Raw genomic sequence first — 57,671 nt, 5'->3', positions numbered from 1 at the left:
GAAGTAGTCTTCTCAGTTCTCTACACTGAAGCAGGAGACCACGAATATACAATTACAGAAAAAGCTGGTACAGAAGAAGGAGTTACATACTCTAAAGAAAGCTATACAGTTCATGTTAAAGTTGTAGATAATGGCGAAGGTAAACTAGTTGCAACTGTTAAAGAAGCTGATGAAGTTCGTAAGTTCACAAACACTTATGTGACTACAACCACAACTACAACCACAACTACAACCACAACTACAACCACAACTACAACCACAACGACAGAAGAGCCAACGACTACTTCAACGACAACAACGACAGAAGAGCCAACGACTACTTCAGAAGAGCCAACGACTAGTTCAACAACTTCAACAACAGAAGAGTCAACGACTACTTCAACAACGACAACGACAGAAGAGCCACCGACTACTTCAACAACGACAACGACAGAAGAGCCACCGACTACTTCAACAACGACAACGACAGAAGAGCCACCGACTACTTCAACAACGACAACGACAGAAGAGCCACCGACTACTTCAACGACAACAACGACAGAAGAGCCACCGACTACTTCAACAACGATAACCACAGAAGAGCCAAGCACTACTTCAACAACGACAACGACAGAAGAGCCACCGACTAGTTCAACAACGACAATGACAGAAGAGCCACCGACTACTTCAACAACGACAACGACAGAAGAGCCACCGACTACTTCAACGACAACAACGACAGAAGAGCCACCGACTACTTCAACAACGATAACCACAGAAGAGCCAAGCACTACTTCAACAACGACAACGACAGAAGAGCCAACGACTAGTTCAACAACGACAATGACAGAAGAGCCACCGACTACTTCAACAACGACAATGACAGAAGAGCCACCGACTACTTCAACAACGACAACGACAGAAGAGCCACCGACTACTTCAACAACGACAACTACTTCAAAACCAGATGTTCCTGGTACGACTACAACTGAGGAAAAACCAAAACTTCCAAATACTGGGGAGTCTACTAGTTTAGCACTAGTTATTGCAGGTGTTGTGGTGTTTGCAAGTGCTCTAGTTCTGAAAAAGAATTCTTCTAAATAATTGATTTAGAACAACTATAATTTTTAAAAGAGGGCTCTAATGTCCTCTTTTTTTATGAATAAAATGAATAGATTACACTATTTTTTCTTGACAATTTATATCATTCCATGTAAAATAGAATAGATCTTGAACTTGAAGGGAGTGAAAAAAATGTCTAAAACAGTAGTACGTAAGAATGAATCTCTTGACGATGCACTTCGTCGTTTCAAACGTGCGGTTACTAAAGCTGGTACTCTTCAAGAAACACGCAAACGTGAATTCTATGAAAAACCTTCTGTAAAACGTAAACGTAAATCAGAAGCAGCTCGTAAACGTAAAAAATTCTAATTGAAATGAAAGGCTAGACTTGTCTAGTCTTTTTCTTTTTCAAATAAATACCATAAACACTGTAAAAAATATAAACTTCCAGCTACAATCTGATATAATAGTAAGAGAACTCGATTTAAGGAGAAATATATGTCGGTTTCAGTAAAAGAAGTAATTGAGAAGCTTAGATTGGACATTGTCTATGGGGAGCCTGAATTACTTGAAAAGGAAATTAATACTGCAGATATAACGCGACCTGGTCTTGAAATGACAGGCTATTTTGATTACTATACTCCAGAGCGTATTCAATTGCTGGGGATGAAGGAATGGTCTTACCTAGTCTCTATGCCTTCTCAAAATCGTTACGATGTCTTGAAAAAAATGTTCCTACCAGAAACACCTGCGGTCATCGTTGCCCGTGGTTTGGTGGTTCCAGAGGAAATGTTGAAGGCTGCTAGAGAATGTAAAATTGCGATTTTAACTAGTCGTACAGCAACCAGTCGTTTGTCTGGAGAACTATCTAGCTATCTTGATTCACGTTTAGCGGAACGTACAAGTGTACATGGGGTCCTAATGGATATCTATGGTATGGGTGTTTTGATTCAAGGTGATAGTGGAATCGGTAAGAGTGAGACTGGTCTTGAGCTTGTAAAACGTGGTCACCGTTTGGTAGCAGACGATCGGGTAGATATCTATTCTAAGGATGAAATGACTCTCTGGGGTGAACCTGCTGAAATCTTGAAACATCTGATCGAAATTCGTGGAGTAGGGATCATCGATGTCATGAGTCTATACGGTGCCAGTGCAGTTAAGGATTCTTCACAAGTTCAGCTAGCTGTTTATTTGGAAAATTATGATACACATAAGACCTTTGATCGCTTAGGGAATAATGCTGAAGAACTAGAAGTTTCTGGAGTTACCATTCCACGTATCCGCATCCCAGTTAAAACAGGGCGCAATATTTCTGTTGTTATCGAGGCGGCAGCTATGAATTATCGTGCAAAAGACATGGGCTTTGATGCGACGCGTCTCTTTGAAGAAAGATTGACGAAATTAATTGAAAAGAACGAGGTGCAAAATGATTGATCCAGTTGCTTTTCAAATAGGTCCATTTGCCATTAGATGGTATGCACTTTGTATCGTTTCAGGCCTTATCTTAGCGGTATATTTGGCAAGTAAAGAAGCTCCTAAAAAGAAAATCTTATCAGAAGATATTCTGGACTTTATCTTAGTGGCTTTCCCTTTGTCAATCATCGGCGCGAGACTTTACTATGTTATTTTTAAATTTGACTATTATAGCCAACATTTAGGGGAGATATTCGCTGTCTGGAATGGTGGTCTTGCGATATACGGCGGTCTAATTACCGGAGCGATTGTACTTTATATTTTCGCAGACCGTAAATTAATCAATACCTGGGATTTCTTGGATATTGCAGCTCCTAGCGTTATGATTGCTCAGAGTCTAGGACGTTGGGGGAACTTCTTTAACCAAGAAGCTTACGGAGCAGTTGTAGAAAACCTTGATTATTTACCTGGTTTTATTAAGAATCAGATGTATATTGATGGTTCTTATCGTCAACCAACCTTCTTATACGAATCTATCTGGAACCTGGTTGGGTTTTCTTTAATTGTTATTTTTAGACGCCGATTAAATGGCATTCGTCGTGGTCATATCACAGCCTTTTACTTAATTTGGTATGGTTTTGGACGTATGATTATTGAGGGCATGCGTACAGATAGTCTCATGTTCTTTGGACTTCGAGTATCTCAGTGGTTGTCTGTTCTATTAATTGGACTTGGTATTTATATTATCGTTTATCAAAATCGGAAAAAAGCACCATTTTATAATGTAAAAAAGGAGAATTAAAATGTTAGAAGTTGCTTATATTATTGTGGCTATTGCCTTGATTGTATTTATTGTTTATTTGATTATTACGCTTCAAAAAGTTGGACGTGTAATTGATGAAACAGAAAATACTGTTAAAACGCTAACTTCAGATGTAAATGTTACTCTACATCACACAAACGAACTTCTTGCCAAGGTCAATGTTCTTGCTGATGATATCAATATTAAAGTTGCAACCATTGATCCACTCTTTACAGCAGTTGCAGACCTTTCTGTTTCTGTCTCTGACTTAAATGAGCAGGCTCGTGTCTTGAGTAAAAAAGCATCATCTGCAGGTTCAAAAACATTAAAGACTAGTGCAGGCTTATCTGCCGTTCGTATTGCAAGTAAATTTTTTAAAAAATAAAAAGGAGATAACTCATGGGTAAATTATCATCAATCCTTTTAGGAACTGTTTCAGGTGTGGCTGTTGCCTTGTTTCTAACAAGTGAAAAAGGAAAACGTGTTACTAGTCAGGCACAAGACTTTATTGAAGATCTGAGAGAAGATCCAGAATATGCTAAGGAACAAGCTCTTGAAAAATTGATAGAAGTTAAAGAACAAACCAGAGATTTTGTTCTAAAGACAAAAGAACAAGTAGAATCAGGCGAAATTACTTTGGATTCAGTTCTTGAAAAATCTAAATCTTTGGCTCAACAAGCGACTGAAGCTTCAAAAGAAACCTTGAACAATCTCAAGGAACAATTGGAAGAAAAAGTAGTTGTTGAAGACTCAGAAGACGGTCAAGAAATCATCATCGAAATCAAAGAAGATTAAAATAGAAATCACCATTTTTGATTCCCTTAGAGTCGGAGATGGTGATTTTTTTCTTGAGGGAAGTCTTTGTGGTATAATAAATACTATGCAGAAGAAACCAACATCAGCTTATGTGCACATTCCATTTTGTACACAAATCTGTTATTATTGTGACTTTTCTAAGGTCTTTATTAAAAATCAACCAGTAGACAGCTATCTAGAACATCTACTGCAAGAATTTCATTCTTATGACATTCAGAAGTTACGTACTCTCTATATTGGGGGAGGAACACCGACAGCCTTGTCTGCGCCACAGTTAGAGGTGCTTCTGGATGGATTGACTAAAAACTTAGATTTGTCAGTCTTAGAAGAATTAACCATTGAGGCTAATCCTGGTGATTTGGATGAGGACAAGATTGCAGTTTTGAAAAATTCAGCAGTCAACCGTGTTTCGTTGGGTGTCCAAACCTTTGATGACAAAATGCTGAAAAAAATTGGTCGAAGTCATTTGGAGAAAGATATCTATGAAAATATTGATCGTCTCAAGTTAGCAGGGTTTGATAATATTTCCATTGACTTGATCTATGCTCTTCCTGGTCAGACTATGGAGCAGGTCAAGGACAATGTTGCCAAGGCCATCACTTTGGACATTCCCCATATGAGTCTCTATAGCTTGATTTTGGAAAACCATACGGTCTTTATGAATCGTATGCGTCGTGGGAAGTTACCACTTCCTAAAGAAGAAGTAGAAGCTGAAATGTTCGAATTTATCATTGCTGAATTAGAGAGAGCTGGTTTTGAGCATTACGAAATTTCAAATTTCTCAAAATCAGGTTTTGAAAGTCGTCATAACCTCATGTATTGGGATAATGCTGAGTATTATGGTATAGGTGCAGGTGCGTCTGGCTATGTAAACGGTGTTCGCTATAAAAACCATGGGCCTATCCGTCATTATCTAAAGGCAGTAGAAGAAGGCAATGCTCGCATCAATGAGGAACACCTGAGTCTAAGGGAACAAATGGAAGAAGAGATGTTTCTTGGACTTCGCAAGAAGACAGGAGTTTCAAAAGCAAGATTCGAAGAAAAATTTGGCACATCTTTTGAAAATTTATATGGTCAAGTTGTAAGAGATTTGTGTCATCAAGGTCTTTTACAAGTAGAAGATCAACAAATACGAATGACAAAAAAAGGTCTCTTTTTAGGAGATACAGTAGCAGAACGATTTATATTGGAGTAGAATTATGGGCTTAACTTATCAAATGAAGATGAAAATTCCTTTTGATATGGCTGATATGAATGGCCATATCAAGTTGCCAGATGTTATTTTGTTGTCCTTACAGGTATCAGGGATGCAGTCAATTGAGCTGGGAGTAAGTGATAAGGATGTTTTAGAACAGTATAATCTAGTCTGGATTATCACTGATTATGATATCGATGTTGTACGTTTACCTCAATTTGCTGAGGAAATCACCATCGAAACAGAGGCCTTGACTTACAATCGTCTATTTTGCTACCGCCGTTTTACTATTTATGATGAAGCTGGTCAAGAAATCATTCATATGGTAGCCACCTTTGTCCTTATGGATCGTGATAGTCGGAAGGTCCACCCTGTAGAACCAGAAATTGTCGCTCCTTATCAATCTGAGTTTTCTAAGAAACTCCTTCGTGGGCCAAAATACGCAGAGCTGGAAGAAGCGATTAGCAAAGATTATCATGTCCGTTTTTACGACTTGGATATGAATGGCCACGTCAATAACAGCAAATACCTAGACTGGATTTTTGAGGTCATGGGGGCAGATTTCCTAACCAATCATATCCCTAAAAAAATCAACCTCAAGTATGTCAAGGAAGTCCGACCAGGTGGTATGATTACTTCTAGTTACGAATTGAATCAACTAGAAAGCAATCACCAAGTCACAAGTGATGGCGATATTAATGCTCAGGCAAAGATAATTTGGCAAGAAATTAACACAGATTAGAAAGTAATATATGACTTATAAAGGCTATTTAATTGATTTAGACGGTACAATTTATAAAGGAAAAGATAGAATTCCAGCGGGAGAAGCTTTTGTTCATGAGCTGCAGAAAAGGGAAATTCCTTATCTTTTTGTAACAAACAACACTACTCGTACACCTGAAAGTGTCCAAGAGATGTTGGCAAATCAGTTTAATATTGACACGCCCGTATCGACAATCTATACTGCAACCTTAGCGACCATTGATTACATGAATGACCTGGGACTTGAAAAGACAGTTTATGTGATTGGAGAAGCAGGGCTCAAGGAAGCTATTCAAGCAGCTGGTTATGTTGAAGATAAAGAAAATCCAGCCTATGTGGTTGTAGGTTTGGACTGGCAAGTTGATTATGAAAAATTCGCTACTGCAACCCTAGCTATCCATAAAGGTGCTCATTTTATCGGCACCAACCCAGATTTAAATATTCCAACAGAACGTGGACTTTTACCTGGCGCTGGTTCTCTGATTACTCTTCTTGAAGCAGCAACTCGCGTAAAACCAGTTTATATTGGAAAACCAAACGCGATTATTATGGATAAGGCTGTTGAACACCTAGGACTTGAACGCCAAGAAATTGTCATGGTGGGGGATAATTATCTTACTGATATTCGAGCTGGTATTGACAATGGTATTCCTAGCCTTTTGGTGACGACAGGATTTACAAAACCTGAAGAAGTAGCGGATTTACCAATCGCCCCAACCCATGTCCTCTCAAGTTTAGCGGAGTGGAATTTCGATGAAAACTAAATTTACTTTTGTAGGAAGTCTTCTCTTTCTCCTCTCGCTTGCTATTTTATTGACCATCTACCTGTCTTGGTTGGTTTACCCTCTGGAGATTTCTTGGTTAAATCTGACAAGTCGTGTTCATATCCAACCTCAGACCATCCAACATAACTTTAATGTTTTGATGAATTATTTGACCAATCCATTGAGTCAAGTATTAGCAATGCCAGATTTTCCTTCGTCTGCCTCTGGAATTCACCACTTTGTGGTTGTAAAGGGACTCTTTCACCTAGCGCAAGGAGTAGTAATCGTAACTCTACCGATTTTCTACCTATTTTGGAAGAAAGTCATTCAGAAAGGTTTTCTGTCTCTATATCGTAGAGGTCTCTTGATTATGCTGTCTTTACCTTTGATTCTCGGTTTAGTTGGTGTCTTCATTGGGTTTGAACAATTCTTTACCTTGTTTCATCAGATTCTATTTGTAGGTGATGATACCTGGCTTTTTGATCCCGCTAAAGATCCAGTCATTCTCATCCTACCAGAGTTTTTTTTCCTGCATGCCTTTCTCCTATTTTTCTGCTTGTATGAGTTAATTTTTGGATTTGTTTATCTACTAAGTTGGAAAAAATCACCGAAAAGAGAATAAATGCATAAAAATGTTTTAAAAATTGTACGAAAAACCTATTTTTCTTTAAAAAGTAGGTTTTTTTACGGAAATAACTAGTCAAGCGCTTTATTTTTTTGTATAATAGGGTTAGAAAAGTATGCAAAGAAGAGAATAGCATGATTACACTATTTTTATCACCGAGTTGTACATCATGTCGTAAGGCAAAGGCCTGGCTTAATAATCATAAAGTGCCTTTCCAAGAGCACAACATTATGACCAGTCCTTTATCAAGAAAAGAATTACAACACATTCTTTCCTTGACCGAAAACGGTACCGATGACATTATTTCAACTCGTTCAAAAATTTTCCAAAAGTTAAATATCGATGTGGAAAGTATCTCGGTGACAGAGTTGCTTAATTTAATTGAGCAATATCCTAGTCTTTTGCGTCGTCCAATCATCATTGATGATAAACGTATGCAGATTGGCTTTAATGAAGATGAGATTCGTGCATTTCTTCCTCGTAGTTATCGTAAGCAAGAATTGAAAGAAGCTACATTAAGAGCTGGTATTAATTAGATGAATAAACAGTATAGTTACCCACTAGATTTGTCGTGGAGCACTGAAGAACTTGCTTCAGTGCTTTCTTTTTTTAATGATGTTGAAGCAGCCTATGAGACTAAGGTAGAAGCAAAGAAACTACTAGATTCCTACAAGGGATTCAAAGCAGTTGTTCCAAGCAAGAGTGAAGAGAAACGCTTGGGACGTGAGTTTGAATCAGTTAGTGGATACTCTTTCTACCGTGCAGTCCAGTTGGCCAAAGAAAAAGGAGAAGGGAAGATTTCACTTGGAAAATAAATTTACATTTGCCAAAGAAATTGTCAGGGAAGCTGGGGAATACATTCTCCAGCATATGAAAGAAGATCTCCATGTTGAGAGTAAGTCTTCCCCTACAGATTTGGTAACTAAGTTAGATAAAGAAGTTCAAGACTTACTTATTAAAAAAATCCGTTCTCGCTATCCAGATGATCTATTTTGTGCAGAAGAAGGCTGCATGCGTGCAGCAGTAGGACAAGGTTCTGTATGGATTATTGATCCTATTGATGGAACCAACAACTTCGTAGCACAAGGTGAAGATTTTGCCGTTATGCTGGCCTATTTTGAGGATGGTATTGGTAAGTTTGGTATTATCTATGATGTTATGAAGGGTGATTGTTACCATGGTGGAGGAGACTTCCCGCCCTGTCGCAATGATGAACCTTTACCACTCTTTAAAAAGAAACCCTTGAGAGAATTTTTGGTGTCTGGTAATTCTGGAATGCTAGCGACTAACGAATGGGGCTTAGCTGATTTGGGAAATGCTGCACTTGGGACACGAGTTTATGGCAGCGCCGCTATTAGTTTTGCCAAGGTGCTATCAGGTCGACTTTTAACTTATATCACTTATTTACAACCTTGGGATTATGCGGCTGCAAGTATCCTAGGTAAGAGTTTGGGTTATAAGGTTTTTACGATTGCTGGTGAGGAAGTCGATTTTCAAACACGACAGGCCGTTATGATGGTGCCAGTCGAGATGAAAGATGAGATTCAATCCTATATCTATGAAAGGAAATAAACCTACATGCAATTTCCAGATGGATTTGTAAAAAAATACGAAACAATATTGGGAGATGAGGCAAGAGCTTTTCTTGCCTCTTTTGATGATGAGGCTGTTTCTGCTTTTCGTATCAACCCTTTAAAAGAAAGACAGCTTTCTTTTTCAGATGCTATTCCCAATACACCCTGGGGTTACTATGGGAAGGTTTCAGGGAAATCACCAGAACATGTAACTGGCTTGGTCTATTCACAAGAACCTGCCGCACAAATGGTCGCCCAAGTAGCCCAGCCAAAGCCAGGTATGAAGGTCTTGGACTTGGCAGCGGCTCCCGGTGGGAAATCCACTCAACTGGCCTCCTATCTTGCAGGAGACGGTCTTCTTGTTTCAAATGAGATTTCAAGCAAACGGTCAAAGATTTTAGTTGAAAATATGGAACGCTTTGGTGCGACTAATGTCGTTGTGACCAATGAATCTGCAGACCGTTTAGCCAAGGTTTTTAAAGGCTATTTTGACCTGATCGTTTTAGATGCACCTTGCTCAGGCGAAGGGATGTTTCGTAAACAACCTGACGCTATGGATTATTGGAGTGTCGATTATCCTAGTCAGTGCGCTAGTTTACAACGTGAAATTTTAGCAGATGCTGTTACCATGCTGGCTGATGGTGGTCGACTAGTCTATTCAACCTGTACCTGGGCGCCAGAAGAAAACGAGGAAATCGTCCAATGGTTACTGGATAGCTATAATTTTGAATTGATTCCAATCCAACACATCAATGGAATGGTACCTGGAATTGATTTACCTGAAACAGCTAGAATGTACCCTCATCACTTTAAGGGAGAAGGTCAGTTTGTGAGCCATCTTCAGTTTAAAGGTCAAAACAAGGCTGGGAAGTTCAAACCTTCTAAATCCAACCTATCTCGTGAACAGATTTCCTTATGGCAGGACTTTGAGAAAAAACATCTTAAAGAAAAACTGACTGGTGTCCTACAAGTTTTTGGAGACCAGTTTTATCTCTTGCCAGAAATCCTACCAGATTTAGGAAAACTTAGAATTGCTCGAAACGGACTCCATCTTGGAACCTTTAAGAAAAAGCGTTTTGAACCAAGCTTTGCACTTGGATTAGCTTTAAAACCAAGCCAAGTCAAACAATCAATTGAAATTCATCAAGAAGACTTCGTTAAATACGTGGCTGGTGAAACGGTCCAATTAGCTGAAATTCTTCCAAATGGTTGGTACCAAGTTTTGGTTGGTGGAAATGGTTTGGGATTTGCTAAAGTCACCGGCAATACCTTGAAGAATTATTTCCCCAAGGGTTTGAGGTTTAAGGTAAAAAACTAGTCAAAATCAGTATTCTATGTTATAGTGGGAGTATGGATTTTTCGTGAAAAACATTAGAAAATAAGGGCGAAAATCCGGGTTATTCATCATTATTTTCAAGGAGACAAATAGTGAAAAAATTAAAAAAACTCACCATCTCTCTTGCAACTCTTTTACTTGCTGGTTCACTAGCAGGATGTGCAAGTTGGATTGATCGTGGGGAGTCTATGACGGCTGTCGGGTCAACTGCCCTTCAACCTTTAGTCGAGGCGGCAGCAGATGAATTTGCGTCTGCCCACGTCGGTAAAACAGTCAATGTTCAAGGTGGTGGATCTGGTACTGGACTATCTCAAGTTCAGTCAGGTGCAGTTGATGTTGGAAACTCTGATGTGTTCGCTGAAGAGAAAGATGGTATCGATGCATCTGCCTTAGTTGACCATAAGGTAGCTGTTGCTGGGATAGCTGTTATCATCAACAAAGAAGTAGATGTTGATAATCTTACGACAGAACAACTTCGCAAAATTTTTACAGGAGAAATCACTAATTGGAAGGAAGTCGGCGGTAAAGATTTAGCTATTTCTATTATCAACCGTGCTGCGAGTTCAGGTTCTCGTGCGACCTTCGATAGTGTTATCATGGATGGGAAATCAGCAGTTCAAAGTCAGGAACAAGATTCGAACGGTATGGTTAAATCAATTGTTTCTCAAACACCTGGTGCTATCTCATACCTAGCTTTCGCCTATGTTGATGATTCGGTTGGGACTATTAAGCTCAATGGTTATGAACCAATTTCAGAGAATGTAACCACGAATAATTGGCCTTTATGGTCTTATGAACATATGTATACACTTGGTGAACCAAATGAATTGGTTGCAGAATTCTTGAACTTTGTTCTTTCAGACGAAGTGCAGAATGGAATTGTTAAAGGAATGGGTTATATTTCTGTTAAGGAAATGAAGGTCGAAAAAGATGCTGCAGGTACAGTGACAGCAATAGAAGGGAGCCAATAATGAATCAAGAAGAATTATCTAAAAAATTGCTCTCTCCGTCAAAGAACTCTCGTCTTGAGAAATTGGGGAAAAGTCTGACTTTTGCCTGCCTTTCTCTGATTGTTATTATTGTTGCAATGATTTTAATCTTTGTAGCCCAAAAAGGCTTGTCAACCTTCTTTGTTAATGGAGTGAATATCTTTGATTTCCTCTTTGGTGCAACTTGGAATCCATCAGGTAAACAATTTGGTGCTCTTCCAATGATTTTAGGTTCCTTTATTGTTACCATCCTGTCAGCTCTGATTGCAACACCATTTGCAATTGGTGCTGCAGTCTTTATGACAGAAGTATCACCAAAAGGAGCTAAGATTTTGCAACCAGCTATCGAACTTCTAGTTGGGATTCCTTCAGTAGTTTATGGATTTATCGGTTTGCAGGTCGTGGTACCATTTGTACGTACTGTCTTTGGTGGAACAGGTTTTGGTATTTTATCAGGGATTTTCGTTCTCTTTGTTATGATTTTGCCGACTGTAACCTTCATGACAACTGATAGCTTACGTGCAGTTCCTCGTCACTATCGTGAAGCTAGTTTAGCCATGGGAGCTACTCGTTGGCAAACTATCTGGCGTGTAACCTTGAAGGCTGCTCGTTCAGGTATTTTTACGGCTGTAGTCTTTGGTATGGCGCGTGCTTTCGGTGAAGCCCTTGCAATTCAGATGGTTGTTGGTAACTCAGCAGTTGTTCCAACTTCATTGACGACACCAGCAGCGACTCTGACATCTGTATTGACCATGGGAATCGGTAATACCGTTATGGGAACTGTTGATAATAATGTTCTTTGGTCACTGGCCTTAGTATTGCTTTTGATGAGCTTGGCCTTTAACAGTGTTATTAAACTGATTACGAAAGAAAGAGGAAAGAAAAACTATGCACGCTAAGAAATTAGATAAACTTGCAACAGCTGTCCTCTACACCATCGCAGGAATCATTGTGACCATTCTTGCTTCCTTGATTCTTTATATCTTGGTTCGAGGCTTGCCTCATGTTTCTTGGTCTTTCTTGACAGGGAAATCATCCTCCTATCAAGCAGGTGGTGGTATTGGGATTCAGCTCTATAATTCCTTTTTCCTTTTGGTGATTACCTTATTCATCTCTGTACCTCTATCAATGGGAGCTGGAATTTTCCTAGCAGAGTATGCTAAAAAAGGTCGTATTACCAATTTCGTTCGTACCTGTATTGAAATTTTGTCTTCTCTACCATCCGTTGTTGTCGGTCTCTTTGGTTACCTCATTTTTGTAGTTCAGTTTGAATATGGATTTTCAATTATTTCAGGTGCCTTGGCTTTGACCGTCTTTAACCTACCTCAGATGACTCGTAACGTTGAAGACAGTTTGAAACACGTTCACCATACACAACGTGAAGCTGGTTTGGCACTTGGTCTTTCTCGTTGGGAAACAGTTCTTCATGTCGTTATCCCTGAGGCTTTACCTGGAATCGTTACGGGTATTGTCCTTGCATCAGGTCGTATTTTTGGTGAAGCTGCGGCTCTTATTTATACTGCAGGACAATCTGCACCAGCTCTTGACTGGTCAAACTGGAATGTTCTAAGTGTATCTAGTCCAATCTCAATCTTCCGTCAAGCAGAAACCTTGGCTGTCCATATCTGGAAAGTCAACAGTGAAGGAACCATTCCTGATGGAACTTTGGTTTCAGCAGGTTCTGCTGCGGTGCTCCTCATCTTTATCTTGATCTTTAACTTTGGAGCACGTAAACTCGGAAGCTATCTACATAAGAAATTAACCGCAGCCTAAAGGAGAAGCCATGTCAAAATATAATTGGGATGAAAGGCATATCATTACTTTTCCAGAAGAAAAAGTGGCCCTCTCTACGAAGGATTTACATGTTTACTACGGTAAAAATGAATCCATCAAGGGCGTGGATATGCAATTCGAAAAAAATAAAATTACGGCCTTGATTGGTCCGTCGGGATCTGGGAAATCAACCTACTTACGCAGTCTCAATCGTATGAATGATACCATTGATATTGCTAAGGTTACAGGACAAATTCTCTATCAGGGAATCGACGTTAACCGCCCTGAAATCAATGTTTATGAAATGCGTAAACATATTGGAATGGTTTTTCAACGTCCAAACCCATTTGCTAAATCAATCTACCGTAACATCACCTTTGCACATGAACGTGCAGGTGTTAAGGACAAGAAAGTTCTTGATGAAATTGTAGAAACCTCTCTTCGTCAGGCCGCCCTCTGGGATCAGGTCAAAGACGACCTCCATAAGTCAGTCTTGATGCTTTCAGGTGGTCAGCAGCAACGTCTCTGCATTGCTCGTGCTATTTCTGTAAAACCAGATATTCTCTTGATGGACGAGCCGGCGTCAGCCTTGGATCCGATTGCGACAGCTCAGCTTGAGGAAACTATGCTTGAGTTGAAGAAGGATTTTACCATCATTATCGTAACCCACAGTATGCAACAGGCTGCGCGTGCAAGTGACTATACTGGATTTTTCTACTTAGGTGATTTGATTGAGTACGATAAAACGTCAAACATTTTCCAAAATGCCAAGCTACAGTCTACCAATGACTATGTAACTGGACACTTTGGTTAGAAAGGAAACAGTATGACAGAACCGATTTTACAGGTCAAAGACCTGTCTGTTTATTACAACAAAAAGAAGGCCTTGAATAGTGTTTCCTTATCTTTCCAACCTAAGGAAATTACAGCCCTTATCGGTCCCTCTGGATCTGGGAAATCAACCCTGCTCAAGGCTATTAACCGAATGGGTGACCTTAATCCTGAAGTGACGACAACTGGATCAGTGGTTTATAATGGGCACAATATCTATAGTCCGCGTACCGACACGGTTGAATTACGTAAGGAAATTGGAATGGTCTTCCAACAACCCAATCCCTTTCCAATGTCTATCTACGAAAATGTTGTTTATGGACTAAGAATTAATGGAGAGAAAGACAAGCAAGTCTTGGACGAAGCTGTGGAGAAAGCTTTACAGCGTGCTTCAATCTGGGATGAGGTCAAGGATCGCTTGCATGATTCAGCAATTGGTCTATCAGGTGGACAACAACAACGTGTCTGCGTCGCCCGTGTTTTGGCAACTAGTCCAAAGATTATCCTCTTGGATGAGCCGACCTCAGCCTTAGACCCTATCTCGGCTGGAAAAATCGAAGAAACCCTATATAGCCTTAAGGACAAGTACACCATGCTATTGGTTACTCGTTCCATGCAGCAAGCATCTCGAATCTCTGATAAAACAGGCTTTTTCCTCAATGGAGATTTGATTGAATTTAACGATACCAAGGAAATGTTCCTCTATCCACAACATAAGGAAACAGAAGATTACATTTCAGGTAAATTTGGATAAGGAGAAAAAGATGTTACGATCTCAATTTGAAGAAGATTTAGAGAAATTGCATAACCAATTCTACGCTATGGGACAAGAAGTTCTTTCCCAAATCAATCGTACTGTACGTGCTTTTGTCACCCATGACCGTGACTTGGCTAAAGAAGTCATCGAGCAAGACGCAGAAGTCAATGAATACGAATTGAAACTTGAAAAGAAATCATTTGAAATCATTGCCCTTCAACAGCCAGTATCACAAGACTTACGTACAGTTCTAACAGTTCTAAAGGCTGTTTCAGACTTGGAACGTATGGGGGACCACGCTGTATCCATTGCTGAGGCAACCATTCGTATGAAGGGTGAACAACGCATCCCAGCAGTCGAAGAAGAAATCAAAAAAATGGGACGTGATGTTAAAGATTTCGTGGAAACAACCCTCGAACTTTACCTAAACGGATCCGTTGATAAGGCCTATGAAGTTGCAACCATGGATGAAAAAATTAACCATTACTTTGAAAATATTCGTGATCTGGCAACTGAAGAAATCAGAAAGAATCCAGATGCTATTGTCACAGGTCGTGATTACTTCCAAGTGATTTCATACTTGGAGCGTATCGGAGACTATGCTAAAAATATCTGTGAATGGGTTGTATACTTTGAAACAGGTAAGATTGTTGAATTGTAAAATTGATTAAATATACAGAAAAAGGAGCTGAATAATGAATAAAAGCTTCTTTTTTGTTTGAGAAAATGAAAAAAATAAATAAATATTAAATTTATACTTGACAAGCGAGGCTTGCTGAGTTATAATTATACAAAATTGATAGAGAGGTTGTTTATTTATGAAATTAAAAAAATGGATATTTGTCTTATGTAGTTTTCTTGCAAGTTTCTTTTTAGTTGCTTGCCAATCATCTAGCTCAAGCTCACAGTCTGCAGTAGAGGCAATCAAACAAAAAGGTAAATTAGTTGTCGCAACTAGCCCAGACTATGCACCATTTGAATTTCAAGCACTTGTGGATGGCAAGAACCAAGTCGTCGGTGCTGATATTGATATGGCACAAGCTATTGCTGATGAACTTGGAGTGAAATTGGAAGTTTCAAGCATGAGTTTTGATAATGTCTTGACCAGTCTTCAAACAGGGAAAGCAGATTTGGCCATTGCGGGAATCAGTGCAACTGAAGAAAGAAAAGAAGTCTTTGATTTCTCAATTCCTTACTATGAAAACAAAATTAGCTTCCTAATCAGAAAAACTGATCTTGAAAAATACAAAGATTTAGATTCTCTAGCAAGTGCAAATATTGTAGCTCAAAAAGGAACTGTCCCTGAATCTATGGTTAAAGAGCAACTTCCTAAAGCGCAGTTGACTTCATTGACAAATATGGGTGAAGCTGTTAATGAACTTCAATCAGGTAAGGTTGATGCTGTTCATATGGATGAGCCAGTAGCCCTCAGCTATGCAACAAAAAATGCTGACTTGGCTGTCGCAACAGTAAGCTTAACTATGAAAGAAGGCGAAGAAAATGCAGTTGCTATCAAGAAAGGCAACTCAGATTTGAAGGAAGTAGTTGATAAGGTTATTCAAAAACTGAAAGATGACGGTACTTATCAAACATATCTTGAAAAAGCTGCCAAGCTAACAGAAGTAGAGCAATAAAAAATAACAGAGGCTGGGACAAAAGTCCTAGCCTCTCAATTGTCATTGGATTATCAAGCAAGACGCAGTGGTTGAGTGGGCTCTACTACGCTGATTTCATCAGCTTTTACAGCCTTACTCAACTGTGCGGAGGTGGGACGACGAAATCGAATTCTAACGAATTACCGATTTCTGTCCCACTCTCTGTTTTTAAGTAGTTTAATGTTGTTTCAAGATTTTCTAAAGGAACCTTAGCAAATTGATAAGGGCAAGTCTCAATGTAGGACGATTCGAAAAAGTCTAGATTTAAAGAGCTATGTTTGAGGCTTGCAATCTTAGGATAGTTCCTGAGATCAAGCAGAAGTCCATCATGGAGAGGATAGTTTGGTAGGGAAAGGGGATAAGATTTTAATAGCTTATGAATGAAGTCTTGACTTTTCTCTTGCAGTGCCAATCTTGCTACTCTATTTTTTTCAAAAAGTTGACTATCGATGTAGAGTGATAAAGCTTTTTGCATAATGAGGTTGTTATCATAGTCCAGAATGTTTTTGTAGGCCACAAAAAGACCTTTAATAGGATTTGGAAGTATGAGAGCAGTGATTCGAAGTGCAGGGAAAATACTTGTTGAAAAAGACTTGATGTAGATGACCAAATCATTTTGGTCCAAATAATGAAAGGTTTGTCCCATTTTAGGATCTAGGTCTCCCAGATAATCATCTTCAACGATATAAATTTGATATTTGGCTGCTAGATCAAGGATAGCACGTTTCTCCTCTTCAGAATATGAATGCCCCAGCGGATAGTGGAATCGAGGAATGGTGTAGAAAAATTTAATGTTACCACTTTTAAAATGTTTCTCAAGTTCTTTAAGGTCAATGCCATCCACGCGACGTTCAATGGTTTGATAGGGAATATTTTGAGCCAGCAGAAGTTGGTTCATTCGGTGATAGGTTGGTTGTTCGACCAGTATTTCTTGGCCCTTACTCGGAAAGTCAATTTGAGAAAGAATAAACAGTGCTTGTTGGGTTCCAGTTGTCATGACTAATTGATCGGGTTTACTATAGATAGCTTGGTCAAACAGTAGTTTCTGAACAGACTTTCGTAATTCTTCTAAACCCTCTTGGTGTTCATAGTAGTTGTAGAGATAATTTTCTCGACCAATCAAGCTTTCATTGACACAAAGACGAAAATCATCATAGGCAGCAGCATGTTCGTCATTGACCGAGATAACGAGGTCTTCGTGGCTAGCTTGTTGTTCTAAAACATAATAGCCACTTTGAGGTTTGGAGTATATGTATTTCTCGTATCGGAGTTCCAAAAGTGCACGCTGCACAGTATCTTTACTGCAGTGGAAGTCTTGACTGAGTTTTCGGATAGAAGGTAGACGACTTCCTGTTTGAAGTTTTCCTGATTCAATCTCTTCTTTTAGATAGTGAACAACTTGTTCGTACTTACTTTCTTGCTTCATTCCAGACCTCTCTTGATTTTGTTACATTGTACCTTTTTTTTAGACGTTTGGCAATGTTATACTCTTCGAAAATCTCTTCAAACCGCGTCAACGTCGCCTTGCCGTATGTATGTATGTTACTGACTTCGTCAGTTCTATCCACAACCTCAAAACAGTGCTTTGAGCTGACTACGTCAGTTTTATCCACAACCTCAAAGCAGTGCTTTGAGCTGACTACGTCAGTTCTATCCACAACCTCAAAACAGTGTTTTGAGCTGACTACGTCAGTTCCATCTACAACCTCAAAACGGTGTTTTGAGCAAACTGCGGCTGATTTCCTAGTTTGCTCTTTGATTTTCATTGAGTATTAAAAGGCAGTCTAGCATTCAATTCTAAGAAGAATTGTGATATACTTAGTAAGTAAATTTTCAAAGAAGAGTGAGATGATAAAGGTGCAAGAACCAGTTAAATTATTCCAATATAATACTTTGGGAGCCTTGATGGCAGGACTTTACGGCGGGACCATGACAGTTGGTGAGTTACTTGAACATGGAGATTTAGGGCTAGGAACCTTGGACTCTATTGATGGGGAGTTAATTGTCTTAGATGGTAAAGCCTATCAAGCTAAGGGTTCAGGTGAGAAGCCTGAAATCGTTGAAGTTTCACCAGATGCACTGATTCCCTATGCAGCAGTTGTACCCCATCAGGCAGAAGTTATTTTCCGCCAGCGTTTTGAAATGACTGATCAGGAACTAGAAAAACGTATTGAGTCCTACTATGATGGAGAAAATCTTTTCCGTTCGATTAAGATTCATGGTGATTTTAAACACATGCATGTTCGCATGATTCCAAAATCAACAACTGAAACGAAATTTGCTGAGGTTGCGACTCATCAGCCTGAATATAGTTGCGAAAATGTCTCTGGGACTATCGTTGGATTCTGGACACCTGAAATTTTTCATGGCGTCAGTGTCGCAGGCTATCATTTGCACTTTATTTCAGATGACCTAACCTTTGGTGGTCACGTTATGGACTTTGTCATCAAGGAAGGAATCGTAGAGGTTGGAGCTGTCGACCAGTTGGATCAACGTTTCCCTGTCCAGGATCGTCAGTATCTCTTTGCTAAGTTCAATGTTGATGAGATGAAAAAAGATATCGATCAGGCTGAATAAAAGGAGAAAAGTATGAAAATTCATGTAATAATCACAATGATAGCTTTATTTGTAATTCTCATAGCTGCCATTTGGTTCTCAAAAAAGAAGTACAAGATTAACCTTTCAGTTTTAGGACTTGGGGCAGTTGCATTTTTTGTCTCATCTCAAGTACTGGAGAAAATTGTTCACCTTATAGTTCTTCATCCACAAAAGGATGGGACAGTTCCACTCATGACGGAAAGTCCCCTTCTCTATGTGATTTATGGGATCTGTATGGCTGCTTTGTTTGAAGAAACAGCTCGCCTTGTCTTCTTTAAATGGTTGGAGAAGAAGAGAGCTTTGGAAGATTCGGATGCCCTCGCCTATGGACTTGGTCATGGTGGCTTGGAATTGCTCTACCTCGGAATGGGAAGCTTGATTAGTCTTTTGATTCTCTTTTCGTTATTAGAGTCTTCAAATCCAGATCTGGCAAATCTCCTTCCTAAAAATACACTTGAAACAGTACAATCTCTATCTGGATGGCAGGTTTATTTACTCGGTGTTGAGCGTGTGCTTGCTCTTGTTATGCAAATTGGTCTCTCTTTCTGGGTTTATCAAGCAGTCCGTCAAAAGAATTGGATTTATCTAGTAACTGCTTATGGTTTACATGCCTTCTTTGATCTGGCTCCGAGTCTATCTCAGGTTGGTTGGATTTCAAATCCGCTTCTTGTTGAAGGATTGTTAGCGGTGGAAGTTGTTCTATTTGTATACTTTACAAAAACTATCTTGTATAAAAAATAATCATGCAAAAGAGGTCTGACCTCTTTTTTACTTGTGTGAATAAAAAAGCTTTTCAAATCGTCGAAAAAAATCGCTAAAAATGGTATAATGGAATGAATTTTATAAAAGGATAAGAAAGATGACTGTATTAGATAAATTAAAAGAAACCTTAGAAGGAATTGATATTCGATTCGATGAGCCATTGAAAACTTATACCTATACCAAAGTCGGAGGGAAGGCAGATTACTTAGCTTTTCCTCGTAATCATTATGAGATGGCCCGTGTGGTTAAGTTCGCTAATCAAGAAAATATCCCATGGATGGTTCTTGGAAATGCCAGTAATATTATCGTCCGAGAAGGCGGAATTCGTGGCTTTGTCATTATGTGTGACAAGCTCAACAATGTTTCAGTCGATGGTTACACCATTGAAGCAGAAGCGGGAGCTAACTTGATTGAGACCACTCGTATTGCTCTACGCCATAGTTTGACAGGATTTGAGTTTGCCTGTGGAATTCCAGGAAGCGTCGGTGGAGCTGTCTTTATGAACGCTGGTGCTTATGGAGGTGAGATTGCTCATATTTTGCAGTCTTGCAAAGTATTGACCAAGGATGGGGAAATCGAGACTTTATCAGCCAAGGACTTAGCTTTTGGTTACCGTCATTCAGCTATTCAAGATTCTGGAGCAGTAGTCTTATCAGCTAAATTTGCACTATCTCCAGGGAATTATGAGACTATTAATCAAGAAATGGATCGCTTAACTCATTTGCGTGAACTTAAGCAACCTTTGGAATATCCATCATGTGGTTCTGTCTTTAAACGTCCGGTTGGGCATTTTGCAGGGCAATTAATCTCAGAAGCTGGTTTAAAAGGCTACCGAATCGGTGGTGTAGAAGTCTCAGAAAAACATGCAGGCTTTATGGTCAATATTGCGGATGGGACTGCAAGAGACTATGAAGACTTAATTGAGTCTGTCATTGAAAAAGTTAAAGAACATTCAGGTGTTACCTTAGAGCGAGAAGTTCGTATCTTGGGTGAACACGAATAACATTATTATTAAACATTATACAAAGATTGGGATTTTATCGCTAGATATGGTTTGGGTCAATTCCTTACAGTCATTGCTAGCATTTAACAAGGTCCCAATCTGTTAATTTACGAAGAAAAAGGAATTTAGAGGAATTGAAAAAACCAATTATCGAATTCAGAAACGTTTCTAAAGTTTTTGAAGATAGTGACACTAAGGTTCTCAAGGATATTAACTTTGAGTTGGAAGAAGGAAAATTTTATACACTGCTAGGAGCTTCTGGTTCAGGAAAATCAACCATTCTCAATATTATCGCCGGTTTGCTGGATGCAACGACGGGTGATATTTTACTGGACGGCGTAAGAATCAATGATATCCCTACCAATAAGCGCGATGTTCACACAGTCTTCCAATCTTACGCCTTGTTCCCGCACATGAATGTCTTTGAAAATGTTGCCTTTCCATTGCGATTGCGTAAGGTCGATAAAAAAGAAATCGAAAAACGTGTCTTAGAAGTTCTCAAGATGGTACAGCTTGAAGGATATGAAAAACGTTCTATCCGTAGGCTATCTGGAGGACAACGTCAGCGTGTAGCTATTGCACGTGCGATTATCAACCAGCCACGTGTGGTGCTCTTGGATGAACCTTTGTCAGCACTTGACTTGAAGTTGCGGACAGACATGCAGTACGAACTACGTGAACTGCAACAACGCTTGGGCATCACCTTTGTCTTTGTTACTCACGATCAGGAAGAAGCCTTGGCCATGAGTGACTGGATTTTTGTCATGAATGACGGTGAGATTGTTCAGTCTGGGACACCAGTTGACATCTACGACGAGCCTATCAACCACTTTGTAGCCACCTTCATCGGGGAGTCAAATATCTTGCCAGGGACCATGATTGAGGACTACTTGGTCGAGTTTAACGGCAAACGCTTTGAAGCGGTCGATGGTGGGATGAAGCCAAATGAACCGGTCGAAGTCGTCATTCGTCCAGAGGACTTGCGCATTACTCTGCCAGAAGAAGGAAAACTTCAAGTGAAGGTCGATACGCAGCTATTCCGTGGAGTGCACTATGAGATTATTGCTTATGATGAACTTGGTAATGAATGGATGATCCACTCAACTCGTAAGGCCATCGTTGGTGAGGAAATTGGTTTGGACTTTGAACCAGAAGATATCCATATCATGCGTCTCAATGAAACAGAAGAAGAGTTCGATGCTCGTATCGAAGAGTACGTAGAAATCGAAGAGCATGAAGCAGGTTTAATTAACGCTATCGAGGAGGAAAGAGATGAAGAAAACAACCTCTAAACTCTTTGTCGTGCCCTACATGCTTTGGATTGCACTCTTTGTATTGGCACCCTTGGTCTTGATTTTTGGACAATCATTTTTCAACATCGAAGGTCAGTTCAGTTTAGAAAACTATAAATCCTATTTTGCGTCGCAAAACTTAACCTATCTCAAAATGAGCTTCAACTCTGTTCTCTATGCAGGGATTGTGACTCTAGTGACGCTCTTGATTAGCTATCCAACAGCCCTCTTTTTGACTCGTCTCAAACACCGTCAACTCTGGCTCATGCTAATCATTTTACCAACCTGGATCAACCTACTGCTTAAGGCTTATGCCTTTATCGGGATTTTTGGTCAAAATGGCTCTATTAACCAATTCCTAGAATTTATCGGAATTGGTTCTCAGCAGTTGCTATTTACAGATTTCTCCTTTATCTTTGTTGCAAGCTACATCGAGCTTCCATTTATGATTTTGCCCATCTTCAATGTCTTGGATGATATGGATAATAATCTCATCAATGCCAGCTACGACCTCGGTGCAACCAAGTGGGAAACCTTCCGTCATGTCATCTTCCCTCTGTCTATGAACGGGGTGAGAAGCGGAGTTCAATCTGTCTTTATCCCAAGTTTGAGTCTCTTCATGTTGACCCGTTTGATTGGGGGGAACCGAGTGATTACTTTGGGGACTGCTATTGAGCAAAACTTCTTGACCAATGACAACTATGGTATGGGCTCAACTATCGGTGTTGTTCTTATCCTGACTATGTTTATCACTATGTGGGTGACTAAGGAAAGGAGAGAACGATGAAAAAATTATCAAATCTTTACCTAGCCTTTGTCTTTATCGTCCTTTATTTGCCAATCTTTTACTTGATTGGCTATGCCTTCAATGCCGGGGATGATATGAATAGCTTTACAGGCTTTAGTTTGTCTCACTTTGAAACCATGTTTGGTGATGGAAGGCTCATGCTGATCTTGGTTCAAACCTTTTTACTAGCTTTTCTATCAGCCTTGATTGCGACAGTTATTGGTACCTTTGGTGCTATCTACATCTATCAATCACGTAAAAAGTACCAAGAAGCCTTTCTATCACTTAATAATATTTTGATGGTTGCACCAGACGTTATGATTGGTGCCAGTTTCTTGATTCTCTTTACACAACTCAAGTTTTCACTTGGTTTTCTGACAGTGTTGTCCAGTCACGTGGCCTTCTCCATTCCAATCGTAGTGCTTATGGTCTTACCTCGTTTAAAAGAGATGAATGGGGATATGATTCATGCGGCCTATGACCTTGGGGCTAGTCAGTTCCAAATGTTTAAGGAAATTATGCTTCCTTACCTAACACCTTCTATCATCGCAGGTTACTTCATGGCTTTCACCTATTCCTTAGATGACTTTGCCGTGACCTTCTTTGTAACGGGGAATGGTTTTTCAACCTTGTCAGTCGAGATTTACTCTCGGGCTCGTAAGGGAATTTCGCTGGAAATCAATGCTCTTTCAGCCTTGGTCTTTCTCTTTAGTATTATCCTAGTTGTCGGATATTACTTCATTTCACGTGAGAAGGAGGAGAAAGCATGAAACGACTCTATTCATTTTTAGCAGGAATTCTTGCGATTATCCTCGTTTTGTGGGGAATTTCTTACCATCTTGATAGTAAAATCAATAGTCGTGATAGTCAAAAATTGGTCATCTACAACTGGGGAGACTATATCGACCCTGAACTTCTGGAGAAATTTACAGAAGAAACAGGAATCCAAGTCCAGTATGAAACCTTTGACTCTAACGAAGCCATGTACACGAAAATCAAGCAGGGTGGGACAACCTATGATATTGCCATCCCAAGTGAGTACATGATTAACAAGATGAAGGATGAAGACCTCTTAGTTCCATTAGATTATAGTAAAATTGAGGGAATTGAGAATATTGGTCCAGAATTTCTCAATCAGTCTTTTGATCCAAATAACCAGTACTCTATCCCATACTTCTGGGGAACTTTGGGAATTGTCTATAATGAAACCATGGTGGAAGAAGCACCTGAACATTGGGACGACCTCTGGAAACCAGAATACAAGGATTCGATCATGCTCTTTGATGGGGCGCGTGAGGTACTTGGACTCGGACTCAATTCTTTGGGTTATAGTCTCAACTCAAAAGATCCTCAACAACTATCACAAACGGTTGATAAACTGTATGAGCTAACTCCTAATATTAAGGCTATTGTAGCTGATGAGATGAAGGGTTACATGATTCAGAACAATGCTGCTATTGGTGTGACTTTCTCAGGGGAAGCTAGCCAGATGTTGGAAAAGAATCCTAACCTCAAATATGTTGTCCCGACAGAAGCAAGTAACCTCTGGTTTGACAATATGGTGATACCAAAGACAGTTAAGAACCAGGATGCAGCCTATGCCTTTATCAACTTTATGTTGAAGCCTGAAAATGCTCTGAAAAATGCAGAATATGTCGGTTATTCAACACCAAACAATGCTGCTAAGGAAATGCTCCCTGAGGAAACAAAAGAGGACAAGTCCTTCTATCCAGACGCAGACACTATGAAACACCTAGAAGTTTATGAGAAGTTTGACCATAAATGGACAGGAATCTACAGCGACCTCTTCCTACAATTTAAGATGTATCGGAAGTAGTGGCTTTCCAACTGTCGTAAATAATTTCAATTAAAACAAAACAAAACCTAGCTATGAGTAACTAGTAAAGTTTCTATAGCTAGGTTTTATTATTGTTCCAAGTGCTAAGTAGTAATAATTTGTGAATCGTGTTATAATTTTTCTAATCATAAGGAATTTATCTTTTCATAAAAAAGTGATTTGGAAAGTATTTGTAGGAGTATTATGTCTATTTCGTTTACTTATTGTGGAGTTGCTTGCGGAGTCATTTCTTTAGATGATAAATTTTATATCGGAATCGATCCAGATTTATCGCCAAAAGGTACTTTGGTCCAGTTCAAAGGTTTTCTATCTGAGAAAAAAACCGATGTTTATCATGATATGACTCTTTTTAACAAAGTTGATTTATGGTTAATAACTCATGGTCACCAAGATCATTTAGATGAAGTTGGCAAAGGATACCTGAAGTATAAAACTGTAATTTCTCCTAACAGAAAAATCACAAAAGGTTTGTCATGTTTAAATAGTATAGTTTTAAATTGGGGAGAAGAGCAGTTGTTTTCAGTTGATGAATATCAAATTGCTATTAAAGCTGTACCGGCTTATCATGCTAGTAATTATATAATGCAAAAAATAGTTGGAAGGGTTAATGGATATCAAATAACTATCACAAGTCCTTTGCAAACTAAAATAATCTACTTTACAGGTGACACGATTTTATATCCAAGGGTAACAGATTTTGTTCCCCAAAAAATTGATGCTATTTTTGCAAATCTTGGAGCCGTTAAATCTGATTCATTTGGTGGTCCATTTACAATGAATTTAAAGATGTTACAGCAATTGGAATCTATACTTCAGCCCCAAAATATTTATCCAATTCATATTGATGATTATAGTCATTACCAGACGACAAAAACAGAAGTTGAAGCTTCCAATTATACAGTCCTATCTGTAGGAGAAACGATTAGTATTTAATTTTCAGAATTTATTACTTGATGTAGTATTAGTAAAATTATAAACCTTGACTAATTTCTATCAAAACGATATAATACTAGAGTTGAGAATTGATTTTCTCTCCATCTTAGTTCAGAGAATTGGCGGTGCTGCGAGCCATCTAAGATAGAAAATCATGCTACTCGATTGTAACAATTGCATAAGAATCAAGAATGACAAGTTCATTGAATGAAGGTGGTACCGCGGTTTTTCGCCCTTCGTGATATGAATTTGTCTTTTATTTTTGGAGGTGCTTATGAGAAGATTTCTTGTCAAACAAAAATTTCGCCTAGGTGGTGAACGCTTTGATATCAAAGATGAAATGGGGAATGTCGCCTATCAGGTTGAAGGTTCATTTTTTAAGATTCCTAAGACCTTTACCATTTTTGATAATTCTGGTGAACAGGTTAGTGAGATTAGTAAAGAAATGTTGACCTTCATGCCACGCTTTGAGATTCAACTCAGTAATGGAGATAGTTTTTATATCCGAAAGAAGTTGACTTTCTTTAGAGATAAGTATGAATTTGACAACCTCGGTCTGCGCATTGAGGGAAATATCTGGGATTTAAACTTTAAACTTCTGGATGATCGTGATCAAGTGATTGCGGAAATCGCCAAGGAACTCTTCCATTTAACCTCTACCTATACCGTAACCGTCTACGACGAATCTTATGCAGACCTAGTCATTTCCCTCTGTGTCGCTATCGACTATGTGGAAATGCTAGAAAGAGACTCAAATTAGTAAAAAGGAGATATAAATGAAACAATTGTCTAGTGCACAAGTCCGCCAAATGTGGCTTGATTTCTGGGCGACCAAAGGTCACTCAGTAGAACCATCAGTAAGTTTGGTTCCAGTAAACGATCCAACCCTTTTGTGGATTAACTCAGGGGTTGCCACTCTTAAAAAATACTTTGACGGGACTATCATCCCTGAAAACCCACGGATTACCAATGCGCAAAAGGCTATCCGTACCAACGATATCGAAAACGTAGGGAAGACGGCGCGTCACCATACCATGTTTGAAATGTTGGGAAACTTCTCAATTGGGGATTACTTCCGTGACGAAGCCATTACTTGGGCTTATGAACTTTTGACAAGTCCTGAATGGTTTGACTTCCCTAAAGACAAACTCTACATGACTTACTATCCAGATGACACAGATTCATACAACCGCTGGATTGAAGTGGGCGTGGATCCAAGTCACTTGATTCCAATCGAAGACAACTTCTGGGAAATTGGTGCTGGACCTTCTGGACCAGATACAGAAATCTTCTTTGACCGTGGGGAAGCTTTTGACCCAGAAAATATCGGTATTCGCCTTCTCGCAGAAGATATCGAAAACGACCGTTACATCGAAATCTGGAACATCGTCTTGTCACAATTTAACGCGGACCCAGCGGTTCCTCGTAGCGAGTACAAGGAATTGCCACACAAGAACATTGATACGGGCGCCGGTTTGGAACGTTTGGTAGCGGTGATTCAAGGGGCTAAGACCAACTTTGAAACAGACCTCTTCATGCCAATCATTCGCGAAGTGGAGAAGTTGTCTGGTAAGGTTTATGACCAAGATGGCGACAATATGAGTTTCAAGGTTATTGCTGACCACATCCGTTCGCTTTCATTTGCGATTGGAGATGGTGCCCTTCCTGGAAATGAAGGTCGTGGTTATGTCCTTCGTCGTTTGCTCCGTCGTGCCTCTATGCATGGTCAAAAATTGGGTATCAATGAGCCTTTCCTTTACAAACTGGTTCCAACTGTTGGAAAAATCATGGAAAGCTACTACCCAGAAGTGCTTGAAAAACGTGACTTTATCGAAAAAATTGTCAAGAGCGAGGAAGAGTCATTTGCCCGCACTCTTCACTCAGGTCAACACTTTGCAGAAACTATCGTAGCAGACTTGAAAGAAAAAGGTCAAACTGTCATCGCTGGTCAAGATGTCTTCAAACTCTATGATACTTACGGATTCCCAGTGGAATTGACAGAAGAAATCGCTGAAGAAGCAGGAATGACTGTAGACCGTGAAGGTTTCGAAGCAGCCATGAAGGAACAACAAGAACGTGCGCGTGCATCTGCTGTCAAAGGCGGATCTATGGGGATGCAAAATGAAACCCTTCAAAACATTACTGTAGAGAGTGTCTTCAACTACAATGCTAGCCAATTGCCTTCTAAATTGGTGGCTATCGTAGCGGATAATGCAGAAGTAGAAACTGTAGCAGAAGGAACTGCATCACTGATCTTTGCAGAAACTCCATTCTACGCTGAAATGGGGGGACAAGTTGCGGACCATGGTCAAATCTTGGATGCTGCAGGTAACGTCGTAGCGACTGTAACGGATGTTCAAAAAGCACCAAATGGTCAACCACTCCATACTGTTGATGTTCTTGCACCACTTGCTTTGAACCAAGAATACACCTTGGCCATCGATAGCAATCGTCGTCACCGTGTCATGAAGAACCACACGGCGACTCACTTGCTCCATGCGGCTCTTCACAATATCCTTGGACATCATGCTACTCAAGCAGGTTCACTCAACGAAGTAGAATTCCTTCGCTTTGACTTCACCCACTTCCAAGCCGTGAGTCCAGAAGAATTGCGTGCTATTGAGCAACAAGTCAATGAGAAGATCTGGGAAGCCATCGCAGTCAAGACTGTTGAGACAGACATCGACACAGCTAAAGAAATGGGAGCTATGGCCCTCTTTGGTGAGAAATACGGTAAGGAAGTTCGTGTTGTGACCATCGGTGACTACTCAGTGGAACTCTGTGGTGGTACTCACGTTGGCAATACTTCTGAAATCGGTCTCTTCAAGATTGTTAAAGAAGAAGGGATCGGATCAGGAACTCGTCGTATCTTGGCAGTGACTGGTAAGGAAGCCTTTGAAGCTTATCGTGAACAAGAAGATGCACTAAAAGCAGTCGCAGCAACCTTGAAAGCTCCTCAACTCAAAGAAGTACCTCACAAGGTTGAAGGACTTCAAGAACAACTCCGTCAATTACAAAAAGAAAATGCAGAATTGAAGGAAAAAGCGGCAGCTGCAGCCGCAGGCGATATCTTCAAGAATGTTCAAGAAGCAAATGCCCACCGTTACATTGCTAGTCAAGTTTCTGTATCAGATGCAGGTGCTCTTCGTACTTTTGCAGATAACTGGAAGCAAAAAGACTACTCAGATGTGCTTGTTCTTGTCGCAGCAATCGGTGACAAGGTCAACCTTCTTGTAGCTAGCAAGATAAAAGACATCCACGCAGGTAACTTGGTCAAAGAATTAGCTCCAATCGTTGATGGACGTGGCGGTGGTAAACCAGACATGGCCATGGCAGGAGGAAGCAATCAATCTAAGATCCAAGAATTGTTGGATGCCGTAGCAGGTAAATTGTAAGCACTTAGAGGCTGGGACAAAAGTCCTAGCCTCTCATTTGTCTTTGGATTGTCGAGTAAGATGCAGTGGTTGAGTGGGCTCTACTACGCTGATTTCATTAGTTTTTACAGCCCTACTCAACTGTGCGGAGGTGGGACGACGAAATCGAATTCTAACGAATTACCGATTTCTGTCCCACTCTCTTTTTGCATTAGAAAAACTCCCCACGAATAGTGAGGAGTTCATTTTTTAGAATTAAACAATCCCTTGGGCAATCATCGCATTTGCGACATTTTCAAAGGCTGCAATGTTTGCACCTGCAAGGTAGTCAGTACCAAGACCGTAAGTTTCTGCAGTTGTTTTAGCAGTGTTGAAGATGTTAGTCATAATATCTTTCAAGCGTCCGTCAACTTCTTCACGTGTCCATGAAAGACGAAGACTATTTTGGCTCATCTCAAGAGCTGATACAGCTACACCACCAGCATTAGCAGCTTTAGCAGGTCCGTAAAGGATTCCATTTTCTTTGTAGACTTTGATAGCTTCAAGGTCGCTAGGCATGTTAGCACCTTCAGAGACACAGATAACGCCTTGAGCAACCAAGCGTTTCGCAGCTTCACCGTTGATCTCGTTTTGAGTCGCACATGGAAGAGCGATATCGTAGTTACCAGTGTAAGTCCATACAGAACCTTCATAGTAAGTAGCAGTAGGTTTTTCTGCAGCGTACTCAGTTAAACGAGCACGACGGTTGTTTTTAACATCTGACAAAAGGTCGAAGTCGATACCATTTTCATCAATGACATAACCATTTGAGTCAGATACAGAAATAACTGTAGCACCAAGTTCAGTTGCTTTTTGAAGGGCAAACTGAGCAACGTTACCAGAACCAGAAATAACCACTTTCTTACCTGCAAAACTGTTTCCGTTTGCTTTGAGCATTTCTTCAGTGTAGTAAACCAAACCGTAACCAGTTGCTTCTGGACGAATCAGGCTACCACCAAATCCCAGAGGTTTACCAGTCAAGACACCAGCATCAAATTGGTTGAGGCGTTTGTATTGTCCGTAAAGGTAACCAATTTCACGTCCACCGACACCGATATCACCAGCAGGTACGTCAAGAGATGGTCCGATGTATTTTTGCAATTCAGTCATGAAGCTTTGGCAGAAGCGCATCACTTCAGCATCAGTTTTGCCTTTAGGATCGAAGTCGGATCCACCTTTACCTCCACCGATTGGAAGTCCAGTCAAAACGTTTTTAAAGATTTGTTCGAAGCCGAGGAATTTCAAGATCCCTTGGTTTACAGTTGGGTGGAAACGAAGTCCGCCTTTATATGGTCCAACAGCAGAGTTAAATTGAACACGGTAACCACGGTTAACTTGAACTTTTCCTTCACGGTCAACCCAAGGAACACGGAAAGAAATTACGCGCTCAGGTTCAGTGATACGTGCCAAGATGTTTTCTTCAATATACTCAGGGTGTTTTTCAAAAACAGGTTCCAAAGTACTGAAGAATTCTTCAACCGCCTGGAGAAATTCAGCCTCATGCCCGTTACGAGCTTTTACAGTTTCAAACACGCTTTGGATATATTCTTTAGCAGATGTCATATCGTTCTCCTTTTTTTGTTGTCATATTTTATTACATGAGACATTATAGCAGAAAAAATTTTCAGTGTAAAGAAAAAAACATAAATTTTCTAAAAATTCTTTCAATTTGAATAAGCTAGTTTTATTAGTTGAATTAGAAACCTTTTTATAGGGTTAGTTTTATTAAAAGGCTCCTTGCCAAAGTATGGTATAATAATAAAGAAATAATGGATTTTGGAGGAATAGAATCATGGTATCAACGAAAACGCAGATTGCTGGTTTTGAGTTTGATAATTGCTTGATGAATGCAGCAGGTGTTGCTTGTATGACAATTGAGGAATTGGAAGGTGTCAAAAATTCAGCAGCAGGAACCTTTGTCACTAAGACTGCAACCTTGGAATTTCGTCAGGGAAATCCTGAACCACGCTATCAAGATGTTCCACTTGGTTCTATTAACTCTATGGGGCTACCAAATAATGGTTTAGACTATTATTTGAACTACCTTTTGGAAATGCAAGAAAAGGAACCAAATCGTACCTTCTTCCTATCTTTAGTTGGAATGTCTCCTGAAGAAACACATACCATCTTAAAAAAGGTGCAAGAAAGTGATTTCCGTGGTTTAACCGAACTCAATCTCTCATGCCCAAATGTTCCAGGTAAGCCTCAGATTGCCTATGATTTTGAAACAACAGATCGTATCTTGTCAGAAGTTTTTGATTATTTTACAAAACCTCTTGGAATTAAGCTTCCACCTTATTTTGATATTGTACATTTTGACCAAGCAGCAGCTATTTTTAATAAATACCCACTCAAATTCGTCAACTGTGTCAACTCTATTGGAAATGGACTTTATATAGAAGACGAGTCTGTCGTGATTCGTCCTAAGAACGGTTTTGGTGGAATTGGTGGAGAATACATTAAACCAACTGCTCTTGCCAATGTCCATGCCTTTTATCAACGCTTAAATCCTCAAATTCATATCATCGGAACTGGTGGAGTGCTTACAGGGCGTGATGCCTTTGAACATATCCTATGTGGTGCCAGCATGGTACAAGTAGGAACTACTCTTCATAAAGAAGGTGTAGGTGCTTTTGAGCGTATTACAAAGGAACTCAAAGAAATTATGTCGGAAAAAGGATACCAAAGCCTAGAGGATTTCCGCGGAAAATTGAATTATATGGATTAAACAGAAGCTAAATTAAAAAGAAAGGAGAATAAATGCTAGCCATAGAAGAAAGTCGAAAGCTATCCTTAGCGAACCTTCCTAGTTTGACCCTGTTTACAGGGGCTGATCAAGGACAGTACGACATCATGAAAACTCAGGTTCTAAAGCAAATCGGATACGATCCTGCAGATTTGAATTTTGCTTATTTTGACATGAAAGAAGTAGACTACAAAAGCTTGGAACTTGAGTTGGTCAGTCTTCCTTTCTTTGCGGATGAAAAAATTGTGATTCTAGATCATTTTCTCGATATTACAACTGCTAAAAAACGCTATCTAACTGATGATGAGCTAAAGGCCTTTGAAGACTATCTGGAAAATCCTGTACCCTCAAGTAAATTAGTAATCTTTGCTGAAGGCAAGTTAGATAGCAAGAGACGTTTGGTCAAATTACTTAAGCGTGATGCGACAGTATTTGAGGCTCTTGAACCTAAAGAGCAAGAGTTGCGAGCCTATTTTCAAAAGTGGGCTCAGGAACAGGGACTTACTTTTGATGGAAATTCCTTTGAACAGTTGCTTATCAAATCTAGTTTTCAATTCAGTGAAATTCAGAAAAACTTGCTCTTCTTACAGTCTTATAAGGATAGTGGTCTGATAACAGAAGAAGATATTGTTGAAGCCATTCCAAAGACTTTGCAGGATAATATTTTTGATTTGACCCAATTAATATTAACTAAGAAAATTGATCAGGCACGAGATTTAGTTAAAGATTTGACCTTACAGGGTGAAGATGAGATTAAACTGATTGCCATTATGCTGGGGCAGTTTAGACTCTATACACAGGTAAAAATATTGCAAGAGTCTGGTCAGACAGAATCACAGATGGTTAGCAGTTTGGGTCATTATCTTGGTCGCAATCCGAATCCCTATCAAATCAAATTTGCTCTTCGTGACACGCGAGGATTGTCCCTGAATTTCCTACAAGATTCTATTCGTTATCTCATCCAGGCAGATTATCAAATTAAGACTGGTGTTTACGAAAAAGGGTACTTGTTTGAGAAAGCTTTATTGCAGATTGCGAGCCAGTCAAACTGAGCAAATAACTTGAAAAAAAAGGTTGTTTGCGTTATCATTTTTATATAAAAAGAAAAAGAGGTATTACAGATGGCTATTATCTTACCAGATCTTCCATACGCTTACGATGCATTGGAACCATACATCGATGCTGAAACTATGCACTTGCACCATGACAAACATCACCAAACATATGTCAACAACGCAAACGCAGCTCTTGAAAAACACCCTGAAATCGGTGAAGACCTTGAAGCTTTGCTTGCAGATGTTGAATCTATCCCTGCAGATATTCGTCAAGCTCTTATCAATAATGGTGGTGGCCACTTGAACCATGCTCTTTTCTGGGAATTGATGACTCCTGAAAAAACAGCTCCTTCAGCAGAACTTGCAGCAGCAATCGATGAAACTTTCGGTTCATTCGAAGAATTCCAAGCAGCATTCACTGCAGCAGCAACAACTCGTTTCGGTTCTGGATGGGCATGGTTGGTTGTTAACAAAGAAGGTAAACTTGAAGTGACTTCAACAGCAAACCAAGATACACCAATCTCAGAAGGTAAAAAACCAATCTTGGGCTTGGACGTTTGGGAACATGCCTACTACGTGAAATACCGCAACGTTCGTCCTGACTACATCAAAGCTTTCTTCTCAGTTATCAACTGGAACAAAGTAGACGAGCTTTACGCAGCAGCTAAATAATCGCATTTGATAACACCCCTTTTTAGTTGGATTTTGGGTCTAGCTTTAAAGGTGTTTTTTTGTTTCCTTTTTTAGAAGTAACTGTCTCATGATTTTCCTTTGTTGGATAGGCTTTATTTATGGTATAATGATAAGATAGAAAACGAAGGAGAAATCATGAATATTCAACAATTACGCTACGTTGTTGCTATTGCAAATAGTGGTACTTTTCGTGAAGCGGCTGAGAAAATGTACGTTAGCCAACCCAGTTTATCTATTTCTGTAAGAGATCTGGAGAAAGAGCTAGGATTCAAGATTTTCCGCAGAACCAGTTCGGGTACCTTTCTTACTCGCCGTGGAATGGAATTTTATGAAAAGGCACAAGAGTTAGTTAAAGGATTTGATATTTTCCAGAACCAGTATGCCAATCCTGAAGAGGAAAAGGATGAGTTTTCAATAGCCAGCCAGCACTATGATTTCTTGCCACCTACTATCACAACTTTTTCTCAAAGGTATCCAGACTATAAAAATTTCCGTATTTTTGAATCTACAACTGTTCAGATTTTGGATGAAGTAGCCCAAGGTCATAGTGAGATTGGGATTATTTACCTCAACAATCAAAACCAAAAGGGTATCATGCAACGGGTTGAAAAGTTAGGCCTTGAAGTGACTGAGTTGATTCCTTTCCAGACGCATATCTATCTGCGTGAAGGACATCCTTTAGCTAAGAAAAAAGAGTTGGTCATGGAAGATTTAGTTGATTTACCAACAGTTCGATTCACGCAAGAAAAGGATGAATATCTCTATTACTCAGAAAACTTTGTGGATACAAGTGCCAGCTCTCAGATGTTTAACGTAACAGACCGCGCTACTTTAAATGGAATTCTTGAAAGAACTAATGCTTATGCGACTGGTTCTGGATTCTTAGATAGTGATAGCGTTAATGGGATCACCGTTATTCCACTAAATGATAATCTCAATAATCGCATGGTTTATGTGAAACGTGAGGAAGTAGACTTGAGCCAAGCAGGGACTTTATTTGTAGAGGTCATGCAAGAGTATTTTGATCAGAAGAGGAAAGCATGAAAAAAAGAGGAATAGTAGCAGGGATTATAGCGGCCTTGATTGTATTAGATCAATTGGTAAAGTCTTATGTCGTTCAGAATATTGCTCTTGGTGAAATCAAATCATGGATCCCAAATCTAGTTAGTTTAACCTATCTGCAAAATAGAGGAGCAGCCTTTTCTATGCTTCAAGATCAACAGTGGTTTTTTGCAGTTATAACACTAGTAGTTATGGTGGGAGCTATTTGGTATTTGCATAAGCATATAGAGGATTCCCTCTGGACAGTCTTTGGATTGATTCTGATTATTGCAGGTGGTTTGGGAAACTTCATTGATCGCATTAGCCAAGGATTTGTCGTGGATATGTTCCACTTAGACTTTATCAATTTTGCCATATTCAATGTAGCTGATAGTTATTTGACAGTCGGTGTTATCGTACTGATGATTGCAATGCTAAAAGAGGAAATGAATGGAAATTAAAATTGAAAGAGGTGGGGTACGTTTAGATAAGGCTTTGTCAGATTTGACAGAATTGTCTCGTAGTCTCGCCAATGAACAAATCAAGTCTGGTCAAGTCTTGGTCAACGGCCAGGTTAAGAAAGCCAAGTATACGGTCCAAGAGGGGGATGTCGTTACTTATCAGATGCCAGAACCAGAGGTTTTGGAGTATGTAGCTGAAGATATTCCTTTAGAAATTATTTATCAAGATGAGGATGTAGCAGTGGTCAACAAACCTCAAGGGATGGTTGTTCATCCAAGTGCTGGTCATACCAGTGGTACCTTGGTGAATGCTCTTATGTATCATATCAAAGACTTATCAGGAATCAATGGTGTGCTGCGTCCAGGAATTGTCCATCGTATCGATAAGGACACATCTGGGCTTCTCATGATTGCTAAAAATGATGAAGCTCACATGGCGCTGGCTCAAGAATTGAAAGACAAGAAATCTCTTCGAAAATATTGGGCTATTGTTCATGGTAATCTTCCCAATGATCGAGGTGTCATTGAGGCGCCGATTGGTCGTAGCGAAAAAGACCGCAAGAAACAAGCTGTGACTGCTAAAGGAAAACCAGCAGTGACACGTTTCCAAGTATTGGAACGCTTTGGTGACTATTCTTTATTAGAGTTGCAACTGGAAACAGGCCGAACTCATCAAATCCGTGTGCACATGGCTTATATCGGTCATCCTGTCGCTGGTGATGAGGTATACGGTCCTCGTAAAAGCCTAAAGGGACATGGGCAATTTCTCCATGCCAAGACGCTAGGATTTACCCATCCAAGAACTGGTGAAGCGCTGGAATTTACTTCAAATATTCCAACTATCTTTAAAGAGACTTTGGAGAAACTTAGAAAAGAACAATAAAAAAGGACTCAAGCGAGTCCCTTTTATTTGCGTTTTTTCTTAGCTTTTTTCATTTTGTTGGCCATGCGTTTCATGGATTGTTTCATGGCAAATTCACCGATTTTACCTTTGAGACCTCCACCAAACATCTGGCTCATATCGGGCATTCCAGCTCCTCCGAGAGCAGACATATCCGGCATGCCACCTTGTCCCATCATACCTTCAAGGGCTGACATATCCATGCCACCAGGCATGTTTTTAGGAAGGTTGTTAGGGTTAATACCCATTTGCTTCATCATCTTGTTCATATCACCAGACATAACACCTTGCATGAGTTGTTTAGCTTGGTTAAAGTCTTTGATGAACTTGTTGACATCGATAAAGGTATTACCAGAACCAGCAGCGATACGACGACGACGGCTTGGAGTAAGCAAATCTGGATTTTCACGCTCTTCAGGAGTCATAGATGAGACGATGGCACGTTTGCGAGCAATCTGTTTTTCATCCACCTTCATATTTTGAAGGGCAGGATTGTTGGCCATACCAGGAATCATCTTGAGCAAATCTTCCATTGGACCCATATTTTGCACCTGATCCAACTGATCGATGAAATCGTTGAAATCAAAAGTGTTTTCCCGCATCTTTTCAGCCATTTCAAGGGCTTTTTGCTCATCGTATTCTTGGGAAGCTTTCTCAATCAGAGTCAGCATATCTCCCATACCGAGAATACGGCTGGCCATACGGTCAGGGTGGAAGGTTTCAATGTCAGTAATCTTTTCACCAGTACCAGTGAATTTGATTGGTTTTCCTGTGATATGACGAACAGAAAGGGCAGCACCACCACGAGTATCTCCATCAATCTTGGTAAGGATGACACCAGTAACTTCTAATTGAGCGTTAAATTCTCGCGCAACGTTAGCAGCTTCTTGACCAATCATGGCATCGATGACGAGAAGAATTTCATTTGGTTGAGCAAGAGCTTTAACATCACGAAGCTCATTCATGAGAAGCTCATCGATTTGTAAACGACCGGCTGTATCAATCAAGACATAGTCGTTATGGTTGGCTTTGGCTTGCTCCAAACCTTGGCGAACAATCTCAACTGCAGGAACTTCAGTTCCAAGAGCAAATACAGGCACATCAATTTGTTGTCCTAGTGTTTTAAGCTGGTCAATAGCTGCAGGACGATAGATGTCGGCCGCAATCATCAGAGGACGAGCATCCTCTTCCTTTTTGAGTTTGTTAGCGAGCTTTCCAGCAAAGGTTGTTTTACCAGCACCCTGCAAACCGACCATCATGATGATTGTAGGAATCTTAGGAGACTTGATAATCTCAGCTGTATCAGAACCAAGAACTTCCGTCAACTCTTCATTGACAATCTTGATGATTTGTTGAGCTGGATTGAGGGTATCAATGACTTCATGCCCGACCGCACGTTCACGAATTTTTTTGATAAAATCTTTAACTACAGGCAAAGCAACGTCGGCTTCTAAAAGAGCCAGACGAATTTCCTTGGTTGCTTCTTGGATATCGCTCTCGGTAATTTTCCCTTTTTTACGTAGGTTTTTAAAAACGTTCTGCAAACGTTCTGTTAAATTTTCAAATGCCATATTTATTCCTCTTATTCTCTATTGTCAATACTTGTTAAAATCTCAACTTGCTCTTGGAGAAAAGCATCTTCTGGATAGCGCTCAATGATCTGATCAAAAATCTGACTGCGGACAATGTAATCAGAGTACATATGAAGCTTCATCTCATAATCTTCCAGTATCTTTTCTGTGCGTTTGATATTATCATAAACAGCCTGACGACTAACACCAAATTCTTCAGCAATTTCAGCTAAACTATAGTCATCTGCATAGTAGAGCTCGATATAGTTCATCTGCTTATCAGTCAAAAGGGCTGCATAAAATTCAAACAGAGCATTCATTCGATTGGTTTTTTCAATTTCCATAAGATTTATTATACCAAAAAATAGCTTGAACTGCTAGTAATGGATTGATTTTAAACACAAGTCAGAAAAAGGACTTTTAACGGTTATTTTCTGACTAAGAAACCTTTTTTTGGTATAATGGAGTGTATTATAATGTTTTAGAAAGAGGTTCTTATGAAAGAATTAGAAACCGTGTTAGAGCAACGTTTTGGGCTTGTTTTTTCAGATAAACAGTTACTTGAAACAGCTTTTACTCACACTAGTTACGCCAATGAGCACCGCCTCTTAAAAATTTCACACAATGAACGCTTGGAATTTTTAGGAGACGCTGTTCTGCAATTATTGATTTCAGAATATCTGTACCAAAAATATCCTAAAAAACCAGAAGGTGACCTGTCTAAACTCCGTGCCATGATTGTACGTGAAGAGAGTTTGGCTGGTTTTGCCCGTGACTGCCAGTTTGACCAGTTTATCAAGCTAGGAAAGGGAGAGGAAAAATCTGGAGGCCGTAATCGAGATACCATCTTGGGAGATGCTTTCGAAGCCTTTTTGGGTGCCCTCCTTTTAGATAAGGATCTACTTACGGTAAAAGAGTTTATCTACCAGGTCATGATACCGAAGGTTGAGGCTGGTGATTTTGAGATGATTAAAGACTACAAGACTCACCTCCAAGAATTACTCCAAGTCAATGGTGATGTTGATATTCGTTATCAGGTCATTTCAGAAATCGGACCTGCCCATGATAAGATGTTCGAGGTTGAAGTCCTTGTAGAGGGTCAAAGTTTAGGTAGGGGTCAAGGACGATCTAAAAAGTTGGCCGAACAGGAGGCCGCTAAAAACGCAGTTGAGGAAGGACTGGATTCATGTATTTAAAAGAAATTGAGATTCAGGGTTTTAAGTCCTTTGCTGATAAAACCAAGGTTGTTTTTGACCAAGGAGTGACAGCAGTTGTAGGACCCAATGGTTCTGGAAAATCTAACATCACAGAAAGTTTACGCTGGGCTCTTGGGGAATCCAGTGTCAAAAGTCTTCGTGGTGGGAAGATGCCTGATGTTATCTTTGCAGGGACAGAAAGTAGAAAACCATTAAACTATGCTTCTGTAGTTGTTACTCTAGATAATCAGGACGGTTTCATCAAGGATGCAGGACAGGAAATCAAGGTGGAGCGTCATATCTATCGTACTGGGGATAGTGAATACAAGATTGATGGGAAAAAAGTCCGTCTTCGTGATATTCATGATCTTTTCTTAGATACAGGACTTGGGCGCGACTCCTTCTCTATTATTTCTCAAGGGAAGGTCGAAGAAATCTTTAACTCTAAGCCTGAGGAACGCCGTGCTATCTTTGAAGAAGCAGCTGGAGTTTTAAAATATAAAACTCGTCGTAAAGAGACGGAAAGTAAACTGCAACAAACTCAAGATAATTTAGACCGCTTGGAAGACATCATCTATGAGTTAGACAATCAAATCAAGCCCTTAGAAAAGCAAGCAGCAACAGCTCGTAAATTTATGGACTTGGACAGTCAGCGTAAAGGTATCTACTTGGATGTTCTGGTTGCACAAATTCAAGCCAATAAGGCTGAATTGGATCTAACAGAAGAAGAATTAAACCAAGTCCAAGAACTGTTGACTAGTTATTATCAAAAACGCGAGTCACTAGAACTTGAAAATCAATCTCTCAAGAAGCAGAGACAAGATTTACAAGCAGAGATGGCTAAAGATCAAACTAGTTTGATGGATTTGACTGCTCTAATCAGTGATTTAGAACGGAAATTGGCCTTGTCTAAACTGGAGACAGAGCAGGTTGCTCTCAATCAACAAGAGGCTCAAGCTCGTTTAGCTAGTTTGGATGAAAAGAGAAATACTCTTATTCAAGAGAAGGAAGAAAAAGAAGCAAATCTCAGTCAGTTAGAAGAAAATCTAGCTCTCAATACGAAAGAACTCAATCGTTTAGAAGCTGAGTTAGTAGCATTTTCTGATGATCCAGATCAGATGATTGAGCAACTGCGTGAGCGCTTTGTTGCTTTCTTGCAGGAAGAAGCGGATGTGTCTAACCAGCTGACACGGATTGAAAATGATCTTGAAAATAGTCGCCAACAGACTCAAAAGCAAGAAGAACAATTAGCATCCTTGAAGGAACAATTGGCTACTGTCAAGTCTAAGGCTGCTGATCAAGAGCTTGCACTGAAGTCTGCTAAAGAAGAAGTGCAGAACTTACTCGCTGACTATCAAACCAGTGCCAAAGAAGAAGAAGCACAAAAGCAGGCTTATCAAAGCCAGCAAAATCAACTATTTGACCGCTTGGATAGTCTGAAAAACAAGCAGGCCAAGGCGCAAAGTTTGGAAAACATTCTTAAAAACCATAGTAATTTCTATGCGGGTGTTAAGAGTGTTCTACAAGAAAAAAATCGCCTGAGCGGTATTGTCGGAGCGGTCAGTGAACATTTAACTTTTGATGTTCGTTATCAAACAGCTCTTGAAATTGCTCTTGGTGCAAGTAGCCAACATATCATCGTTGAAGATGAAGAGGCAGCTACCAAGGCTATCGATTTTCTTAAGAGAAATCGAGCTGGTCGTGCGACCTTCCTACCTTTGACAACCATCAAGGCTCGTAGCATTTCTGGGCAGAATCAAGATGTGATTGCCTCAAGTCCAGGTTTTCTTGGTATGGCAGATGAACTGGTTACCTTTGATGCTAAGCTTGAAGCTATTTTTAAAAACCTGCTAGCTACCACAGCTATCTTTGATACAGTGGAGCATGCGCGTGATGCGGCTCGTAAGTTACGCTATCAAGTTCGGATGGTAACCTTAGATGGTACTGAACTGCGTACAGGTGGTTCTTATGCTGGTGGTGCCAACCGTCAAAATAACAGTATTTTCATTAAACCTGAATTGGAGCAGTTGCAAAAAGAGATTGCTCAAGAAGAGAAGCTCCTTGGTCAGGAAGAAGAAAATCTGAAGTCAGTTCAAGAAGCCTTGAATGCACTTAGTCAAACTTTGGAGACCATTAAGTCCCAGGGAGAGCAAGCTCGTATTCAGGAACAAGGTTTGTACCTTGCTTATCAACAAACTTGCCAGCAAGTTGAAGAACTCGAAACACTTTTAGAACTTCAGGAAAAAGAATTAAACAATCTCAGAGGTGGAGATTGGCAAACTGAAAAAGAAAAATGCCAAGAACGTCTCTCAATCATCGCAACTGAAAAGCAAAAGCTGGAGTCTGAGATTGAAGAAATCAAGTCCAATAAAAATGCGATTCAAGAACGTTACCAAAACTTGCAGGATAAACTTTCCCAAGAACGTCTGCTCAAAACAGAAATGATAGGGCGAAAACGTTACGAAGTTGCAGATATTGAACGGATTAACAAGGAACTTGAGAACCTTGATATGGAGCAAGATGAAATCGAACGCCTTCTCCAAGAAAAGGTAGACAATCTTGAAAAGGTTGATACGGAACTTTTGGCCAAGCAGGAAGCAGAAGCCAAGAGTCAGAAGGAAGAAATTCAACAAGGACTCATTCGTAAGCAGTTTGAACTGGATGATATTGAAGGTCAATTGGATGATATTGCCAGTCATTTGGATCAAGCTCGTCAGCAAAATGAAGAATGGATTCGTAAGCAAACACGTGCAGAAGCAACAAAAGAGAAGATTACGGACCGCCTTCGCTATCTTCAAGGCCAACTGACTGAAGAATACCAGATTAGTTATACGGAAGCTTTAGAACAAGCCAATTCCTTAGAAGATTTGGCTATCGCTGAACAAGAGGTCAAGGATTTAGAAAAATCCATCCGTTCACTTGGTCCAGTCAATTTGGATGCCATTGAACAGTTTGACGAAGTTCACGAACGCTTGGAATTCTTAAATAGTCAACGTGATGACATTCTTTCTGCCAAAAATCTTCTTCTTGAAACCATTACAGAGATGAACGATGAAGTGAAGGAACGATTTAAATCAACCTTTGAAGCTATTCGTGAATCCTTCAAAGTGACCTTCAAGCAGATGTTTGGTGGTGGTCAAGCAGACCTAATCCTCACCGAGGGAGATTTATTGACTGCAGGTGTTGAAATCTCTGTTCAACCGCCTGGTAAGAAAATCCAATCTCTCAACCTCATGAGTGGTGGAGAGAAGGCCTTGTCAGCTTTAGCTCTGCTTTTCTCAATCATTCGTGTCAAGACCATTCCATTTGTAATCCTTGATGAGGTTGAGGCTGCACTTGACGAGGCTAACGTTAAACGCTTTGGAGATTATCTCAATCGATTTGACAAGGATAGCCAGTTTATCGTCGTTACTCACCGTAAGGGAACTATGGCGGCAGCTGACTCAATCTATGGAGTTACCATGCAGGAATCTGGTGTTTCTAAGATTGTCTCTGTTAAATTAAAAGATTTAGAAAATATGGATGCTTAGTTTGTTTTCAATATAACATTTCAAGCTAGAGCATGTAGAATGACCTTCAAGAAGTCGGAAAGGTTACAAAAATAAATTGAGGAGCTTACATGGATTTTGACCTATTCCTAATGATTTGTAATTATATTGGGACTATAGCCTTTGCGGCGTCAGGAGCCATCAAAGGATTTGGTAAACGTTTAGATATTTTTGGAATTAGTTTATTGGCAATTGTAACGGCAGTAGGTGGAGGTATTTTAAGAGATTCTATTATCAGTCGTTTTCCCTCCGCTCTCGCAGATCCTGGACCGATTTATGTCTCTATTCTAGTAGCTGTTATTATGTATGCCTTTGTGACTTCAAAACAAGCCAATGCTAGTCAAGAAAAAAAATTCTATAAGTGGCTGAGAGAAGCTTATCTTATCTTTGATTCGATTGGCTTAATCATCTTTTCCTTGATTGGGGCTACAGCCTTAGCTGATAGTAAATTGAACTTGATGTCTGCAGGGATTTTGGCCTGTTTAACAGGTGCTGGCGGAGGTATCATCCGAGATCTCTTGATTAATGAAGTCCCAAGTGTTCTAAAAGAGGACATCTATGCCCTTCTATCTTTTGTAATTGGCGTTATTTATTACTGGTTGGCCTTTGTCCTTCACTTTCCAAGAATCACTGCTTTTATCATTCTCTCAATTGTCGGTTTTGTGATTCGACTCTGTATTATTAAGTTTAAGCTCTCTTTGCCAAATATGGATAAAAAGACTTGGAATTGATTGATGGTAGGAAAGCACGATCACTCGATTGATAAATATTTTATGAATTACAAGTTTAATCAAGCGTCTAATCTCATATGGATTAGGCGCTATTTTATTTTTGAAAATACGGGAAATATTTGATGAAATTAATATTTTTTGGTATTATATCTAAAATTTTAAATAAGATAGGAGCTACAATGAGTAATTTAAAGAATTCAGTTGATTTTATTAAAGAAATAGAGAAGTTAAAGTCAGTAACAAGATTTAATAGAACCCTTGATGGAAGATTTGAAAATAGTGCCGAGCATTCTTGGCAAGGTGCTATAGCTGCTATAGTTCTTCAAGATTATTATCCTGAAAAGTTAAAAATGGAAAAAGTTATTTCTATGTTATTGATTCATGATTTAGGTGAGATTTATGCCGGAGATACTTGGGTTTTTGATGATAAAAAAAAGGTTCATTCTCATGATAGAGAGTTAGAATCTATAGAAAAAACAATGAGCCTCCTTCCAGAAGAGAAATATTTGAATATGAAAAATTTGTGGTTGGAATTTGAAAAAGGACAGAGTGCTGAAGCTAGATATGCAAGAGTGATCGATGCATTGCTACCACTGATAAATCACATAGAAGTGTCAGAATTAAATTATAACCCTGATAATATCAGTGCAGACATGGTATTAGAAAAGAAAAAGTTCATAAAAAGTGAATCAGAAGAATTATGGAAGCTGACGGAAGATTTGATTCAGGAAAGTGTGGAGAGGGGCTTATATTTATAATAACAATTGGCCCTACGGATTGATTTCTAGTATACTAAGGCGTGTCAATCCTGCACGTCTTTTTTGCTTTTTCTATGGTATAATAGAAGATAGATTTACTACTGGAGAATAGAAGGATTTATGATTAAACTAGTCGCAACTGATATGGACGGGACTTTTTTGGATGAAGCTGGCCAATTTGATATGGAACGTTTAAAAAAGCTTCTCCATTCTTATAAAGAAAAAGGGATTTACTTTGCTGTAGCTTCTGGTCGAGGCCTATTGTCTTTAGAGAAACATTTTGCGGATGTTAAAGATGAGATTATTTTTATCGCCGAAAATGGGAGTCTCGTTCGTTTTCATGGACAAGACCTCTATGAAGCGACCATGCCTAGAGATTTTTACTTATCAACATTTGAAAAGCTAAAGACTTCACCTTATTTTGATGAAAAGAAGATGCTCTTGACAGGTAAAAAAGCATGCTATGTTCTAGATACGGTTGATGAAACCTATCTCATGTTTAGCCACCATTACAATGAAAACATCCAAAAAGTAGCCAGTCTAGAAGATATCACCGATGAAATTTTCAAATTCACAACCAACTTTACAGAAGAGACAGTAGAAGCTGGTGAAGCTTGGGTCAATGAACATGTGCCTGGTGTTAAGGCAATGACGACAGGTTTTGAATCCATTGATATTGTTCTTGATTATGTGGACAAGGGAGTTGCGATTGTCGAATTGGCTAAGAAGTTAAATCTGGATATGGACCAAGTGATGGCCTTCGGTGACAATCTCAATGACCTTCACATGATGCAAGTTGTAGGGCACCCAGTAGCACCTGAAAATGCTCGTCCAGAAATTCTAGAACTTGCTGAAACAGTTATCGGACATCACAAGGACCAGTCAGTTATCGCATATATGGAGGAATTGTAATGGCAGATATTAAATTAATTGCTTTGGACTTAGATGGTACTTTGCTAACGACAGATAAGAAATTAACAGATCGTACCATGGCAACTTTGAAGGCTGCGCGTGAACAAGGAGTCAAGGTAGTCCTAACAACTGGACGTCCCCTCAAAGCCATGGATTTCTTCCTCAAAGAACTTGGAACAGATGGTCATGAGGATGAATATACTATTACTTTTAATGGCGGTTTGGTTCAAAAAAATACAGGTGAAATCCTTGATAAGACAGTCTTTTCCATCGATGATGTGAGTCGTATTTACGAAGAAACTGAAAAACTAAATATTCCATTAGATGCAATTTCAGAAGGCATCGTTTATCAGATTCAATCAGACCAGGAAAGTTTATACGCTCAGTTTAATCCAGCTTTAACCTTCATTCCAACCGCCTTTGAAGATTTGTCTAGTCAGATTACTTACAATAAATGTGTCACTGCCTTTCCTCAAGAACCCTTGGATGCAGCTATTCAGAAGATTTCTCCTGAATTGTTTGACAAATATGAGATTTTTAAATCTCGTGAACTCTTGCTAGAATGGTCACCAAAGAATGTTCATAAGGCGACAGGACTAGCTAAGTTAATTGAGCATTTAGGAATTGACCGAAGTCAGGTCATGGCTTGTGGAGATGAAGCTAATGACCTTTCCATGATTGAATGGGCAGGTCTTGGTGTAGCCATGCAAAATGCTGTGCCAGAAGTTAAGGCTGTGGCTAATGTGGTAACGCCTATGACCAACGATGAGGAAGCCGTCGCCTGGGCTATTGAAAAATATGTACTGAAGGAGAATTAAAGTATGGGATTATTTGACCGTTTATTTGGAAAAATAGAAGAACCGAAAATTGAAGATGTCGTCAAAGAAGCATTAGAAAACATTGATTTATCAGATGATAACGAGCAAAACGATACATCAGAATTTGAAAATGCTGTAGTGACAGAATCAGAAGAAGTTATCTTACCTGCAGAACCTCAGGAAGAAACAAATGAAGACTCACCTGAAGTAGAGGCTGTAGAAGAAGCGATCATTGAACCTCTTGATGAAGTTGAAATTCCTCAAGAAGACCCAATTCAAGTTGAAGAGGTAGAAAGTCCTCAAGTGGAATCGGTTCCTGTTGAAGAGATCCCTTCAAATGAAAGTGACGAGGAAGAAACTGTTCAACCTCAATCAAATGAAACAGAGCCGGAAATCGCTGAGGAAGTGGAAGAAGATCTAGTAATCGAAGAAACTCCTCAAGTTCAAGAGACTGTACAGGAAAAATATGACCGCAGTCTCAAGAAAACTCGTACGGGATTTGGAGCTCGTTTGAATGCCTTCTTTGCTAATTTTCGCTCAGTTGATGAAGATTTCTTTGAAGAGCTAGAAGAACTCTTAATCATGAGTGACGTTGGCGTACAGGTAGCATCCAATTTAACAGAAGAGCTACGTTATGAAGCCAAGCTTGAAAATGCCAAGAAACCAGAAGCCCTTCGTCGTGTTATCATCGAAAAATTGGTGGATCTGTATGAGAAGGATGGCAACTATAACGAAAGCATTAATTTTCAAGATGGGTTAACTGTTATGCTCTTTGTAGGTGTTAATGGTGTCGGAAAAACAACTTCTATCGGTAAATTGGCACACCGTTACAAACAAGCTGGTAAGAAAGTCATGCTGGTTGCTGCGGATACCTTCCGTGCTGGTGCGGTTGCCCAATTAGCTGAATGGGGCCGCCGTGTAGATGTTCCTGTCGTAACAGGTCCTGAAAAAGCTGATCCAGCCAGTGTTGTCTTTGATGGGATGGAACGTGCGGTTGCAGAAGGTATTGATATTCTTATGATTGATACAGCTGGCCGTCTGCAAAATAAAGAAAACTTAATGGCAGAATTGGAAAAGATTGGTCGTATCATCAAACGCGTAGTGCCAGAAGCACCTCATGAAACCTTCCTAGCTCTGGATGCTTCAACTGGGCAAAATGCTCTTGTACAAGCTAAAGAGTTTTCAAAAATTACTCCTTTGACAGGTATTGTCTTAACCAAGATTGATGGAACTGCTCGAGGTGGTGTCGTTCTTGCTATCCGTGAAGAGCTGAATATCCCTGTTAAGTTGATTGGATTTGGTGAAAAAATCGATGATATCGGTGAGTTCAATTCTGAGAACTTTATGAAGGGGCTTTTAGAAGGTTTGCTATAAAAGAAAATCCTGCAAGAATTCTTGCAGGATTGTTTTTGATTATTCTAGACGACCATCTTTACGATAGGAGATATCTGGTTGCCAGGTCCACTCAGCTCCGTATTTTTCAAGTAAATCAAAGCTAGCTTGTGGTCCCATGCTACCAGCCTTGTAGTCATGAAGTGGAGCACCGTTTTCAGCCCACAACTTTTCGATACGGTCAATCAATTCCCAAGAAGCGCTAACTTCTTCCCAGTGGCTAAAGTTAGTTGAATCGTTATTCAATACATCGTATATCAGTTTTTCATATGGATCTGGTGAAGCTCCTGTTGCAGTAGCATCGGTTCTATAGTCAAGCGAATTAGGTGCAAGCTTGAACTCTTCACCGACCTCTTTACCATTAAGGCTAAGCGAGAAGCCTTCAGTTGGTTGGATATAGATGGTCAAAATATTTGGTGCTAGGGGTTCACCGAAAATGGAATCCATTTGTTTGAAAACAATGTTTACGTGTGTTCCTTTTTCAGTTAGACGTTTACCAGTACGGAAGAAGAAAGGTACACCACGGAAACGGTCACTTTCAACAAAGAAGGCACCTGAAGCAAAGGTTTCTGTCATTGATTCTGGGTTGACATTTGGTTCGCTGCGGTAAGAAATGTATTTCATGCCATCAACTTTACCAGAACGGTATTGGCCTCTAATGAAGTGTTCTTTGAGTTCTTCATCTGTTGGATGATAGAGGTTTTTAAAGACCTTGATTTTTTCAGCTCGAATATCATCTTTGGTAAAACTTGCTGGTTTGTCCATAGCAAGGAGAGAAAGAAGTTGGAGTGTGTGGTTTTGTACCATATCACGAAGGGCACCAGACTCATCGTAGTAACCTCCACGCTCTTCAACACCGAGGCGTTCTGCAAATGTAATCTGAACATTATCGATGTGGTCACGATTCCAAACATTTTCAAAGATCATATTGGCAAAACGAACTGCAAATATACTCTGAATCATTTCTTTACCAAGATAGTGGTCGATACGATAGATTTGCTCTTCGTTAAAAGTAGCTAGAAGCTCTTCGTTTAGTTTGCTTGCAGTTTCATAATCCGTACCGAAAGGTTTCTCAACAATCAAACGTTCAAAGCCCTTACCGTCAACGATTTGCTCAGACTTGAGGTGTTTGGCGATGGTACCGAAGAATTGTGGTGCCATTGAGAGGAAGAAAAGCTTGTTGTGTTCAGTTTGATACTTTTCATTTAACTCAGCCTGAAGCTTGCGTAATTCGATATAGTGCTCAGTGTCATTAACATCGTGACTTTGATAGTAAAAATGACTAGCAAAAGCTTGAGCCTCTTCTGCGCTATCTGCCAAATCTAAAATAGATTCGACAACAACAGATTCGAAATATTCCTTACTCCAAGGTCTACGAGCAGTTCCAATAACAGCAAAATGATCAGAAAGATTACCTGATTTATAAAGTCTAAAGAGTGAAGGGTAAAGCTTGCGTTTAGCCAAATCTCCACTAGCACCAAAAATTGTAACAATAACTTTAGATGACATCCAGCTACCTAATTTCTATTTACTTTCCTAGATATCCTAGGCATGAGGAATCCCCATTTTCATACCCTTTATTTTATCATAATTTTCTAAAAAATCCAAAATTCCAATACAAGTGAGAAAAAAACTACAAGGTTTACCTTACAGTTTTTTAAGCGTTAAGGACCTTGTCTAAAAATTCTTTTAGACGAGGGTGTTGTGGGTTATCAAAGATTTGATTAGGTGTACCATCTTCTAGGAATTCACCGTCTGCTGTAAAGATAACTCGATTGGCAACCTTACGAGCAAATCCCATTTCGTGGGTTACAATAATCATGGTCATGCCTTGTTCAGCCAACTCTTTCATAACGTTTAGAACATCGCCGACCATCTCAGGGTCAAGGGCAGAAGTTGGCTCATCAAAGAGCATAATATCAGGGTTCATTGCTAAACCACGAGCGATAGCCACACGTTGTTTTTGTCCACCAGATAGGCTTTCAGGATTGGCATTGGCCTTGTCAGCAAGCCCAACTTTTTCGAGGAGTTCCATACCCAATTTTTCAGCTTCAGCCTTAGTCATTAACTTATGTTCTACAGGAGCGAAAGTGATATTTTCCAATACAGTCATATGTGGAAAGAGATTGAAGTGCTGGAACACCATTCCGATATTTTCACGAACATGGTCTACGTTGGTAGATTTATCCGTCAAATCATAGCCATTAACTGTGATGCTTCCTTTTGTCCCTTCTTCGAGAAGATTTAAGCTACGCAAGAAAGTTGACTTACCTGAACCAGAAGGTCCAATGATACAAACAACATCTCCTTCATAGAATTTCGCTGAAATTCCTTTAAGGACTTTGTTTTTACCATATTGTTTATGTAAGTTATGAACGTCAATTTTTAATTTTGCCATTATTGAATCCTCTTTTCTAAGCGTTTCGCTAATCTAGTTAGAAGAGTGATAATCACAAGGTAGAAGACTGCGAGAATTGCATACATTTTGAAACTTTGGTAGTTACGAGCAATGATAATCTTACCAGTTTGGAAGAGTTCTACCAGACCGATTGCAGATACGATTGTTGTATCTTTAAGAGCGATAACAAATTGGTTGACGAAGTTTGGAAGCATGAGCTTGGTTGCTTGTGGCAAGACAATCTTACGCATGGTTTTTCCATATGAAATACCAAGACTTCGACTGGCTTCCATTTGCCCAACAGGCACGGCCTTGATACCACCACGAACAATTTCAGCAATGTAGGCAGCTGAGTTTAGGGAAAGTGCGATAGTACCAGCGACAAAGTCGTTGATCGGACTTTGTTGACCTGTAAGAGATTCGATAAAATTAGGAATGCCCCAGAAAATGAAAGCAGCAAGAATCATCAATGGAATACCACGGATAACGTCAACGAAAATCTCTGAAATCAAACGGAGTGATTTATAAGGGCTGACACTAAACATACCAAAGATAATTCCGATGAAAATCGCAATTACAAATGAAATCAGTGCTAATGAGAGGGTAATTCCAAGTCCGCTGAGAAGTTGTTTGTAGTTGTTTTTCAACAAGCCCCAGATAGTTGTTTCATCAGCGGTTGAACTTGTAGTAGTAGAATCGCTAGCTAGATACTTATCAAGGATTTTTTGGAATTCTCCATTTGCCTTAAGGTTTGCAAGCCCTTTGTTAAACTTCTCTAGCAATTCTGGATTGCTTCCTTTTTTTACTGCAAAAGCAGTTTCACCAATAGGTGTACCTGCGATTGGTGTTTTTAACTTTTGTCCTTGACTGATAGAATATTTAATGACAGGTTCATCGTCCATGACGGCATCAATTGAACCAGTATTTAAACTATCATACATAGAGGCTGCATCTGAAAAAGTTTTGATTTTGTAACCGTATTTGCTTTGATTCTCTGCAAGGAAGGTTTGTGAAGCAGTACCATTTTTCACACCTACAGTCTTACCGTTCAAATCTTCATAAGAAGAAATGGTACTTGATTCTTTAACACCAAGAATAGTATTTGCTGTATAGTAAGAATCTGAGAAATCGAAAGTTTCTTTACGGGCATCAGTTACAGACATTCCTGCAATGACACCGTCTGCTTGTCCAGATTGAACAGCGTTAATAGCCGCGTCAAAGCCAGGGTTGGTAATTTCAATTTCAAAACCTTGGTCTTTGGCAATAGCCTTGATGAGATCCATATCAATACCAGTGTACTGATTGCTTGAATCCTGGAAAACAAAAGGTGCAAAAGATGAGTCACTGGCGATAACATACTTTGTTTTTTCTGTGTCAGCTTTTGCTATTCCTAGTGAAAATATAGGGAATAAAATTAGCAAACAAGCTAGGATTTTTTTCTTCATGTAACGTCTCCTTTCAAGATATTTTCAAATTATAACAGAAAAAATTAAAACTGGCAAATATTTTGTATTTTGATGTAAGAAGATGTAACACGAACTGAATAAATTGCTAAATTTGAGAATCAGAAAGTATCTTCTTTTTATGGTAAAATAGAAGGATAGAATATGTGTATGAGGCTTTTATGATAAATCGAATTACTGATAACAAATTTAAACTGGTATCCAAATACCAGCCCTCTGGGGACCAACCTCAAGCCATCGAGCAGTTGGTGGATAATATCGAGGGTGGAGAAAAGGCACAAATCCTGATGGGAGCGACTGGTACAGGAAAGACCTACACCATGAGTCAAGTCATTGCTCAGGTTAATAAACCAACCCTGGTCATCGCCCACAATAAGACTCTAGCCGGTCAGCTCTATGGGGAGTTCAAGGAATTTTTCCCGGAAAATGCCGTCGAGTACTTCGTATCTTACTATGATTACTACCAGCCTGAAGCTTATGTGCCTTCAAGCGATACTTATATAGAAAAAGATAGTTCTGTTAATGATGAAATTGACAAGCTACGTCACTCAGCAACATCAGCTTTGTTGGAGCGCAATGATGTTATCATCGTTGCATCTGTTTCTTGTATCTATGGTTTGGGTTCGCCCAAAGAATACGCTGATAGCGTGGTAAGTTTGCGTCCGGGTCTTGAGATTTCTCGAGATAAACTGCTGAACGACTTGGTAGATATTCAGTTTGAACGCAATGATATTGATTTCCAACGCGGAAGATTTCGTGTGCGTGGGGATGTGGTGGAGATTTTCCCAGCATCTCGTGACGAGCATGCCTTTCGTGTCGAGTTTTTTGGCGATGAGATTGATCGTATCCGTGAAGTCGAAGCTCTAACTGGTCAAGTTCTCGGCGAAGTGGACCATTTGGCAATTTTCCCAGCGACTCACTTTGTGACCAATGATGACCATATGGAAGTAGCTATTGCTAAGATTGAGGCCGAGTTGGAGGAGCAGTTAGCTATCTTTGAGAAGGAAGGTAAACTGCTGGAAGCTCAACGTTTGAAACAGCGTACAGAGTACGATATTGAAATGCTCCGTGAGATGGGCTATACAAACGGCGTTGAAAACTACTCCCGTCACATGGATGGACGGAGCGAAGGAGAGCCTCCTTATACTCTTCTCGACTTCTTCCCAGATGATTTCTTGATTATGATTGATGAGAGTCACATGACTATGGGGCAAATCAAGGGCATGTATAATGGTGACCGTTCTCGGAAGGAAATGCTGGTGAATTATGGTTTCCGTTTACCTTCTGCCCTAGACAATCGTCCCCTTCGTCGTGAAGAGTTTGAAAGTCATGTTCATCAGATTGTCTACGTTTCAGCGACGCCCGGCGATTATGAGATGGAACAAACCGACACTGTGATTGAGCAAATTATCCGTCCAACAGGTCTTTTAGATCCAGAAGTTGAAGTCCGCCCAACTATGGGACAAATCGATGACCTCTTAGGTGAAATCAATGCCCGTGTTGAAAAGAACCAACGTACCTTTATTACAACCTTGACCAAGAAAATGGCGGAAGACTTGACCGACTACTTCAAAGAAATGGGGATCAAGGTCAAATACATGCACTCGGATATCAAAACTTTAGAGCGGACGGAGATTATCCGTGACCTACGCTTAGGAGTCTTTGATGTCTTGGTTGGGATTAACCTCCTTCGTGAAGGGATTGACGTGCCGGAAGTTAGTCTAGTCGCTATTCTCGATGCTGACAAGGAAGGCTTCCTTCGTAACGAGCGTGGACTCATTCAGACTATTGGTCGTGCTGCCCGTAATAGTGAAGGGCATGTGATTATGTATGCGGACACTATGACTCAGTCTATGCAAAAAGCCATCGATGAAACGGCTCGCCGTCGTAAAATCCAGATGGCTTATAATGAAGAACAAGGTATTATTCCACAAACTATTAAGAAAGAAATCCGTGACCTGATCTCTGTCACCAAGGCAGTTGCCAAGGAAGAGGACAAGGAAGTCGATATCAATAGCCTTAACAAACAAGAACGTAAAGAACTCGTTAAGAAACTGGAGAAACAAATGCAAGAAGCCGTTGAAGTGCTTGACTTTGAATTGGCTGCCCAGATTCGTGACATGATGTTGGAAGTCAAGGCGTTTGGGTAGGTTTTAGAAGGAGATGAAATGGAAAACTTAAATTATTTTACTGGTGAATTTAGTGAATCCGAATTAAAGAATTATTTTGATTCCTTAAATGAAGAAAAACTGAAATACCAACTTGAAAACTTTACTAATCAATATTTGAATTTATCTGAAGAAGAACAATTGAAATATAATGTAATTGTTATTCGTATCTGTAGAGATTTTTTAGAGAAAATTGATAAAACTATCCAAAAAAGGATATTAGAAACCATAAATAAAATACTATCAACAAAAACACAAAAATATAGTTGGGATGAAATATTTTATTATTTAGATGCTCTTTATTTTTATTTATTTAAAACCGAAAGATATGAAGAATATTCTATATTGTTCGAAAATGATAGTTATTTCTTTAAAATACTTGATTTAATATTAAAAGAAAATCTAGAGGTTGTAGAATACCATATTTCGGACTTACTTTCAGTTTTTGTTCAATTATTTAGACAAAATAGTTTACCAGAAGAAAGAAGAATCTATTTTAAGAGGGAATTAGAAACATTTATAAGTTTTATATTCCAAGATATTGATTTTGAGAGTATTAACTATTGGTATTTTGAATTAGATGAGATGGTATCTATTTTTAAAAATGAACATCTCGAAACAATTAATAACTATTATTTCAATAACCCTCAATCTAATTATGTTGAGAAATACTTGGATTTTGTATCAAGAAACTTTGATGACGTGATTGAAGATTCGATAGTAATTGTTCGAAAGATAGTAGAAGAAAATGATTCTGATATCATCCGAAACCAAGCTATTAAGTTAATTGAGAGGTATGATAATGATTACCTTAATGAAACAAGTGATTTAGAATCTATTTCTTCATTGGATGCGACTCAACTTTTAGAACAAGCAGATAAAATTATCACCAATATTCGTTCTAAATTGAATGTTGATTCAAATGAGTTGAAAGAAATAGGTTCCTTTGGACATTATACAAAGATTGACACATTAACAAATTATCTTATAAAAGCTGAATGGAAGAATGACAATGATTCTAAAGTTAAATCTCCCTATTTACGGCTTACTAATCTTAAACAGTTAAACGATCCGATGGAAGGAAGAGTAATATATGATTATTTGGGTATTGATAATACGTTTTTCCAACAATACCAAACTTCCAATGTTTTTATATCTTCTCTAACTACGGTATCTGATAGTTTACCTATGTGGAAGGAGTATGCAGATTCATCTCAAGGAGCATTCCTTGAATATGATCTGTCTTATCTTGAAGATATAGTTGAACATAAATCGATAGAGTTTGTTAAAGTTCATTATTTAGATTTAATGTCAGAGAATAAAGATGAAACAGATATTGGTAAATATCTTGATGATTTAAAACAGCTATTTGAAAAATTACAAGAACTTAAAGCTGAAAAAGAATTAATAAGTTTTGCTGAGAAATTGAAGAAGATTTCTTACCTTTTTAAAGTTAAAGACTATGAGTATGAAACGGAGTATCGTATGTTAATTAATTTAGATGATACAGCTATACAAAATATTATTAAAAGAGATGCTAATGATTCATCAAATGAGAAGTACTTTAAAAAAGAAGAAATTGGGTTAGAAGTTTTTGATAAAGTTAACTATAAAGATTTTAGAAAGTATATTGTATTAAGCTCGAAAGATAATGGCCGTTATGATTTATTTGTATACATTAATCTACTACCTTTGAAATATTCGAAGGTTATCCTAGGTCCAAAGGTTACGGATGCAGACTATATTGCTCCTTATCTCAAAATTGCTAATCCTGAAATAGAGATTGAAAGTTCAAAAATTCCTTATCGGGGAGCTTAGAGATTTACATTTTTTAAAATTTTGTTGAAGAATGAGTAATTCCACTCTTGAGTAAAAAATGAAAAAGAATAAAAGAAAATCAAATACAAAAAAGAATCTATCAAGGAGAGAAAGTTTTCAACTCTGGCTAGATTCTCATAAAATTATAGGCTTTTTCCTGATTCTTGGTCTCATCTTAGGAATAGGAATAGGTATCAATCTTATTTTTAAGAACCTTCCTATTCCGTCGCCCTATAGAGATATCAACTATAGTTTTCCAATATATATAAATCTTTTTTGTCTGGTCTATAGATTATTTGACTATTGGTTTATTGACTTGTCAAGGACAAGAATGACAATAAAAAGATATGCAGAATTATTTATCTATCTTAATAGTATTGGATTGATAGTTCATCTATTTTTAGGAGTTGGTGGGAAAAATAGTAAAGGGATTTTACCTTCTCTCTTATCCCTAGATCACCGCTACATCTGGTTTCCTATTGCAACTTATCTGATCTTTTTCTGTCTAGCAACCTTAGCCATTCTCATGATAAAATATGTAGAAAATAAAAAGGAGTAAATAATGTTCAAATACCTGAATGTGTTTAGAATTGTCTATCTTATCCTTCTGACCTTTGTTCTTGTTCATTGTTGTCTTGGATTGTTTGGTTTATCTTTTACTCCTGGTCCATGGAATTTTTGGTTCCTTTGTTTGTGTCTTATTTTATTGATTCACCCCTGGGTTCTGTACTATAAAAAGAGAGGATTTGAATGGTATCACATAATCTTTCAGTTATTGAGCACATATGTTGCTTTTCAAATTTTTATAATTACTTTCTTTTTATGCTCCGTGGATGATCATCCTATTATTCCGATAAATTTAGATTATAAAGTTGAAAATAATGAAATTCTCATTGATAAAGGATTCTTTATTCATCGCTATTATGAATACCATGATTTGGTAGCTCCATTAATTATGAAGACAGAAATTAAATATACGATAAATAGAGAGTTTTAATCTCAAGAAAATAAGTGAAATTTCCCCTTCGCCTCTAAATAATACTGAAATAGAGTTTAAATTATGATGAAATATCTAAACGTTTTTAGAATAATTTACTTATTCTTATTAGCCTTTATGTTTGTCCATGTTATTTTAGGACAGTATGGTTTAGCATTTACCCCAGTCTTGTGGGATATCTGGTTCTTTGGTCTTTGCTTAACTTTATTTATTCATCCATGGACCATCTTTTATAAAACTAGAATTTTTCAATGGCACCATCTTATATTTCAATTTATAAGCGCTTTTTTAACCTTACTTACGTGGCTGTACCTTTTCTTAGGATTGTCCTTTATACCTAGCCCCTATATTGCTATTAGTATAGGTTATCAAGTAGAGGGGCAAGAACTTATCATTATTAGAGGAGGCCTACATAATAGTTATTGTGAGTATCATGACTTAGTAAATCCTTGGATTATGAAATCTGAAGTTAAATATGAAGGTCCTGCTCCTTTTCATTTTTAATAATTAGAAAGTGAGTCCTATGTCTCGAGCACAATTAACGATTTTAACAAATATTTGTCTGATTGAAGATCTTGAAAAGAAGCGAGTGGTTATGCAGTATCGATCACCTGAAAGCAACCGCTGGTCTGGCTATGCCTTCCCAGGAGGACATGTTGAAAATGGAGAGGCTTTTGCAGAATCTGTTATTCGTGAGATATACGAGGAAACAGGTCTGACTATTAAAAATCCTCAACTGGTCGGCATTAAAAATTGGCCACTGGATACGGGCGAGCGCTACATTGTCTTTTGTTATAAGGCGACTGAGTTCTCTGGTACTCTTCGCTCTTCAGATGAAGGAGAAGTTTCTTGGATAGAAAAAGACCAGATTCCAAATTTGGATCTGGCCTATGATATGTTACCTTTGATGGAGATGATGGAAGCTCCAGACAAGTCTGAATTTTTCTACCGTCACCGTACAGAGGACGGGTGGGAAAAGAAAACCTTCTAATCTTTTACTAAATAACCAAGCTGGTCCAAGGCCTTCTCAATATAGAGGAGGTCTTGTTTATTTTCTGCTTCAATTAAGTGATAATGGATACCATCTGTCAATTCAGATAGGGGGCGAAAATCAGACGTCTTAACTTGGTTTAAAAAGTGCTCCACATCGCGTCTACAACTTAGTTTGAGGAGGGTTTCGATTTCCCCGTAGACAGGATGGTCAATAAGGATATTTTGAACCCGTCCTCCGTTATCAACGATAGCAAGTAATTCTTGCCCCATATCTTCCTCTTTATGTTTGACCTTAAAGAGTTTATGAACAAAAGAATTGGCTTTGTTTTCTTTATAGATATACCCACGATTGGTTGATAGGATAGGAGCACCATCTGCACGAAGCACAGCTATATCCTGAACAATAATCTGGCGAGTGACATGAAAATGTTCTGCTAAGCTTTGTCCGTTTAGAGGTTTTGGAGCTTCTTTTAAGAGTTGTAAAAGGGTTTCTTTTCTATTTTTTGTCATAGTCTCTTTCTTAATGGCGTTTTTTTAGTGCTTTATAAACAGCTAATGCTAAGTAGTAGTCTATCATACTATGAACAATAGTTCCAAAACCAACCAATACAAAGAGAACATAGAACATATTTTTTAGGTCTGTTCCTGTACTAGCATAGAAGATAATACAAGCAAAGACTTCAGCAATAGCGTGTACTAAACCAAGTACAAAGTTAAAAATCAATGAAGATTTTGGATTATCTAAGGTTTGAGGATGTTTTTGCAGATAGAAGGCGCCCAAAGTGCCGAAAAAGATATGGGAGAAAGCTCGAAGTACAATAACGATCGGATAACCAGCCATGAGGAATCCTAGGCTAGAAGCTATAATGACAAAGATTGCCATCCAAGGAGAAAGGAACATAGCAATAAAGATTGCAACGTGGCTTCCTAGAGTGTAAGAAGCGGGTGGAATAACAATCTTGAAGGGCATCACTATGGGAATCAAAATGGCGATAGCGGTTAGCAATGCGGTTAAAGTCATGAATTGGGTTT

The 57,671-nt window shown here is 39.1% G+C and carries 59 protein-coding genes (2 of these 59 only partly in view); 49 read left to right on the top strand and 10 right to left on the bottom strand.

The features are described 5' to 3' along the window. The 21 genes from QM923_RS04165 to QM923_RS04065 all read left to right on the top strand — a co-directional run. Window positions 1–1,083, top strand: the final stretch of a protein-coding gene (locus QM923_RS04165; protein WP_414290980.1) for a Spy0128 family protein. Its footprint begins 1,917 nt before the window's first position; only the last 1,083 of its 3,000 coding nucleotides appear in the window; the start codon falls outside the window, past its left edge; its stop codon occupies window positions 1,081–1,083. A gap of 150 nt (window positions 1,084–1,233) precedes the next feature. After that, complete coding sequence (gene rpsU, locus QM923_RS04160; protein ID WP_000048054.1) at window positions 1,234–1,410, top strand: 30S ribosomal protein S21; 177 nt, start codon at window positions 1,234–1,236, stop codon at window positions 1,408–1,410. Window positions 1,411–1,539: 129 nt separating this feature from the next. Next, on the top strand, window positions 1,540–2,475 hold the full coding sequence (gene hprK / locus QM923_RS04155) for an HPr(Ser) kinase/phosphatase (protein ID WP_414290979.1): 936 nt from the start codon (window positions 1,540–1,542) through the stop codon (window positions 2,473–2,475). Then, a complete protein-coding gene (lgt, locus tag QM923_RS04150) occupies window positions 2,468–3,256 on the top strand; it encodes a prolipoprotein diacylglyceryl transferase (RefSeq protein ID WP_414290978.1) in 789 nt (262 codons plus the stop codon). Before hprK ends, lgt begins: the two co-directional genes overlap by 8 nt. Window position 3,257: 1 nt before the next feature. Further along, window positions 3,258–3,641 carry a DUF948 domain-containing protein gene (locus tag QM923_RS04145; RefSeq protein ID WP_024053556.1) on the top strand — a complete coding sequence of 128 codons (384 nt, stop codon included), beginning with the start codon at window positions 3,258–3,260 and terminating at the stop codon, window positions 3,639–3,641. 14 nt (window positions 3,642–3,655) lie between these two features. Beyond that, on the top strand, window positions 3,656–4,051 hold the full coding sequence (locus QM923_RS04140) for a YtxH domain-containing protein (protein WP_414290977.1): 396 nt from the start codon (window positions 3,656–3,658) through the stop codon (window positions 4,049–4,051). A gap of 85 nt (window positions 4,052–4,136) precedes the next feature. Continuing rightward, a complete protein-coding gene (gene hemW / locus QM923_RS04135; RefSeq protein ID WP_414290976.1) occupies window positions 4,137–5,267 on the top strand; it encodes a radical SAM family heme chaperone HemW in 1,131 nt (376 codons plus the stop codon). Window positions 5,268–5,271: 4 nt separating this feature from the next. Beyond that, window positions 5,272–6,009, top strand: a complete 738-nt coding sequence (locus QM923_RS04130) for an acyl-ACP thioesterase domain-containing protein (RefSeq protein ID WP_414290975.1) — start codon at window positions 5,272–5,274, stop codon at window positions 6,007–6,009. 10 nt (window positions 6,010–6,019) lie between these two features. Further along, window positions 6,020–6,793: a TIGR01457 family HAD-type hydrolase gene (locus QM923_RS04125; protein WP_045615608.1), complete on the top strand. Its 774-nt coding sequence runs from the start codon at window positions 6,020–6,022 to the stop codon at window positions 6,791–6,793. Continuing rightward, window positions 6,783–7,415, top strand: coding sequence for a TIGR01906 family membrane protein (locus QM923_RS04120; protein ID WP_414290974.1), 633 nt, complete (start codon window positions 6,783–6,785; stop codon window positions 7,413–7,415). The genes QM923_RS04125 and QM923_RS04120 overlap by 11 nt, the downstream gene beginning before the upstream one ends. A 137-nt stretch (window positions 7,416–7,552) precedes the next feature. Continuing rightward, a complete protein-coding gene (gene spx, locus QM923_RS04115) occupies window positions 7,553–7,954 on the top strand; it encodes a transcriptional regulator Spx (protein WP_414290973.1) in 402 nt (133 codons plus the stop codon). Then, window positions 7,955–8,233 (top strand): UPF0223 family protein, encoded by a 279-nt coding sequence (locus QM923_RS04110; protein ID WP_414274794.1) that lies wholly within the window; start codon window positions 7,955–7,957, stop codon window positions 8,231–8,233. Next, window positions 8,223–8,990 carry an inositol monophosphatase family protein gene (locus QM923_RS04105; protein WP_414290972.1) on the top strand — a complete coding sequence of 256 codons (768 nt, stop codon included), beginning with the start codon at window positions 8,223–8,225 and terminating at the stop codon, window positions 8,988–8,990. Before QM923_RS04110 ends, QM923_RS04105 begins: the two co-directional genes overlap by 11 nt. A gap of 6 nt (window positions 8,991–8,996) precedes the next feature. After that, the gene (locus QM923_RS04100) at window positions 8,997–10,310 is read left to right on the top strand and encodes an RsmF rRNA methyltransferase first C-terminal domain-containing protein (protein WP_414290971.1); all 1,314 of its coding nucleotides are present in this window, start codon (window positions 8,997–8,999) and stop codon (window positions 10,308–10,310) included. A 110-nt stretch (window positions 10,311–10,420) separates the two neighbouring features. Next, on the top strand, window positions 10,421–11,299 hold the full coding sequence (locus QM923_RS04095; RefSeq protein WP_414290970.1) for a phosphate ABC transporter substrate-binding protein PstS: 879 nt from the start codon (window positions 10,421–10,423) through the stop codon (window positions 11,297–11,299). Then, on the top strand, window positions 11,299–12,216 hold the full coding sequence (gene pstC, locus QM923_RS04090; RefSeq protein WP_223334186.1) for a phosphate ABC transporter permease subunit PstC: 918 nt from the start codon (window positions 11,299–11,301) through the stop codon (window positions 12,214–12,216). The genes QM923_RS04095 and pstC overlap by 1 nt, the downstream gene beginning before the upstream one ends. Next, entirely contained in the window at window positions 12,206–13,090 is an 885-nt protein-coding gene (gene pstA / locus QM923_RS04085; protein ID WP_004252556.1) for a phosphate ABC transporter permease PstA, read from the top strand. The genes pstC and pstA overlap by 11 nt, the downstream gene beginning before the upstream one ends. 10 nt (window positions 13,091–13,100) lie before the next feature. Next, complete coding sequence (pstB, locus tag QM923_RS04080; protein WP_414290969.1) at window positions 13,101–13,904, top strand: phosphate ABC transporter ATP-binding protein PstB; 804 nt, start codon at window positions 13,101–13,103, stop codon at window positions 13,902–13,904. 12 nt (window positions 13,905–13,916) lie between these two features. Then, window positions 13,917–14,675, top strand: coding sequence for a phosphate ABC transporter ATP-binding protein PstB (pstB, locus tag QM923_RS04075; protein WP_006148225.1), 759 nt, complete (start codon window positions 13,917–13,919; stop codon window positions 14,673–14,675). Between the two features lie 10 nt (window positions 14,676–14,685). Continuing rightward, window positions 14,686–15,339 carry a phosphate signaling complex protein PhoU gene (gene phoU, locus QM923_RS04070; protein ID WP_004252561.1) on the top strand — a complete coding sequence of 218 codons (654 nt, stop codon included), beginning with the start codon at window positions 14,686–14,688 and terminating at the stop codon, window positions 15,337–15,339. Window positions 15,340–15,496: 157 nt separating this feature from the next. Next, the gene (locus QM923_RS04065; RefSeq protein WP_414290968.1) at window positions 15,497–16,312 is read left to right on the top strand and encodes an ABC transporter substrate-binding protein; all 816 of its coding nucleotides are present in this window, start codon (window positions 15,497–15,499) and stop codon (window positions 16,310–16,312) included. A 118-nt stretch (window positions 16,313–16,430) separates the two neighbouring features. Here the strand turns inward: QM923_RS04065 and QM923_RS04060 are convergent, their stop codons facing one another. Further along, the gene (locus tag QM923_RS04060) at window positions 16,431–17,759 is read right to left on the bottom strand and encodes an aminotransferase-like domain-containing protein (protein WP_414290967.1); all 1,329 of its coding nucleotides are present in this window, start codon (window positions 17,757–17,759) and stop codon (window positions 16,431–16,433) included. Next, the gene (locus QM923_RS04055) at window positions 17,743–18,099 is read right to left on the bottom strand and encodes a hypothetical protein (RefSeq protein ID WP_414290966.1); all 357 of its coding nucleotides are present in this window, start codon (window positions 18,097–18,099) and stop codon (window positions 17,743–17,745) included. Before QM923_RS04055 ends, QM923_RS04060 begins: the two co-directional genes overlap by 17 nt. Window positions 18,100–18,181: 82 nt before the next feature. Between QM923_RS04055 and budA the strand changes: the two genes are divergently transcribed. The 10 genes from budA to alaS all read left to right on the top strand — a co-directional run bounded on the left by budA (window position 18,182) and on the right by alaS (window position 28,961). After that, window positions 18,182–18,910 carry an acetolactate decarboxylase gene (gene budA, locus QM923_RS04050; RefSeq protein ID WP_178895153.1) on the top strand — a complete coding sequence of 243 codons (729 nt, stop codon included), beginning with the start codon at window positions 18,182–18,184 and terminating at the stop codon, window positions 18,908–18,910. A 12-nt stretch (window positions 18,911–18,922) separates the two neighbouring features. Further along, window positions 18,923–19,672 carry a YhfC family intramembrane metalloprotease gene (locus QM923_RS04045; protein WP_414290965.1) on the top strand — a complete coding sequence of 250 codons (750 nt, stop codon included), beginning with the start codon at window positions 18,923–18,925 and terminating at the stop codon, window positions 19,670–19,672. Window positions 19,673–19,790: 118 nt separating this feature from the next. Next, on the top strand, window positions 19,791–20,696 hold the full coding sequence (gene murB, locus QM923_RS04040) for a UDP-N-acetylmuramate dehydrogenase (protein ID WP_414290964.1): 906 nt from the start codon (window positions 19,791–19,793) through the stop codon (window positions 20,694–20,696). A gap of 134 nt (window positions 20,697–20,830) precedes the next feature. Beyond that, complete coding sequence (locus QM923_RS04035) at window positions 20,831–21,988, top strand: ABC transporter ATP-binding protein (RefSeq protein ID WP_036754586.1); 1,158 nt, start codon at window positions 20,831–20,833, stop codon at window positions 21,986–21,988. Beyond that, the gene (locus tag QM923_RS04030) at window positions 21,969–22,775 is read left to right on the top strand and encodes an ABC transporter permease (protein ID WP_000754116.1); all 807 of its coding nucleotides are present in this window, start codon (window positions 21,969–21,971) and stop codon (window positions 22,773–22,775) included. The genes QM923_RS04035 and QM923_RS04030 overlap by 20 nt, the downstream gene beginning before the upstream one ends. Further along, window positions 22,772–23,545: an ABC transporter permease gene (locus QM923_RS04025; protein WP_006150756.1), complete on the top strand. Its 774-nt coding sequence runs from the start codon at window positions 22,772–22,774 to the stop codon at window positions 23,543–23,545. Before QM923_RS04030 ends, QM923_RS04025 begins: the two co-directional genes overlap by 4 nt. Continuing rightward, window positions 23,542–24,612: an ABC transporter substrate-binding protein gene (locus QM923_RS04020; protein ID WP_006153433.1), complete on the top strand. Its 1,071-nt coding sequence runs from the start codon at window positions 23,542–23,544 to the stop codon at window positions 24,610–24,612. The genes QM923_RS04025 and QM923_RS04020 overlap by 4 nt, the downstream gene beginning before the upstream one ends. Before the next feature lie 204 nt (window positions 24,613–24,816). Further along, window positions 24,817–25,566 carry an MBL fold metallo-hydrolase gene (locus QM923_RS04015; protein WP_414290963.1) on the top strand — a complete coding sequence of 250 codons (750 nt, stop codon included), beginning with the start codon at window positions 24,817–24,819 and terminating at the stop codon, window positions 25,564–25,566. A 274-nt stretch (window positions 25,567–25,840) separates the two neighbouring features. Continuing rightward, window positions 25,841–26,326: an LURP-one-related/scramblase family protein gene (locus tag QM923_RS04010; RefSeq protein ID WP_373074131.1), complete on the top strand. Its 486-nt coding sequence runs from the start codon at window positions 25,841–25,843 to the stop codon at window positions 26,324–26,326. Between the two features lie 16 nt (window positions 26,327–26,342). Next, complete coding sequence (gene alaS, locus QM923_RS04005; protein ID WP_414290962.1) at window positions 26,343–28,961, top strand: alanine--tRNA ligase; 2,619 nt, start codon at window positions 26,343–26,345, stop codon at window positions 28,959–28,961. A gap of 234 nt (window positions 28,962–29,195) precedes the next feature. Here the strand turns inward: alaS and gdhA are convergent, their stop codons facing one another. Next, window positions 29,196–30,542: an NADP-specific glutamate dehydrogenase gene (gdhA, locus tag QM923_RS04000; protein ID WP_414290961.1), complete on the bottom strand. Its 1,347-nt coding sequence runs from the start codon at window positions 30,540–30,542 to the stop codon at window positions 29,196–29,198. Window positions 30,543–30,771: 229 nt separating this feature from the next. Between gdhA and QM923_RS03995 the strand changes: the two genes are divergently transcribed. The 6 genes from QM923_RS03995 (at window position 30,772) to QM923_RS03970 (ending at window position 35,858) form a co-directional block, all read left to right on the top strand. Then, on the top strand, window positions 30,772–31,707 hold the full coding sequence (locus tag QM923_RS03995; RefSeq protein WP_414290960.1) for a dihydroorotate oxidase: 936 nt from the start codon (window positions 30,772–30,774) through the stop codon (window positions 31,705–31,707). 32 nt (window positions 31,708–31,739) lie between these two features. After that, window positions 31,740–32,777: a DNA polymerase III subunit delta gene (gene holA, locus QM923_RS03990; RefSeq protein ID WP_414290959.1), complete on the top strand. Its 1,038-nt coding sequence runs from the start codon at window positions 31,740–31,742 to the stop codon at window positions 32,775–32,777. Window positions 32,778–32,846: 69 nt separating this feature from the next. Next, the gene (gene sodA / locus QM923_RS03985; protein WP_006150800.1) at window positions 32,847–33,452 is read left to right on the top strand and encodes a superoxide dismutase SodA; all 606 of its coding nucleotides are present in this window, start codon (window positions 32,847–32,849) and stop codon (window positions 33,450–33,452) included. Window positions 33,453–33,608: 156 nt separating this feature from the next. Next, complete coding sequence (locus tag QM923_RS03980; protein WP_414290958.1) at window positions 33,609–34,517, top strand: LysR family transcriptional regulator; 909 nt, start codon at window positions 33,609–33,611, stop codon at window positions 34,515–34,517. Then, window positions 34,514–34,975, top strand: coding sequence for a signal peptidase II (lspA, locus tag QM923_RS03975; RefSeq protein WP_414290957.1), 462 nt, complete (start codon window positions 34,514–34,516; stop codon window positions 34,973–34,975). Before QM923_RS03980 ends, lspA begins: the two co-directional genes overlap by 4 nt. Continuing rightward, window positions 34,965–35,858: an RluA family pseudouridine synthase gene (locus tag QM923_RS03970; protein WP_414290956.1), complete on the top strand. Its 894-nt coding sequence runs from the start codon at window positions 34,965–34,967 to the stop codon at window positions 35,856–35,858. Before lspA ends, QM923_RS03970 begins: the two co-directional genes overlap by 11 nt. A gap of 23 nt (window positions 35,859–35,881) precedes the next feature. On the opposite strand, the gene ffh is transcribed toward QM923_RS03970, so the two are convergent. Then, entirely contained in the window at window positions 35,882–37,447 is a 1,566-nt protein-coding gene (gene ffh, locus QM923_RS03965) for a signal recognition particle protein (RefSeq protein ID WP_254724296.1), read from the bottom strand. Window positions 37,448–37,458: 11 nt separating this feature from the next. Beyond that, on the bottom strand, window positions 37,459–37,791 hold the full coding sequence (locus QM923_RS03960) for a putative DNA-binding protein (protein WP_004252600.1): 333 nt from the start codon (window positions 37,789–37,791) through the stop codon (window positions 37,459–37,461). A 153-nt stretch (window positions 37,792–37,944) separates the two neighbouring features. Here QM923_RS03960 and rnc point away from each other — a divergent pair, with 153 nt between their 5' ends. The 7 genes from rnc to ftsY all read left to right on the top strand — a co-directional run bounded on the left by rnc (window position 37,945) and on the right by ftsY (window position 46,784). Beyond that, window positions 37,945–38,643 (top strand): ribonuclease III, encoded by a 699-nt coding sequence (gene rnc / locus QM923_RS03955; RefSeq protein WP_004252602.1) that lies wholly within the window; start codon window positions 37,945–37,947, stop codon window positions 38,641–38,643. After that, window positions 38,634–42,173, top strand: a complete 3,540-nt coding sequence (gene smc / locus QM923_RS03950) for a chromosome segregation protein SMC (protein ID WP_414290955.1) — start codon at window positions 38,634–38,636, stop codon at window positions 42,171–42,173. Before rnc ends, smc begins: the two co-directional genes overlap by 10 nt. Before the next feature lie 89 nt (window positions 42,174–42,262). Then, window positions 42,263–42,922, top strand: a complete 660-nt coding sequence (locus QM923_RS03945) for a trimeric intracellular cation channel family protein (RefSeq protein WP_006148259.1) — start codon at window positions 42,263–42,265, stop codon at window positions 42,920–42,922. Window positions 42,923–43,101: 179 nt separating this feature from the next. Further along, window positions 43,102–43,680, top strand: a complete 579-nt coding sequence (locus QM923_RS03940; RefSeq protein ID WP_414291049.1) for an HD domain-containing protein — start codon at window positions 43,102–43,104, stop codon at window positions 43,678–43,680. A gap of 120 nt (window positions 43,681–43,800) precedes the next feature. Beyond that, entirely contained in the window at window positions 43,801–44,592 is a 792-nt protein-coding gene (locus QM923_RS03935) for a Cof-type HAD-IIB family hydrolase (RefSeq protein ID WP_414290954.1), read from the top strand. Beyond that, window positions 44,592–45,410 carry a Cof-type HAD-IIB family hydrolase gene (locus QM923_RS03930; RefSeq protein WP_414290953.1) on the top strand — a complete coding sequence of 273 codons (819 nt, stop codon included), beginning with the start codon at window positions 44,592–44,594 and terminating at the stop codon, window positions 45,408–45,410. The genes QM923_RS03935 and QM923_RS03930 overlap by 1 nt, the downstream gene beginning before the upstream one ends. Before the next feature lie 3 nt (window positions 45,411–45,413). Continuing rightward, on the top strand, window positions 45,414–46,784 hold the full coding sequence (gene ftsY, locus QM923_RS03925) for a signal recognition particle-docking protein FtsY (RefSeq protein ID WP_414290952.1): 1,371 nt from the start codon (window positions 45,414–45,416) through the stop codon (window positions 46,782–46,784). 39 nt (window positions 46,785–46,823) lie between these two features. On the opposite strand, the gene zwf is transcribed toward ftsY, so the two are convergent. The 3 genes from zwf to QM923_RS03910 form a co-directional block, all read right to left on the bottom strand. Continuing rightward, on the bottom strand, window positions 46,824–48,311 hold the full coding sequence (gene zwf, locus QM923_RS03920; RefSeq protein ID WP_414290951.1) for a glucose-6-phosphate dehydrogenase: 1,488 nt from the start codon (window positions 48,309–48,311) through the stop codon (window positions 46,824–46,826). 148 nt (window positions 48,312–48,459) lie between these two features. Then, window positions 48,460–49,200, bottom strand: coding sequence for an amino acid ABC transporter ATP-binding protein (locus QM923_RS03915; RefSeq protein ID WP_414290950.1), 741 nt, complete (start codon window positions 49,198–49,200; stop codon window positions 48,460–48,462). Next, the gene (locus tag QM923_RS03910; RefSeq protein WP_414290949.1) at window positions 49,200–50,645 is read right to left on the bottom strand and encodes an amino acid ABC transporter substrate-binding protein/permease; all 1,446 of its coding nucleotides are present in this window, start codon (window positions 50,643–50,645) and stop codon (window positions 49,200–49,202) included. The genes QM923_RS03915 and QM923_RS03910 overlap by 1 nt, the downstream gene beginning before the upstream one ends. Before the next feature lie 179 nt (window positions 50,646–50,824). Here QM923_RS03910 and uvrB point away from each other — a divergent pair, with 179 nt between their 5' ends. The 5 genes from uvrB (at window position 50,825) to QM923_RS03885 (ending at window position 56,637) form a co-directional block, all read left to right on the top strand. Continuing rightward, window positions 50,825–52,813, top strand: a complete 1,989-nt coding sequence (gene uvrB, locus QM923_RS03905) for an excinuclease ABC subunit UvrB (RefSeq protein ID WP_414290948.1) — start codon at window positions 50,825–50,827, stop codon at window positions 52,811–52,813. 18 nt (window positions 52,814–52,831) lie between these two features. After that, window positions 52,832–54,649: a DUF2971 domain-containing protein gene (locus QM923_RS03900; protein WP_414290947.1), complete on the top strand. Its 1,818-nt coding sequence runs from the start codon at window positions 52,832–52,834 to the stop codon at window positions 54,647–54,649. Between the two features lie 58 nt (window positions 54,650–54,707). Next, window positions 54,708–55,208 carry a hypothetical protein gene (locus tag QM923_RS03895; protein WP_414290946.1) on the top strand — a complete coding sequence of 167 codons (501 nt, stop codon included), beginning with the start codon at window positions 54,708–54,710 and terminating at the stop codon, window positions 55,206–55,208. Between the two features lie 501 nt (window positions 55,209–55,709). After that, window positions 55,710–56,150, top strand: a complete 441-nt coding sequence (locus QM923_RS03890) for a hypothetical protein (RefSeq protein WP_414290945.1) — start codon at window positions 55,710–55,712, stop codon at window positions 56,148–56,150. A gap of 19 nt (window positions 56,151–56,169) precedes the next feature. After that, window positions 56,170–56,637, top strand: coding sequence for an 8-oxo-dGTP diphosphatase (locus QM923_RS03885; RefSeq protein WP_414290944.1), 468 nt, complete (start codon window positions 56,170–56,172; stop codon window positions 56,635–56,637). On the opposite strand, the gene QM923_RS03880 is transcribed toward QM923_RS03885, so the two are convergent. Together QM923_RS03880 and QM923_RS03875 are read right to left on the bottom strand one after the other, a co-directional pair. Next, window positions 56,634–57,149 carry a transcription repressor NadR gene (locus QM923_RS03880; protein WP_414290943.1) on the bottom strand — a complete coding sequence of 172 codons (516 nt, stop codon included), beginning with the start codon at window positions 57,147–57,149 and terminating at the stop codon, window positions 56,634–56,636. The genes QM923_RS03885 and QM923_RS03880 overlap by 4 nt on opposite strands. A gap of 10 nt (window positions 57,150–57,159) precedes the next feature. After that, window positions 57,160–57,671, bottom strand: partial view of an ECF transporter S component gene (locus QM923_RS03875; RefSeq protein WP_414290942.1) — the 3' portion only. Its footprint extends 16 nt past the window's final position; the window shows 512 of its 528 coding nt (coding positions 17–528); the start codon falls outside the window, past its right edge; its stop codon occupies window positions 57,160–57,162.

Source organism: Streptococcus infantis (assembly GCF_047463275.1).
Lineage (GTDB): Bacteria > Bacillota > Bacilli > Lactobacillales > Streptococcaceae > Streptococcus > Streptococcus infantis_AF.
The sequence above is the reverse complement of the archived record's forward strand: the minus strand, read 5'-3'. Positions and strand labels throughout refer to the sequence as shown.

Bases quoted from the DNA above. Each gene is read 5' to 3' on its own strand.
- QM923_RS03880 (WP_414290943.1), bottom strand. From the start codon at position 57,149: ATGACAAAAAATAGAAAAGAAACCCTTTTACAACTCTTAAAAGAAGCT.
- QM923_RS04020 (WP_006153433.1), top strand. From the start codon at position 23,542: ATGAAACGACTCTATTCATTTTTAGCAGGAATTCTTGCGATTATCCTC.
- pstB (WP_414290969.1), top strand. From the start codon at position 13,101: ATGTCAAAATATAATTGGGATGAAAGGCATATCATTACTTTTCCAGAA.
- QM923_RS04025 (WP_006150756.1), top strand. From the start codon at position 22,772: ATGAAAAAATTATCAAATCTTTACCTAGCCTTTGTCTTTATCGTCCTT.
- QM923_RS03980 (WP_414290958.1), top strand. From the start codon at position 33,609: ATGAATATTCAACAATTACGCTACGTTGTTGCTATTGCAAATAGTGGT.
- lspA (WP_414290957.1), top strand. From the start codon at position 34,514: ATGAAAAAAAGAGGAATAGTAGCAGGGATTATAGCGGCCTTGATTGTA.
- QM923_RS04145 (WP_024053556.1), top strand. From the start codon at position 3,258: ATGTTAGAAGTTGCTTATATTATTGTGGCTATTGCCTTGATTGTATTT.
- QM923_RS03915 (WP_414290950.1), bottom strand. From the start codon at position 49,200: ATGGCAAAATTAAAAATTGACGTTCATAACTTACATAAACAATATGGT.
- ffh (WP_254724296.1), bottom strand. From the start codon at position 37,447: ATGGCATTTGAAAATTTAACAGAACGTTTGCAGAACGTTTTTAAAAAC.
- QM923_RS04030 (WP_000754116.1), top strand. From the start codon at position 21,969: ATGAAGAAAACAACCTCTAAACTCTTTGTCGTGCCCTACATGCTTTGG.
- hprK (WP_414290979.1), top strand. From the start codon at position 1,540: ATGTCGGTTTCAGTAAAAGAAGTAATTGAGAAGCTTAGATTGGACATT.
- QM923_RS04140 (WP_414290977.1), top strand. From the start codon at position 3,656: ATGGGTAAATTATCATCAATCCTTTTAGGAACTGTTTCAGGTGTGGCT.
- hemW (WP_414290976.1), top strand. From the start codon at position 4,137: ATGCAGAAGAAACCAACATCAGCTTATGTGCACATTCCATTTTGTACA.
- gdhA (WP_414290961.1), bottom strand. From the start codon at position 30,542: ATGACATCTGCTAAAGAATATATCCAAAGCGTGTTTGAAACTGTAAAA.
- QM923_RS03910 (WP_414290949.1), bottom strand. From the start codon at position 50,645: ATGAAGAAAAAAATCCTAGCTTGTTTGCTAATTTTATTCCCTATATTT.
- QM923_RS04110 (WP_414274794.1), top strand. From the start codon at position 7,955: ATGAATAAACAGTATAGTTACCCACTAGATTTGTCGTGGAGCACTGAA.
- QM923_RS03885 (WP_414290944.1), top strand. From the start codon at position 56,170: ATGTCTCGAGCACAATTAACGATTTTAACAAATATTTGTCTGATTGAA.
- QM923_RS04045 (WP_414290965.1), top strand. From the start codon at position 18,923: ATGAAAATTCATGTAATAATCACAATGATAGCTTTATTTGTAATTCTC.
- QM923_RS04010 (WP_373074131.1), top strand. From the start codon at position 25,841: ATGAGAAGATTTCTTGTCAAACAAAAATTTCGCCTAGGTGGTGAACGC.
- QM923_RS03895 (WP_414290946.1), top strand. From the start codon at position 54,708: ATGAAAAAGAATAAAAGAAAATCAAATACAAAAAAGAATCTATCAAGG.
- spx (WP_414290973.1), top strand. From the start codon at position 7,553: ATGATTACACTATTTTTATCACCGAGTTGTACATCATGTCGTAAGGCA.
- sodA (WP_006150800.1), top strand. From the start codon at position 32,847: ATGGCTATTATCTTACCAGATCTTCCATACGCTTACGATGCATTGGAA.
- uvrB (WP_414290948.1), top strand. From the start codon at position 50,825: ATGATAAATCGAATTACTGATAACAAATTTAAACTGGTATCCAAATAC.
- QM923_RS04060 (WP_414290967.1), bottom strand. From the start codon at position 17,759: ATGAAGCAAGAAAGTAAGTACGAACAAGTTGTTCACTATCTAAAAGAA.
- QM923_RS03945 (WP_006148259.1), top strand. From the start codon at position 42,263: ATGGATTTTGACCTATTCCTAATGATTTGTAATTATATTGGGACTATA.
- QM923_RS04100 (WP_414290971.1), top strand. From the start codon at position 8,997: ATGCAATTTCCAGATGGATTTGTAAAAAAATACGAAACAATATTGGGA.
- phoU (WP_004252561.1), top strand. From the start codon at position 14,686: ATGTTACGATCTCAATTTGAAGAAGATTTAGAGAAATTGCATAACCAA.
- lgt (WP_414290978.1), top strand. From the start codon at position 2,468: ATGATTGATCCAGTTGCTTTTCAAATAGGTCCATTTGCCATTAGATGG.
- QM923_RS03890 (WP_414290945.1), top strand. From the start codon at position 55,710: ATGATGAAATATCTAAACGTTTTTAGAATAATTTACTTATTCTTATTA.
- murB (WP_414290964.1), top strand. From the start codon at position 19,791: ATGACTGTATTAGATAAATTAAAAGAAACCTTAGAAGGAATTGATATT.
- pstA (WP_004252556.1), top strand. From the start codon at position 12,206: ATGCACGCTAAGAAATTAGATAAACTTGCAACAGCTGTCCTCTACACC.
- smc (WP_414290955.1), top strand. From the start codon at position 38,634: ATGTATTTAAAAGAAATTGAGATTCAGGGTTTTAAGTCCTTTGCTGAT.
- QM923_RS04065 (WP_414290968.1), top strand. From the start codon at position 15,497: ATGAAATTAAAAAAATGGATATTTGTCTTATGTAGTTTTCTTGCAAGT.
- QM923_RS04055 (WP_414290966.1), bottom strand. From the start codon at position 18,099: ATGAAAATCAAAGAGCAAACTAGGAAATCAGCCGCAGTTTGCTCAAAA.
- QM923_RS03935 (WP_414290954.1), top strand. From the start codon at position 43,801: ATGATTAAACTAGTCGCAACTGATATGGACGGGACTTTTTTGGATGAA.
- rnc (WP_004252602.1), top strand. From the start codon at position 37,945: ATGAAAGAATTAGAAACCGTGTTAGAGCAACGTTTTGGGCTTGTTTTT.
- zwf (WP_414290951.1), bottom strand. From the start codon at position 48,311: ATGTCATCTAAAGTTATTGTTACAATTTTTGGTGCTAGTGGAGATTTG.
- holA (WP_414290959.1), top strand. From the start codon at position 31,740: ATGCTAGCCATAGAAGAAAGTCGAAAGCTATCCTTAGCGAACCTTCCT.
- QM923_RS03900 (WP_414290947.1), top strand. From the start codon at position 52,832: ATGGAAAACTTAAATTATTTTACTGGTGAATTTAGTGAATCCGAATTA.
- QM923_RS03995 (WP_414290960.1), top strand. From the start codon at position 30,772: ATGGTATCAACGAAAACGCAGATTGCTGGTTTTGAGTTTGATAATTGC.
- ftsY (WP_414290952.1), top strand. From the start codon at position 45,414: ATGGGATTATTTGACCGTTTATTTGGAAAAATAGAAGAACCGAAAATT.
- QM923_RS04015 (WP_414290963.1), top strand. From the start codon at position 24,817: ATGTCTATTTCGTTTACTTATTGTGGAGTTGCTTGCGGAGTCATTTCT.
- rpsU (WP_000048054.1), top strand. From the start codon at position 1,234: ATGTCTAAAACAGTAGTACGTAAGAATGAATCTCTTGACGATGCACTT.
- QM923_RS04120 (WP_414290974.1), top strand. From the start codon at position 6,783: ATGAAAACTAAATTTACTTTTGTAGGAAGTCTTCTCTTTCTCCTCTCG.
- pstC (WP_223334186.1), top strand. From the start codon at position 11,299: ATGAATCAAGAAGAATTATCTAAAAAATTGCTCTCTCCGTCAAAGAAC.
- QM923_RS03970 (WP_414290956.1), top strand. From the start codon at position 34,965: ATGGAAATTAAAATTGAAAGAGGTGGGGTACGTTTAGATAAGGCTTTG.
- pstB (WP_006148225.1), top strand. From the start codon at position 13,917: ATGACAGAACCGATTTTACAGGTCAAAGACCTGTCTGTTTATTACAAC.
- QM923_RS04125 (WP_045615608.1), top strand. From the start codon at position 6,020: ATGACTTATAAAGGCTATTTAATTGATTTAGACGGTACAATTTATAAA.
- alaS (WP_414290962.1), top strand. From the start codon at position 26,343: ATGAAACAATTGTCTAGTGCACAAGTCCGCCAAATGTGGCTTGATTTC.
- QM923_RS03940 (WP_414291049.1), top strand. From the start codon at position 43,102: ATGAGTAATTTAAAGAATTCAGTTGATTTTATTAAAGAAATAGAGAAG.
- QM923_RS03960 (WP_004252600.1), bottom strand. From the start codon at position 37,791: ATGGAAATTGAAAAAACCAATCGAATGAATGCTCTGTTTGAATTTTAT.
- QM923_RS03930 (WP_414290953.1), top strand. From the start codon at position 44,592: ATGGCAGATATTAAATTAATTGCTTTGGACTTAGATGGTACTTTGCTA.
- QM923_RS04130 (WP_414290975.1), top strand. From the start codon at position 5,272: ATGGGCTTAACTTATCAAATGAAGATGAAAATTCCTTTTGATATGGCT.
- budA (WP_178895153.1), top strand. From the start codon at position 18,182: ATGATAAAGGTGCAAGAACCAGTTAAATTATTCCAATATAATACTTTG.